Source organism: Marinomonas phycocola, from assembly GCF_047525455.1.
Classification (GTDB): Bacteria; Pseudomonadota; Gammaproteobacteria; order Pseudomonadales; family Marinomonadaceae; genus Marinomonas.
The window spans coordinates 55676-113042 of sequence record NZ_JBLIXL010000010.1 but is presented as its reverse complement, the minus strand read 5'-3'; the positions used below and the strand labels follow the sequence as shown (position 1 = coordinate 113042).

General features: G+C 40.8%; 47 protein-coding genes and 1 pseudogene (1 of these 48 only partly in view). 29 read left to right on the top strand and 19 right to left on the bottom strand.

The genetic code is table 11. The features are described from left to right. Positions 1-596: 596 nt before the first annotated feature. Positions 597-1556: a 2-hydroxyacid dehydrogenase gene (locus ACMUMJ_RS09685; RefSeq protein WP_414678634.1), complete on the bottom strand. Its 960-nt coding sequence runs from the start codon at positions 1554-1556 to the stop codon at positions 597-599. Further along, positions 1553-1966, bottom strand: a complete 414-nt coding sequence (locus ACMUMJ_RS09680) for a VOC family protein (RefSeq protein WP_414678633.1) — start codon at positions 1964-1966, stop codon at positions 1553-1555. Before ACMUMJ_RS09680 ends, ACMUMJ_RS09685 begins: the two co-directional genes overlap by 4 nt. 346 nt (positions 1967-2312) lie before the next feature. On the opposite strand from ACMUMJ_RS09680, the gene ACMUMJ_RS09675 reads away from it, so the two are divergent. The 3 genes from ACMUMJ_RS09675 to ACMUMJ_RS09665 all read left to right on the top strand — a co-directional run bounded on the left by ACMUMJ_RS09675 (position 2313) and on the right by ACMUMJ_RS09665 (position 3948). After that, a complete protein-coding gene (locus ACMUMJ_RS09675) occupies positions 2313-2483 on the top strand; it encodes a hypothetical protein (RefSeq protein ID WP_414678632.1) in 171 nt (56 codons plus the stop codon). Then, on the top strand, positions 2471-3283 hold the full coding sequence (locus tag ACMUMJ_RS09670) for a helix-turn-helix transcriptional regulator (RefSeq protein WP_414678631.1): 813 nt from the start codon (positions 2471-2473) through the stop codon (positions 3281-3283). The genes ACMUMJ_RS09675 and ACMUMJ_RS09670 overlap by 13 nt, the downstream gene beginning before the upstream one ends. A gap of 101 nt (positions 3284-3384) precedes the next feature. Further along, positions 3385-3948: a YbhB/YbcL family Raf kinase inhibitor-like protein gene (locus ACMUMJ_RS09665; protein WP_414678630.1), complete on the top strand. Its 564-nt coding sequence runs from the start codon at positions 3385-3387 to the stop codon at positions 3946-3948. A gap of 302 nt (positions 3949-4250) precedes the next feature. Here ACMUMJ_RS09665 and ACMUMJ_RS09660 read toward each other — a convergent pair whose 3' ends face one another. The 4 genes from ACMUMJ_RS09660 to ACMUMJ_RS09645 all read right to left on the bottom strand — a co-directional run bounded on the left by ACMUMJ_RS09660 (position 4251) and on the right by ACMUMJ_RS09645 (position 8752). Next, positions 4251-5252: an ABC transporter permease gene (locus tag ACMUMJ_RS09660; RefSeq protein ID WP_414678629.1), complete on the bottom strand. Its 1002-nt coding sequence runs from the start codon at positions 5250-5252 to the stop codon at positions 4251-4253. Further along, the gene (locus tag ACMUMJ_RS09655) at positions 5249-6757 is read right to left on the bottom strand and encodes a sugar ABC transporter ATP-binding protein (protein WP_414678628.1); all 1509 of its coding nucleotides are present in this window, start codon (positions 6755-6757) and stop codon (positions 5249-5251) included. Before ACMUMJ_RS09655 ends, ACMUMJ_RS09660 begins: the two co-directional genes overlap by 4 nt. A gap of 1 nt (position 6758) precedes the next feature. After that, entirely contained in the window at positions 6759-7700 is a 942-nt protein-coding gene (locus tag ACMUMJ_RS09650) for an ABC transporter permease (protein ID WP_414678627.1), read from the bottom strand. 101 nt (positions 7701-7801) lie between these two features. After that, positions 7802-8752, bottom strand: a complete 951-nt coding sequence (locus ACMUMJ_RS09645) for a sugar ABC transporter substrate-binding protein (RefSeq protein WP_414678626.1) — start codon at positions 8750-8752, stop codon at positions 7802-7804. Between the two features lie 461 nt (positions 8753-9213). On the opposite strand from ACMUMJ_RS09645, the gene minC reads away from it, so the two are divergent. The 5 genes from minC (at position 9214) to ACMUMJ_RS09620 (ending at position 13515) form a co-directional block, all read left to right on the top strand. Further along, a complete protein-coding gene (minC, locus tag ACMUMJ_RS09640) occupies positions 9214-9936 on the top strand; it encodes a septum site-determining protein MinC (RefSeq protein WP_414678625.1) in 723 nt (240 codons plus the stop codon). A gap of 74 nt (positions 9937-10010) precedes the next feature. Then, entirely contained in the window at positions 10011-10820 is an 810-nt protein-coding gene (gene minD / locus ACMUMJ_RS09635) for a septum site-determining protein MinD (RefSeq protein ID WP_414678624.1), read from the top strand. Position 10821: 1 nt separating this feature from the next. Next, positions 10822-11076, top strand: a complete 255-nt coding sequence (gene minE / locus ACMUMJ_RS09630) for a cell division topological specificity factor MinE (protein WP_414678623.1) — start codon at positions 10822-10824, stop codon at positions 11074-11076. Positions 11077-11184: 108 nt separating this feature from the next. After that, entirely contained in the window at positions 11185-12345 is a 1161-nt protein-coding gene (locus tag ACMUMJ_RS09625) for a cytochrome-c peroxidase (protein WP_414678622.1), read from the top strand. A gap of 117 nt (positions 12346-12462) precedes the next feature. Further along, positions 12463-13515 carry an aldo/keto reductase gene (locus ACMUMJ_RS09620; protein ID WP_414678621.1) on the top strand — a complete coding sequence of 351 codons (1053 nt, stop codon included), beginning with the start codon at positions 12463-12465 and terminating at the stop codon, positions 13513-13515. A gap of 127 nt (positions 13516-13642) precedes the next feature. Here the strand turns inward: ACMUMJ_RS09620 and ACMUMJ_RS09615 are convergent, their stop codons facing one another. Then, positions 13643-14716 (bottom strand): 3-deoxy-7-phosphoheptulonate synthase, encoded by a 1074-nt coding sequence (locus ACMUMJ_RS09615; RefSeq protein WP_414678620.1) that lies wholly within the window; start codon positions 14714-14716, stop codon positions 13643-13645. A 46-nt stretch (positions 14717-14762) separates the two neighbouring features. After that, the gene (locus ACMUMJ_RS09610) at positions 14763-15539 is read right to left on the bottom strand and encodes a sulfite exporter TauE/SafE family protein (RefSeq protein WP_414678619.1); all 777 of its coding nucleotides are present in this window, start codon (positions 15537-15539) and stop codon (positions 14763-14765) included. Positions 15540-15646: 107 nt separating this feature from the next. On the opposite strand from ACMUMJ_RS09610, the gene cysB reads away from it, so the two are divergent. After that, complete coding sequence (cysB, locus tag ACMUMJ_RS09605; protein WP_414678618.1) at positions 15647-16621, top strand: HTH-type transcriptional regulator CysB; 975 nt, start codon at positions 15647-15649, stop codon at positions 16619-16621. 100 nt (positions 16622-16721) lie between these two features. Here cysB and ACMUMJ_RS09600 read toward each other — a convergent pair whose 3' ends face one another. The 5 genes from ACMUMJ_RS09600 to ACMUMJ_RS09580 form a co-directional block, all read right to left on the bottom strand. Continuing rightward, the gene (locus tag ACMUMJ_RS09600) at positions 16722-17129 is read right to left on the bottom strand and encodes a DUF2069 domain-containing protein (RefSeq protein WP_414678617.1); all 408 of its coding nucleotides are present in this window, start codon (positions 17127-17129) and stop codon (positions 16722-16724) included. A 21-nt stretch (positions 17130-17150) separates the two neighbouring features. Continuing rightward, positions 17151-17750 carry an NAD(P)H:quinone oxidoreductase gene (gene wrbA / locus ACMUMJ_RS09595; RefSeq protein WP_414678616.1) on the bottom strand — a complete coding sequence of 200 codons (600 nt, stop codon included), beginning with the start codon at positions 17748-17750 and terminating at the stop codon, positions 17151-17153. Next, positions 17750-18094: an arsenate reductase (glutaredoxin) gene (gene arsC, locus ACMUMJ_RS09590; protein WP_414678615.1), complete on the bottom strand. Its 345-nt coding sequence runs from the start codon at positions 18092-18094 to the stop codon at positions 17750-17752. Before arsC ends, wrbA begins: the two co-directional genes overlap by 1 nt. Positions 18095-18203: 109 nt before the next feature. Beyond that, positions 18204-19940 (bottom strand): proline--tRNA ligase, encoded by a 1737-nt coding sequence (locus ACMUMJ_RS09585; protein ID WP_414678614.1) that lies wholly within the window; start codon positions 19938-19940, stop codon positions 18204-18206. Positions 19941-19983: 43 nt separating this feature from the next. Then, a complete protein-coding gene (locus ACMUMJ_RS09580; protein ID WP_414678613.1) occupies positions 19984-20853 on the bottom strand; it encodes an SMP-30/gluconolactonase/LRE family protein in 870 nt (289 codons plus the stop codon). Positions 20854-21198: 345 nt separating this feature from the next. Here ACMUMJ_RS09580 and ACMUMJ_RS09575 point away from each other — a divergent pair, with 345 nt between their 5' ends. Beyond that, positions 21199-22788 (top strand): hypothetical protein, encoded by a 1590-nt coding sequence (locus ACMUMJ_RS09575; protein WP_414678612.1) that lies wholly within the window; start codon positions 21199-21201, stop codon positions 22786-22788. A gap of 111 nt (positions 22789-22899) precedes the next feature. Here the strand turns inward: ACMUMJ_RS09575 and ACMUMJ_RS09570 are convergent, their stop codons facing one another. After that, positions 22900-25038 carry a dihydrolipoyl dehydrogenase family protein gene (locus tag ACMUMJ_RS09570; RefSeq protein ID WP_414678611.1) on the bottom strand — a complete coding sequence of 713 codons (2139 nt, stop codon included), beginning with the start codon at positions 25036-25038 and terminating at the stop codon, positions 22900-22902. A gap of 311 nt (positions 25039-25349) precedes the next feature. Here ACMUMJ_RS09570 and hpf point away from each other — a divergent pair, with 311 nt between their 5' ends. Next, the gene (hpf, locus tag ACMUMJ_RS09565; protein ID WP_414678610.1) at positions 25350-25748 is read left to right on the top strand and encodes a ribosome hibernation-promoting factor, HPF/YfiA family; all 399 of its coding nucleotides are present in this window, start codon (positions 25350-25352) and stop codon (positions 25746-25748) included. 148 nt (positions 25749-25896) lie between these two features. Here hpf and ACMUMJ_RS09560 read toward each other — a convergent pair whose 3' ends face one another. Continuing rightward, the gene (locus ACMUMJ_RS09560; protein WP_414678609.1) at positions 25897-27039 is read right to left on the bottom strand and encodes a patatin-like phospholipase family protein; all 1143 of its coding nucleotides are present in this window, start codon (positions 27037-27039) and stop codon (positions 25897-25899) included. A gap of 203 nt (positions 27040-27242) precedes the next feature. Between ACMUMJ_RS09560 and ACMUMJ_RS09555 the strand changes: the two genes are divergently transcribed. Continuing rightward, the gene (locus ACMUMJ_RS09555; RefSeq protein WP_414678608.1) at positions 27243-28382 is read left to right on the top strand and encodes a beta-ketoacyl-ACP synthase III; all 1140 of its coding nucleotides are present in this window, start codon (positions 27243-27245) and stop codon (positions 28380-28382) included. A gap of 121 nt (positions 28383-28503) precedes the next feature. After that, the gene (pgm, locus tag ACMUMJ_RS09550; protein WP_414678607.1) at positions 28504-30144 is read left to right on the top strand and encodes a phosphoglucomutase (alpha-D-glucose-1,6-bisphosphate-dependent); all 1641 of its coding nucleotides are present in this window, start codon (positions 28504-28506) and stop codon (positions 30142-30144) included. 100 nt (positions 30145-30244) lie between these two features. On the opposite strand, the gene ACMUMJ_RS09545 is transcribed toward pgm, so the two are convergent. Together ACMUMJ_RS09545 and ydiJ are read right to left on the bottom strand one after the other, a co-directional pair. Further along, positions 30245-30985, bottom strand: coding sequence for a spermidine synthase (locus ACMUMJ_RS09545; protein WP_414678606.1), 741 nt, complete (start codon positions 30983-30985; stop codon positions 30245-30247). A 94-nt stretch (positions 30986-31079) separates the two neighbouring features. After that, positions 31080-34157 (bottom strand): D-2-hydroxyglutarate dehydrogenase YdiJ, encoded by a 3078-nt coding sequence (ydiJ, locus tag ACMUMJ_RS09540; RefSeq protein WP_414678605.1) that lies wholly within the window; start codon positions 34155-34157, stop codon positions 31080-31082. 224 nt (positions 34158-34381) lie between these two features. Between ydiJ and ACMUMJ_RS09535 the strand changes: the two genes are divergently transcribed. From ACMUMJ_RS09535 to ACMUMJ_RS09485, 11 genes are all read left to right on the top strand, one after another. Then, complete coding sequence (locus ACMUMJ_RS09535; protein WP_414678604.1) at positions 34382-35272, top strand: 1-aminocyclopropane-1-carboxylate deaminase/D-cysteine desulfhydrase; 891 nt, start codon at positions 34382-34384, stop codon at positions 35270-35272. A 169-nt stretch (positions 35273-35441) separates the two neighbouring features. Beyond that, positions 35442-36323, top strand: coding sequence for an NAD(+) kinase (locus tag ACMUMJ_RS09530; protein WP_414678603.1), 882 nt, complete (start codon positions 35442-35444; stop codon positions 36321-36323). Between the two features lie 102 nt (positions 36324-36425). Then, on the top strand, positions 36426-37334 hold the full coding sequence (locus tag ACMUMJ_RS09525) for a rhomboid family intramembrane serine protease (protein ID WP_414678602.1): 909 nt from the start codon (positions 36426-36428) through the stop codon (positions 37332-37334). Between the two features lie 66 nt (positions 37335-37400). Next, on the top strand, positions 37401-37682 hold the full coding sequence (locus ACMUMJ_RS09520; protein WP_414678601.1) for a YeaC family protein: 282 nt from the start codon (positions 37401-37403) through the stop codon (positions 37680-37682). Beyond that, the gene (locus ACMUMJ_RS09515) at positions 37682-38506 is read left to right on the top strand and encodes a DUF2797 domain-containing protein (protein WP_414678635.1); all 825 of its coding nucleotides are present in this window, start codon (positions 37682-37684) and stop codon (positions 38504-38506) included. The genes ACMUMJ_RS09520 and ACMUMJ_RS09515 overlap by 1 nt, the downstream gene beginning before the upstream one ends. A 12-nt stretch (positions 38507-38518) precedes the next feature. Then, positions 38519-41152 (top strand): aminopeptidase N, encoded by a 2634-nt coding sequence (pepN, locus tag ACMUMJ_RS09510; RefSeq protein ID WP_414678600.1) that lies wholly within the window; start codon positions 38519-38521, stop codon positions 41150-41152. Between the two features lie 168 nt (positions 41153-41320). Next, positions 41321-43330: a coiled-coil domain-containing protein gene (locus ACMUMJ_RS09505; protein WP_414678599.1), complete on the top strand. Its 2010-nt coding sequence runs from the start codon at positions 41321-41323 to the stop codon at positions 43328-43330. Between the two features lie 219 nt (positions 43331-43549). Next, positions 43550-47284: a methionine synthase gene (metH, locus tag ACMUMJ_RS09500; RefSeq protein ID WP_414678598.1), complete on the top strand. Its 3735-nt coding sequence runs from the start codon at positions 43550-43552 to the stop codon at positions 47282-47284. Further along, the gene (locus ACMUMJ_RS09495) at positions 47271-47723 is read left to right on the top strand and encodes a hypothetical protein (RefSeq protein ID WP_414678597.1); all 453 of its coding nucleotides are present in this window, start codon (positions 47271-47273) and stop codon (positions 47721-47723) included. Before metH ends, ACMUMJ_RS09495 begins: the two co-directional genes overlap by 14 nt. After that, entirely contained in the window at positions 47724-48332 is a 609-nt protein-coding gene (cobO, locus tag ACMUMJ_RS09490) for a cob(I)yrinic acid a,c-diamide adenosyltransferase (protein ID WP_414678596.1), read from the top strand. It abuts the gene before it with no gap. Positions 48333-48509: 177 nt separating this feature from the next. Next, positions 48510-50096, top strand: a complete 1587-nt coding sequence (locus ACMUMJ_RS09485; RefSeq protein WP_414678595.1) for an ABC-F family ATPase — start codon at positions 48510-48512, stop codon at positions 50094-50096. 132 nt (positions 50097-50228) lie between these two features. Here ACMUMJ_RS09485 and ACMUMJ_RS09480 read toward each other — a convergent pair whose 3' ends face one another. Then, a complete protein-coding gene (locus ACMUMJ_RS09480) occupies positions 50229-51095 on the bottom strand; it encodes an MOSC domain-containing protein (protein ID WP_414678594.1) in 867 nt (288 codons plus the stop codon). 838 nt (positions 51096-51933) lie between these two features. Here ACMUMJ_RS09480 and ACMUMJ_RS09475 point away from each other — a divergent pair. After that, positions 51934-52383: a tellurite resistance TerB family protein gene (locus tag ACMUMJ_RS09475; RefSeq protein ID WP_414678593.1), complete on the top strand. Its 450-nt coding sequence runs from the start codon at positions 51934-51936 to the stop codon at positions 52381-52383. A 221-nt stretch (positions 52384-52604) separates the two neighbouring features. Here the strand turns inward: ACMUMJ_RS09475 and ACMUMJ_RS09470 are convergent, their stop codons facing one another. Beyond that, positions 52605-53189, bottom strand: a complete 585-nt coding sequence (locus ACMUMJ_RS09470; RefSeq protein WP_414678592.1) for a superoxide dismutase — start codon at positions 53187-53189, stop codon at positions 52605-52607. A gap of 154 nt (positions 53190-53343) precedes the next feature. On the opposite strand from ACMUMJ_RS09470, the gene ACMUMJ_RS09465 reads away from it, so the two are divergent. The 4 genes and pseudogenes from ACMUMJ_RS09465 to cysN form a co-directional block, all read left to right on the top strand. After that, positions 53344-54354, top strand: coding sequence for a hypothetical protein (locus ACMUMJ_RS09465; RefSeq protein WP_414678591.1), 1011 nt, complete (start codon positions 53344-53346; stop codon positions 54352-54354). A 117-nt stretch (positions 54355-54471) separates the two neighbouring features. Beyond that, a pseudogene (locus ACMUMJ_RS09460) lies at positions 54472-55488 on the top strand (IS110 family RNA-guided transposase). A 467-nt stretch (positions 55489-55955) separates the two neighbouring features. Next, the gene (gene cysD, locus ACMUMJ_RS09455; protein ID WP_414678590.1) at positions 55956-56867 is read left to right on the top strand and encodes a sulfate adenylyltransferase subunit CysD; all 912 of its coding nucleotides are present in this window, start codon (positions 55956-55958) and stop codon (positions 56865-56867) included. 107 nt (positions 56868-56974) lie between these two features. After that, positions 56975-57367, top strand: the beginning of a protein-coding gene (gene cysN, locus ACMUMJ_RS09450; protein WP_414678589.1) for a sulfate adenylyltransferase subunit CysN. The gene runs 1221 nt beyond the window's last position; the window shows 393 of its 1614 coding nt (coding positions 1-393); its start codon is at positions 56975-56977; its stop codon lies off the right edge, out of view.

Below are 57367 nucleotides of genomic sequence, written 5' to 3'. Positions count from 1 at the left end.
TCGGTTGGACCACAAATCAAGGTAATAGAAACTTGGGGGGAGGATGTAAACATGAGAGATGACTCCTTGAGGAAAAGAAATCATCACTTTATGTGAATCGAAATTTGATTGTTATGTGTGGTTCGCTGGACGCTTACGCTTCTTCTACACCTGATTATCAGTGTCGCACTTATTATCTGAATTTAGGAGTATATAAATAGAGAAAAAATTGTTTCATCTGCCATTATTTTAGTAGTCGTTGGTGCTGGTATCTATTACGAAAAATTCTGCTTAAGCGTGGTGGGTTTTCAATGGAGGGCGATCAATATATTTTTTTGGGAGTCTTATTGCTTGGTGTACAGATGACAAATCATGGGTTCTTAACATTAGATACAGATAAAAAAAACAATGGAATGAAACAGTTGAAGATAAGTTCTAACGTGTTATTTCTACAATAGAATAAGCCATCTTTGAGTGGTTTATTGTGTCTGTTTTCTGGATTCCCTCCAAATATTTAGAACCTAACTGTTTGATTCTAAATATTATAATCAGTTGTTGTCCAATCCATCATGGGTGCAATAGGAAAGAAATATCCAGTGTGTACATTCTGTTGAAGGTTAATAGCCCCTTAGTAAATCCACTGTGTCTGGAATCGTGCCGTGTTCTCGATAGCGAGTGATATTGTCCGCGACGATTTTGGACGCGGTGTCTAGGTTGGTGGTGGCGGAAATGTGGGGTAATATTGATAATTTAGGATGCTGCCAAAGAGGGCTGTTTTCTGTGAGTGGCTCTTGCTCAAACACATCTAAAACGGCGTGCGATAGATGGTCGGTATCGAGTGCGTTTATTAGGTCGTCGTGATTGACTATGCCACCCCTAGCGAAGTTGATGATTTTAGCGCCTTTCGGTAACAAGCTCAGTGTTTCTTTGCTCAGTAGTTTATGTGTTTGATCAGTTAAGGGAAGTAGACAGATCAATATGTCTGTTTTTTTAAGCAGGGCGAATAAACCGTCTTGCTCTGAGTAATGAGTAACATTGGCAATGTCTTTGTGATTTCTGCTCCAGCTATTGACGTTGAAACCTTGGTTAACGAGCGCCTGCATGGCTGCTGTGCCTAATTCTCCTGTACCAAGCACAGAAACATGAACGGTGTTAATGGCTGGGCAGGGGATGGGACGCCAGAGGTTTTGTTTTTGTTGCGCCATGTATTCGGGAATATTTCGATATAAGTACAAGCTCCATGTCAGTGCTGCTTCAGCCATGGTGTTGGCAAGGTAAGGGTCGATCAATCTGACTAATTGGGTGGGGTGTGTTTTGCCTTGATTGATGGATCGAAACGTATTAACCATAGTCTCGACACCTGCCCATAAACTCTGTACCCAGATTAAGTTAGGAAAGCGCTTTAATGCATCGACGCTTGGATTGGCGACTATGGCCAATTCTACTTGACTTGCTTGCTCATCGGTTAATTGATCTGCAACGACAATGATTTCATTGGGCAATAAGATAGTGAATTGAGCAAGCCATTTCTCTTGGTTTTCCATGTCCATATTGTGAATAAAGGCGATGTTTTTCATGCTTGGAATACCTGTTCTGTATTGGCAAAACTTTTAAGTTCGATTGGGTTACCAAAAGGGTCGCTAAAGAACATGGTGTGTTGTTCTCCCGCCTGTCCCTCAAATCGCACACTGGGTTGAATGATAAAGTTGGTGTCGAGTGCGTGCAATTTCGTAGCCAACTCTTTCCATTGGGCGATCGGTAAAATAGCGCCAAAGTGTGGCATGGGAACGGCAATCTTATCGACTTTTCCTGTAGGCTTGACATGAAAAGGTTCTCCTATGTGCAGCGAAAGTTGATGCCCGAAGAAGTTGTAATCGACCCATGTTTCGGTTCTTCGCCCTTGTTTGCAGCCTAATGTGTTGGTATAGAATTCACATGCAGTTTCTAAATCTGTGACATTGAATGCTAAGTGAAAGATAGATTGCATAGCGTATTCCCCTTTGGTCAGATGCCTATTAAATGAATAAATAAATTGTAGTCGATAAATTAGCAATCTTTCTTCGCAAGAGATACTGTCTTTTCGTTGTTATCATAGTAAGGAAATCTTTCAGTTATCCTAATTTGGTCGTTCTATCATATTGATTTGTATTACTGGTGCTTTATGTTGAAATGACGTTAATCATTAGTTTAGAGGTTTAGATATAAAGCAATCCGTTTGATTATGACTCTATTTTCTAGAGTAGATGTTGACCAGACCCTATTTAATTTACTATTGTGGCGCATATGAAATTACAGTCGCTTACATTCTTCTCTTTGTAAAAGATGTATCGTGCTTGACTTATTTGTCTGAGCGACGACGTTTATTGGAACAAGAGTGGGATTACTTTGGCGAATTTGATGAGCAACGTTATCGAAACATGGGCTGGTATGTCCATTCTTATGATACGGGCGGTACGGTTTTAAAATATAAAAAGCATGAGCACTCTTTATTATGCCATTGTTAATTGAGTCTGTTAAAGCGTTCATTGATACCGAGCAAATACAACCTTTTTCTATTTATTCGTCGGTGAAAGAGCAACACATTCTGAATGTGCCCATTATTAAACCCCTTTTAATTTTTGTATTAGACGGTGAAAAAAATCTTAAAGGGGAAACAACAACGGTGTGCCCTACGGGCAGTTTTGTTTTTTTATCCAATAGTCCTAATACGGATATGCGTAATATTCCAAGTGAAAGAGAATACTTTGCGCTCTTGATAGAGTTTGAATTAGAGGATTTTAGCGTATTTGATCGACGCTCTAAAAGACCGTCAGAGCATTTAATCGGTGCTATTTCTGATGGCTTAGCAAAAACCATTATACAGTTTATCGAATGGTCACAATTCACCCCTGCGACGATGTGGTCTATTAGAAGAAAGGAAATTCTTCAATATTTGTATTATTTAGGCCATGAAGGTGTGGCGAACTTATCGGACATCCCTAGTATCAGTCACCAAGTGTACAGCATGATCAGTGCGGATGTTGCTGAAGACGTATCGACGGGCATGGATGAACTGTGTGGAAGGCTGGCAATGAGTGAATCGACGTTACGCAGAAGGTTGAAGTCGGAAGGCACATCTTTGCAAGGACTTAAAGACCAAGCGAAATTGAGTTACGGCTTGCATTTATTGCAGACCACGAAATACACGATACAAACCATTGCTAGTAACTGTGGGTATCAATCTCAATCTCGATTTACTCAACGGTTTAAGCAGCGATTTGGTCTTACACCCACCGATCTACGAAAAACAAAGTTGACGGATTAGGGCGAAAGACTGACTCTTTTTTAGAGAACGTCCATTGCATAAGGCGCTTACTATAACGACTTGTTCATATTCATTTCAGATAATACGTTTGTGAGGTATTTATGTTGCCGTTATTGGTTAAATCTGCTGTATTTGTTTTATCATTTTCTTCTGCAATGTCTTTTGCTGATTCGAGTTCTTTTACGTTAAAAAGTGATGATATTCGATCGAATGAAATGATGCCAGTTGCCCAAGAATTTAAGGGCTTTGGTTGCAGTGGAGGAAATGTCTCCCCTCAATTATCTTGGTCTAATCCGCCAATGGGAACCGCTGCATTTGCCGTAACCGCCTACGATCCAGATGCTCCGACAGGCAGTGGCTGGTGGCATTGGCAAGTAGTGAATATACCAGCGGATGTAAGGGGGTTGGCTGCAGATGCAGGTGATAGTGCGACCCAGAGTTTACCGAAAGGCAGTATTCAAATTAAAAATGATTACGGTTTTTCTGGGTTTGGAGGCGCTTGCCCTCCAAAAGGGCACGGTACACACCGTTATCAATTTACGGTTCATGCACTGTCAAAACCATTAGAGCTGCCAGAAGACGCTTCAGGTGCCTTGACTGGGTATATGATCAATGCCCATTCAATTGCTAAAAGTACCATTGAGGCTCTATATAGAAGAGACTAAGAAAGTGTAATAATTGAAACGCACGGTGGCATCCATTGAGTGTGCTTACCGTGCTTGCTACAGGACAAGGGGTTCCAGCTCAAAAAAACGGTAATTCCATGTATTAAACCAAATTTTATGTGTATTTTTTTCGTTTTCTATGGTTGTTTTAGATGCAGTCTCCATATCATGAGGCTACGTCCCTCTTGATCTTGTAAGTGAGAAAATTTTGTTCCGTGTAGAAACGTTCTAATTCTAAAATGAACAGGTTGATAGCGGCTTTCATGCGCTATTCAAACTTTCTTCAAGGGCAATAATGTAGGTCAATTGTTCGCGTGATTGCCTTCTAATCGTTGTGTCTTAATGTGTATCAATCGATTTTCCTGCCTATGTGCGGACAAACGGTCTACGGCAATGGCGGCTAATAATACGCTGCCTCGTACAATGTCGTAGATATAAGGCGATGCATTCACAAGGTTGAGTCCATTATCAATGAGTACCAAAAAGAAAGCGCCAAACACGCTGCCAACAATGGTTCCTGAGCCTCCGGTTAATTTAGTACCACCTAAAATAACAGCGGCAATGACGGTAAATTCAATGCCTATCCCTATCCCCGACTGCAAACCACCAACACGAGCTAAAAGAATCAGTGCAGATATGCCTGTGACCAATCCACCAATGGCGTAAACCGCAACGGTCACTTTGCCAACGGGTAAATTAGACTCGGTTGCAGAGCGTGCCGAGCTGCCAATTGCTTTTGCATAAAGACCTAAACGGGTGTGGTTTAGCAGATAAACCCCAAGAATAAAAATGATAATAAGTAGGATAATTGGGACAGGCAGTCCGAAAATTTTACCGTTTCCTAGAAAGCCCATTTCTCTCGGAACAGGAATGTTTTGCGCGCCTGTTAAATGAATCGCCATACCTCGATAAATAGAGTAAGTCGCTAGCGTGGTGATCAGCGGTGATATTTTGAATCGTATCACCAAGGCACCGTTAATCGTGCCTAATAGAGTTGCACAAGCAATGGCCGCTGAAAACGCAAAAAAGTAGCTTTGAGTTTCCTGTAATAACTGTGCAAAAAGGGCTGAGCAGAAGAAGAGAATGGCTCCCATTGAAATATCAATACCAGCAGTGATAATGATAAACGTCATTCCTATCGCCATAATGGCCGTCACACCAGATTGAATGAGCATGGATTGGAAGTTAGAGAGCGTCAGGAAAACAGGGGAAACCACCGCTAACATAGCGGCAAACACCACATTGGCAACGGCTATTGGCAGCCACTTTTGTTTTGAAATTAATGTGTTGATTGAATGAATCATGCTTCATTTCCTTGCTCGTTTGTACTGGCCGCTAACGATATGATTTTCACTGAGTCAAATTCATTACGCTGAAATTCGCCTACCATTTTGCCTCGACGCATGACCAAAATGCGTTGCGATACATGCAATAGCTCTGGTAAATCTGAGGAAACAATCACAACGGTGGCACCACCATTGGCCAAATCCATAATTTTTCTATGAATATCAAATTTTGCACCAATGTCTACGCCTTTGGTGGGTTCGTCTAAAATGAAAATTTCGGGTTCGGTTGCCATCCAACGGCTAAGGAGTACTTTTTGCTGGTTGCCGCCACTAAGTGCATTAACGGGCACTTCAATGTGAGGGATGGAAATACCCATGTCGTTAGAAATGGTTTGAGCCGTTTGTCTTTCGCCAGCAAAACCTAGCTTGATCATGCCGTGTTTAATAAACCGATAAATGGCCGCCGCGGATAAATTTTCACGTACAGGTCGGTTAAGAAAAAGACCGTTTGTCCTTCTGTCTTCTGGTAAGTAACAGGCGCGTAATTGCTTCATTGAATCAACGCTTCTGTTTTTAATGTTTTGGCCATTGATGTAAACCGAGCCTGTTGAAGGCCGTAGACCAAAGATGGCTTCGGCCACTTCGGTTCTCCCTGCACCCATCAGACCAGCGATTCCGACTATTTCACCTTTGTTCACAGTAAATGACACGTCCTTGAAATCCGCTGATGATAAATCTTCAACGCGTAATGTTTCTTCATTACTATCAGATTTATGAACAGTGGAAGACTCGTCGATGGTTCTGCCCACCATCATCTCTTCTAATTCACGTCGACTGATGTCTGCTAATGGACCGCTGCCAACCTGCATACCATCTCTTAGCACAATAACACTGTCACACACGCGATAGATTTCTTCTAAGAAGTGAGAGATAAAAATAATGGCAATGCCTTTGTCTCTTAATTTGTCGAGTAAGGCAAAGAGCTTTTCTCTTTCTATTGCGGTAAGGGACGTGGTGGGTTCATCTAAGATGAGTACTTTATCGGCATGCAACAGCGCTTTGCCGATTTCAACGATTTGTTGTTTTCCAGCACCTAATGATTCAACGGTTGCCGATGGGTCTATTTCAATGCCTAAAAAATCCAATTGCTCTTTGGCTATTTGCTCTACGGCTTTCCAGTCTATGCGTGCGGCGGAACCGGGTAATTGTCCGATACACATGTTCTCTGCAACGGATAATGAGCCAAAAAGGCTTAACTCTTGATGTACGGCTGAAATGCCGTGAGCGTGACCTTCGTTCTTTTCTACTCGTTGACCATTTACAGAAATTTCGCCTTCAGTGGGTTCTAATAAACCGCACAGCATGTTTTTTGTGGTGGATTTTCCTGCGCCATTCTCACCAACTAACCCCACAACCTGACCGGGATATAGATCAAACGATACCCCGTTTACAACGGTTTTCCCTGAGAACGATTTTTTCAATGCTCTGAATGAAAGTAGTGGAGTTGTTTCTTGATTTAACAAATTAATGTCTCCTTGAACTTAATTTCATAGCGAGCCAGGTGCCCATAAAAATTAATAGGCCTTGAATGATTAGCTGATCGTAAAATGGAATGCCGATGAGGTTAAGGCCACTGATAAGTACGGAAAGTAAGCCGATGCCCAATACGGTTCTTGTGATAGAGCCTTCTCCACCATCCATTGTTGTGCCTCCAAGTACCACGGCACCGATAATAAGTAACAATAACGTATCACCTACCCCTGGAATGGCATTACCAAGATTAGAGATACTGATAAAGCCTGCAATACCTGCGAGTAAACCAGAGAGGCTGTAAACACTGATTTCGGTGAGCTTTACGTTAATGCCAGAGAAATGAGCGGCATTCCGGTTGCTACCAATCAGCATTACATGGCGTCCCCATTGTGTTTGACTCAGTAACAGTACACAGAGTACAACAACAAGAAGACCAACCCAGGTAACGGCAGGAACACCAAATACGGTGACGAAGCCAAAATCCATCAGTGAGTAGGGGGTGCCTTGTACAGCAATCCCTTGAGACAGTACAAACGCAATACCACGCGCGATAAGTTGAGTTGCCATGGTCGTAATAAAAGGGGTAAGGCCGAGGCCGCCTATTAATAGGCCATTAATGAGGCCAAATCCAAGTCCAACGCCTATTGCTGTCAGACCGCCGAGGAAAACACTTTCAGTAGCCGCCATAACCAGACCTGAAATAACAGCACTGGCACTGATAACGGTTGAAATAGAAAGATCAATACCGCCCATCAAGAATACGAATGTCATACCAACAGAGGCAATTAAGACAACCGAGTTAGCCGCTAACATGGCTTCAATGTTGCCTGATGTTAAGAAAAAGGGGGAAAACAGTGAAAATACAGTAAATAGTGCAACGAGTATGGGGGCTATAGGATAGGATTTTACTGTGGTCGATATCGCTTTTAGCATTGTTTCTTTCACTTTTTTTGTTCAAAAGGCCGCATCAGTAATGATGCGGCAGAGTTAAGCGCTTCTGCTTGGATAGAAGTTATATAGGCCGTTAATATGAGTTATTTGGCTCCCCAGATAGACGCTTTATGCTGAACAATGTTACCTGTTGTATAGAAGTTACCTGATACAACGTTGCGACGTTCAACGGTCTCACCGTTCATGAGTTTCGTTGCTAAATCCACCGCAGTACGACCAATTTTATCTAGGTTCATAACAACGATACCATCCGCAGTACCTTTTGCTGTTGATTGATAGCCATCAAGTGAGCCATTGATTCCTGTTACAACAACATGGCCGTCTTCTCCTACTTGTTTTAGCTTACCAAGATCGGTCAGTACGGTTTCAACCGATGGGATTTGAGTGTCTGTTGCTGCAAAAACAGAGTGCACTACAGCATTTGCTTGAAATGCATTTTGAGTACCAGCAAGGGCGCGGGCAGAATCCCAACCGGTAGGAACTTCGATTAGTTTTACATTCTCTAAGCTTGCAATGCCTTCACGAAAGCCTTTACTGCGATCGATACCGTTTTGATCATTCAGCGCACCGATAAGCTCAACAATGATTTTTTCACCTTGAACGTTTTTCAATTGCTGTGCTGTGTAATTACCTGCTAAACGACCGTCAGCAAGTGAATCTGGCCCAACAAATGTATCAACAACGCGGCTTTTAGGTAGGCTGCGATCATAAGCAATAATAGCGATGCCTGCACGCTTTGCGGCAATCAGTGCACGCTCTATTGTATTTTGATCTACCGCACAGACCAAAATGGCTTTTACACCTTGAGTAATGAGCGATTGAATTTGTTGGTTTTGAGTTTGTGCATCACCATCTGCAACGACTTCAATAACAGTGTAGCCACGTTTCATGGCTTCATCTTTTATGGCATCGTTTTCGGCAACGCGACTTTCAAATAATTGGTCAACCGCAAGACCAATTTTGATTTTTTCAGAAGCTATTGCAGTCGTTGCTGCAAATAAAAACGAAAAAACTAAGACTAAGAACTGTTTCATATGGATAGATCCTTTTTGATTTATTTTTTTTATCAAAGGCGTTAAGTATAAATAACATATACTTTTAAAACGATTCAAATGTGAAGCGCCTAGTAAAGATAGTGTCACAGGTTAACCAATTTATCAAACAGGTCTAGTAAGTTCAATAAAAATCAATTAACTGGTTGATCGATATTTGTTAAATCCTATTGTACACTGCCACCTAGGATAGGCGTGGTTAAATAAAAAGTCTTAGTATAGGCTCATGTATCATCAAAATTTAAGCAAGCGAATTTACTCGACGAAGAGGGAAAGCCTACAGATCAGATTGCCCTAAGTTTTTTGTTGTAAAGCTCGTGTTTTTCTTTTTTAAAAGGAGTAATACTTTCATTAATTTTTGAGCTTGCTAGAATAGGGGGTTGTTATTTTAGTCAGTGTATTTATAGAAAATGCATTCTTATAAGATAAAAAGGAACGTGTGCATGAAAGAAACAGACTTCCATTTAAAAGGAAGTGTCGTTACAACCGTTTTGCTTGAGCTTCATCGGTTCTCTTTTCCTGATGTAATTAATCAAATAAAGGAAAAAATTGATCAAGCACCGCATTTCTTTAGTCAAGCACCGCTTATTATCGATGTCTCAAAACTTGAAAGTGATATGAGTTTAATTGAATTGAATTCATTGGTTTCACAAGTGACAGCACTGGGCTTTAGACCTATTGGTTGGCGCAGTGTTGGCGCGGGTTTACCTACATGGCATAATGACTTTCACTTACCTTTGTTACCTCCAAGTAAAACCCGATCTATTACCCCTCCAATTGTTGAAACTGAAAAAAACCCTGATGTGGTTGTGAAAACAATTGTACAGGAGAAAGTGGTCTCTCAGCCGACAAAAGTAATTACAAAACCGATTCGATCAGGTCAACAAGTGTATGCAGAAGGGGATCTAGTGATCTTGGCTCCTGTGGGTGCCGGTGCAGAAGTGTTAGCGGAAGGTAATATTCATGTTTATGGTGCGTTACGTGGGCGAGCATTGGCTGGTGTAAATGGCGATGTAAATGCAAGAATTTTCTGCAAAAGTATGGAAGCTGAACTCGTTGCAATTGCAGGGAATTTTATGTTGAGTGATGCATTGCATGAAATCATTTGGAAAGAATCGGCTCAGGTATTGTTAAACGGTGAGAATTTAGAAATTCTTGCATTATAAAATACATGCATAATTATATTGTGTTTTAAACGCTTTAAATTAGACTTATGAAAAAGTCACTAGGAGATAAGGCATTGGCAAAGATTATTGTGGTCACATCAGGTAAAGGTGGTGTAGGTAAAACCACCTCTAGTGCGGCAATTGGCACGGGGTTGGCTTTAAAAGGGTATAAAACCGTTATTATAGATTTTGATGTAGGCTTACGTAACCTTGATCTCATTATGGGCTGTGAGCGTAGAGTCGTATATGACTTTGTTAATGTTATTAATAAAGAAGCAACACTAAGCCAAACATTGATTAAGGACAAACGTACTAAAAATTTATCTATTTTACCTGCTTCACAGACAAGAGATAAGGATGCTCTTACAGAGGATGGTGTGAAGTCTGTATTAGATGAATTATCAGAAACGTTTGATTACATTGTTTGTGACTCTCCTGCTGGTATTGAAAAAGGGGCTCAAATGGCCTTGTACTTTGCGGACGTTGCAATTGTTGTTACGAATCCAGAAGTGTCGTCAGTACGAGACTCAGACCGTATTTTAGGTATTTTACAGAGTAAATCGCGTCGCGCTGAACAGGGTGAAGAGCCAATAGAAGAACACTTACTGCTAACTCGTTATAACCCTGAAAGGGCTGAGCTAGGCGAAATGTTGAGTGTTGGTGATGTAGAGGAAATTTTGGCCATTCCTTTACTAGGTGTGATTCCTGAGTCAGAAGCGGTGTTGAAAGCATCAAATCAGGGTACTCCTGTTATTTTGGATGCTCAATCAGAAGCCGGTCTTGCTTATGATGATGCGGTGGATAGGCTGTTAGGTGAGAAGCGACCATTACGTTTTCTTGATGTGCAGAAAAAGGGATTCTTTAAACGTTTGCTAGGGGGTTAGAGTGGGGATTTTTGATTATTTTAAAAGTAAATCAGAGGCTAACTCTGCATCTGTTGCTAAGGAAAGACTACAGATCATAGTTGCTCATGAAAGAGGCCGTCGTAAACAGCCTGACTATTTACCGCAAATGCAGCGAGAAATTATAGCGGTGATTCGTAAGTACGTTCATGTTAATGATAATGATGTATTGATTCAACTTGATGATACTGATGATTGCTCTGTTCTTGAATTGAACGTTACATTGCCAGAAAAATGAAGCTAGTGGCTTAAATAGCATCGTAGTTAGAAAACGCGGATCTTCGCGTTTTTTTTCAAGTGAAAAATAATTGGTAATGATTTTCATTGTACTTTTAAGGTGTTTTTAGTGAATGTTTCTACCTGTTTTGTCTTGTTGTGTGCTGTCTTTATAGTGAGTTGTAAAGGTGGGAAGCCGATTAAGCCGAACTTTGATAGTCGAGTAGCTCAAGATGCACTGTCGCAGTTAGGTGCAGTGCTGTATTTTGATGTTAATTTGTCTAAAAATAGAAATCAATCCTGTGCGACATGCCATAATCCTCAAAAAGGGTTTATTGATGACAGAGATAATGGTGTGTTTGGTGCTGTTTCTTTAGGGTCGGATACTCAATCATTGGGGGATCGAAATGCCCCAACAGCCTCTTATGCTGCATTGAACCCTCGCTTTCACAAGAATTCAAAAGGGCATTATGTTGGTGGACAATTTCATGACGGTAGGGAGTCAACTTTAGCTGGGCAGGCTGGTGGGCCACCGTTAAACCCGATAGAAATGGGGATGGAAAGTAAGCAAGCCGTTGCGGCTCGAATTAATGAAAATGCGTTTTATGTAGATAAATTTAAGCAGTTGTTCGGAGCCGATGTACTGACAAATGAAGAGCTGCTCTATGATGCGATGACTCAAAGCATTATGGCGTTTGAAAAGACGGAAGTGTTTATGCCGTTTGATTCAAAATACGATAGAGTGCTTCGGGGTGAAGAAACGTTTACTTCGCAAGAAGAGCTGGGGAAAACATTGTTTTTCTCTCAGCAATTTACTAACTGTAATGCTTGCCATCAGTTAAACAAATCGCCTTTTTATAGTCGTGAAACCTTTACTAACTACCGTTATGAGAATATTGGTGTACCTGTAAATCGATTTGTTAGAGAAAAAAATGGCATGTTTGATAAAAAAGATGCTGGTTTACTACTGAATCCTCAAGTTGATGATCATCAAGAGCGCGGAAAGTTTAGAGTGCCAACATTGCGAAATGTCGCGGTCACTGGACCTTATATGCATAATGGTGTCTTTCAAGACCTAAGAACCGTGATTGAATTTTATGATCGTTTTAATAATAAAAGCCGTCGAATTAATCCCGAAACCAATGAGTTATGGGAGAGTCCCGAATGGCCGAAAACTGTGAATCTAACCGAACTTGAAAAGGGCCCTGCACTCACTGATCAAAAAATAGATGCATTGGTTGCTTTCCTAAATACGCTAACGGATAAGAAGTTTGAGCCATTGATTCATTAAGTAGTATAAAATGTGGCTCTATTGGTTGTTCTACGCTTGAATTTAAAGCGTTTTAACGTTTTATTACCTGACGTTTTGTGTGTTAATTTATCGATATGTATATTAAAGGAATCTCAAATGAAGTTTTCTCCATTAGGTAGTAGTGGTTTATCGGTTTCACGTATTTGCTTAGGCACAATGACATGGGGGACTCAAAATAATCAATCGGATGCGGATGAGCAAATCCAGTATGCCTTAAGTGAAGGAATAAATTTTCTCGATACGGCTGAGATGTACTCTGTTCCACCAACCGAAGAAAGTTATGGTAAAACAGAAACCATTATTGGCAATTGGATAGAAAGAAACCCAGGCCGTCGCCAAGAGTTTATCTTAGCAACAAAAATTGCAGGCCCTGGATTACCTTATGTTCGTAATGCCTCTCCAATTACAGGTAAAACAATAGTAGAAGCGATTGATGCATCTCTAGCGCGTCTTAAAACAGACTATATTGACTTATACCAACTTCATTGGCCAAACCGTACTAGCCCTCATTTTGCAAAGCATCATCCAAACCAAATTAATTTCAGTCAGGTGGATGGCACGAAAGAAAGTGAAGGTATGCTTGATATCTTAATTGCGTTGGATAAATGCATCAAAGAAGGCAAAATTCGCCATTTTGGGTTATCGGATGATACCCCTTGGGGAGTTAATGAATTTGTCCGTCTTAGTGAAATTCATAATTTAGCGAAACCGGTCTCTATTCAAAATGAATTCAGTTTGTTACACGCAAAAGATTGGCCTTATCTAATTGAAAACTGTATACATCAAGATGTGGCTTACCTTCCTTGGTCTCCATTAGCGACAGGCTCTTTAACTGGGAAATACGTTGGTGGAGCAAGGCCAGAAGGGAGTCGTTGGAGCTTTGCTCAACGTCACGGTTTGTTTAGAGACACTGAACTTGCAGAACAGGCGGTTATCGCATATTTGGAAGTGGCTAAAAAACATGGTATTTCGCCGGCAACATTGGCGTTGGCATGGTGTGATCAGGTTGACGGAGTGACTTCTACGATTATAGGAGCAACAAGTTTGGCTCAGCTAAAAGAAAATATTGCCGCATTTAAAGAGCCACTTCCAGATGCCGTTATGTTAGATGTAATGGCTGTATACAAACAGTATCCAATGCCTTTTTAATGTATCAAAAGGTGTTGAATACGATCAAATATTTTGTTCTATGTTCGGCCTGAAGAGTATTCGCTAATACAGTAATAAGATAAAAAAGGGCGATTAATATACAATTAATCGCCCTTTTTTATTAAGCTTAGCGTTTTCTTTTTGGCAAGATGTCGCGCAGTTTATCTGCCATGTCTAATATTGTCTCTTCAGTCGCTTTCCAATCAATGCAGGCATCGGTAATGGATACACCGTATTCTAACTTACTTCGATCAGAATTGATTTTTTGATTACCCCAGCCAATATTACTCTCAATCATTAAACCGATGATTGAATTATTGCCTTCAAGAATTTGCTTGGTGGCATCTTTTGCTACCAGTGGCTGAATTTCAGGTTTCTTATTCGAGTTCTCGTGTGAGCAATCAATCATAATGTTATGTGCAAGGCCTGCTTTTGTAAGAGCTTGCTCACTTAACGTAATGTTAACAGAATCGTAGTTTGGCTTACCGTTGCCACCACGAAGCACAAGGTGGCCGTAGGCGTTACCTTTTGTTCTTACAATACTGACTTGCCCTTCTTCATTAATACCAAGGAACGAATGAGGGTGGGAGACAGACTGCATTGCATTGACAGCAACGGTCATAGAACCATCTGTGCCGTTTTTAAAGCCAACAGGTCCAGATAAACCGGATGCCATTTCGCGGTGTGTTTGTGACTCAGTTGTTCTTGCCCCAATAGCTGACCAGCTAATCAAATCTTGAATGTATTGAGGCGAAATAGGGTCAAGTGCTTCCGTCGCTAAAGGCAGGCCAAGTTCAGAAAGGTCAATAAGAAGTTTACGAGCAATGCCCATGCCTTTTTCAACTTCAAATGAATCGTCTAAATTTGGATCATTGATTAAACCTTTCCAGCCAATGGTTGTACGAGGTTTTTCAAAATACGTTCTCATGACGATATAAAGAGTGTCATCTACTTTTTTTGCTAACTCTTTCAAGCGGTGAGCGTAATCAAGAGCGGCTTCTGTATCATGAATAGAGCAAGGGCCGATAACGATAACCAGTCTATGGTCTTTGCCGTCTAGAATATTTTTAATGTCGTCACGTGATTTCGAGATGCTTGCTCTGACACTATCAGTAACAGGGAAAGCTTGCTTCATTTTCTCTGGTGTTATTAATTGAGAGAACGAAGCGATATTCAAATCTTCTAATGTTGAGTCACTCATGTATTGTCCTAATTACTCTTGCAGATCGACTAAGTCGTTATTATATTTAAAAGAACAGGTATTTTACTCCAAATCCCATTAATGCTGTAGCTAAAACTGGTTGTAATACCGCATTTGGAACATAACTTGATAAGTGTGTTCCTACATAGATTGCCGGAATAGAACCAATTAGAAGAGCTGTCAATAATGAGTAGTCAACATTGCCAAGAAATATATGGCCAATACCGGCAACTAGCGTGAGCGGTACGGCATGAGCGAGATCGGTACCAACAATGTTTTTTGCTGCCATCGCGGGGAACAAAAGCATCAATAACGCGGTTCCTAGTGCACCAGCGCCGACTGAGGTTAAGGTGACTAAGACACCCAGTGCAATTCCAGATAAGAATATGTATTTAAGGTTGTGTTCTTTTGTAGAGGGTGATGTGCTTTGTTTTTTTGAACTGATACTAAGGATGTTTCTACGAAAAATAATGACGAAAGCGGTAGCAACTAGCATAACACCCAGTGTCGCGGTTAAAATTTCTTGGTAATGATCTGGTTTATCGTATTGTGAAAGCCAAATAATCGTTAGTAACGAGGAAGGTAGACTGCCTGCAGCCATCGCAGCCATAACTTTCCAATTAACGTGTTTCTTTTTCGCATGGAGATACACGCCCGTGCTTTTAGCTATGCCTGCGTACAGTAGGTCGGTGCCGATGGCGATATGGGGAGGGAAGCCAAACATAAGTAAGAGAGGGGTCATGATTGATCCACCGCCGACTCCTGTCATGCCAACTGCAAGCCCAACGAGTGAGCCTGTTAAAATATACCAAATGAAATCCATCTTTTTTATCTTAGTAAGAATTGTTCTGGCAACGGTAGAGGTTTTTTACTATTCTATAAAGTAATATTTTATTCTTTTTTTAATCCTTTTTCGAATAAGGGAGATGTATGAAACTTCAACAATTAAGATATATTTGGGAAGTGGCTCGTAATGATCTAAATGTATCAGCAACAGCACAAACATTATATACATCTCAACCCGGTGTGAGTAAGCAGATCCGCCTACTTGAAGACGAGCTTGGGGTCGAAGTGTTTGCGCGTAGTGGAAAGCACTTAACTCATATAACACCAGCGGGTGAGAAAATCATTGAGCTGGCTGGCGAAATACTGAATCAAACGCAAAATATTAAACGCATTGCTAAGGAATTTAGTGATGAGAGAAAAGGCGCATTAGACATTGCCACAACGCATACTCAGGCTCGTTATGCACTACCCTCTGTTATTCGTAATTTTATTGAAGAATATCCTGATGTCAGTTTGCATATGCATCAAGGAACCCCAATGCAAATTGCTGAAATGGCAAATGATGGCGCAGTGGATTTTGCAATTGCCACTGAAGCGTTAGAGTTATTTGGTAACCTAATCATGTTGCCTTGTTACACTTGGAATCGATCCGTAGTGATGCCTAAAGAGCACCCGCTTGCGTCAGTTGATTGCCTTACTTTGGAGGAATTGTCTAAGCATCCAATTGTGACCTACGTATTTGGTTTTACTGGTCGTTCTCAATTGGATGAGTCTTTCCATAATGCTGGTTTAGAAGCCAATGTTGTGTTTACAGCGGCGGATTCTGACGTTATTAAAACGTATGTTAGGTTGGGGCTTGGTGTCGGTATTGTCGCTAGCATGGCGTACGATGAGAGACTGGATAATGATTTGGTTGCCATTGATGCTTCACACTTATTCGAGCGCAGTATTACGAAAATTGGTATCCGTTCAAATACGTTTATACGAGGCTACATGTACGATTTTATTCAGTCGTTTGCGCCACATTTAACAAAAGATTTGGTGTCACAGGCGATGTCGATATCGAATAAGCAGATATTGGATGAATTATTTGAAGGGATTGAGTTGCCCCACTATTAAATGAAGCAATTTATATTCATGTTATTTTCTGAAGGGTGACAATTAAGTCCTAAAACATAAAGGGCGAGTGTGTTGGCCGTTTATGTTTTAGGAACGCAATTTATTTTTTTACTGGTAGCTCGGAGAGACCTTTCCATCTAGCATACATAAGAGCAATATTAAATAAGAGGAATGAAAGCAATGTTTGGCTGACACCATATGCCCAGTTCACGCCTTGAGTCCAGTTTAGAACGCCCGCTACAAAATAGATAAGTGTTACGAAACAAATCCAAATAGCACCTCTGTAACTGCCTTTTACACCTCCTGGTATAAGAAGTAATAACGGCGAAATCATGACAAAAAGAAAGATGTAAGGGTGATCAAACTTCATGCTCTGTAAAAATAAATGATGTACACAGATCACTACAATTAGAGCAAAAAGGTTAAGTACCATTAATGGGTAGGTTTGTTTATAGCGTGTGCTTGCTTTTTGCAGCTCATCAGGAGTAACGCTTTCTTTTTTTGCCATGTTAGACAGAACCTTAGATATTTATTTATTAAGTTGTGATACTAAAGTAGCCAACCTTTGGCCTTGTATTTCGCACAAAGCTATTTCATCTTGGCTTAACTCAGTGTTACTCGTACTGCTGGCGAAATGACTGACTCCATAGGGTGTGCCGCCTGTCCTAGTTTGCATCAGTTCTTTAGCTTTATAAGATTGGCTCTGAACGATCATTCCATGATGAAACAGCGGAATAGCAAGTGCATGTAAACACATTTCATGGCCGCCATGCATACTGCTGCCACTGGTAAAAACAGACGCTGGTTTATCAACCAATTTCCCTGTCATCCAGAGGAGAGACGTCTGATCTAGAAAGTGTTTCAATGGAGAGGCAATGCTTCCAAAGTACGATGGGCTGCCTAAAATGAGCCCGCTGCATTCTGCAAGTTCTTCTAAAGTGCAGTAAGGTACACCTTTTTCTGGTATTTCAGGTGTTGTCTCTGTCGTGGTGGGTGCGACATCAGGGACTTGTCTTATTTTGACATCAATAGACGCGTGTTGCTTAATACCGCGCGCTATGTGCTTGGCCATTTCCGCTACGGAACCATGGCGACTGTAGTACAGAATAAGTATGTAAGGAGAAGCCATTAGAACAGTTCCAATACTTGTTCTGGAGGACGACCAATTTTAGCCTTGCCTTTATGAACAACAATAGGGCGTTCGATGAGTTTAGGGTATTGGCACATTGCAGACAGCCTTTGAGCATCGGTTGTTTCTGGTAAATGTAGATTTTGTTCTTTGTAAAGGGCTTCTTTCGTTCTCATCAATTCAATTGGTGTCATAGACAAGAAGTTGAGAAGGTTTTTCAGTTCTTCAACATTGGGGCGTTTTTCCATATACAAACGGACGGTTAATTTAATGCCTTTTTCTTCAAGTAGGGCGAGGGTCTCTCTTGATTTGGAGCATCTTGGGTTATGGAAAATAGTTGTCATTTAAGTGTCCTAAATAAGTGTCTAACAAGATGAAACATCTGGATAGACATAAAAAGTTGAAATAGCATAGAAATACGCTAGGGTGAAATGGATCACCCTAGCGGTACGCTTAAGTGTGATTATTGATTTTGCTTAATAGTGTTTGAAGAACCTCATCTTGAGAAATGTCTTCATTTTCGCCAGAACGACGGTGTTTGTATTCTAACGTGCCATTGGCTAGGCCTTTATCTCCTACAACTAAACGATGAGGAATGCCTAGGAGTTCGCAATCTGCGAATTTTACGCCTGGACGCTCTTTTCGGTCGTCCAGCAACACATCAATACCCGCATCTGTGAAGGCATTGTATAACTCATTGCAAACAGTACGTACATTTTCTGATTTATCGTAATTCATGGCAACGATAGCAAGATTGTATGGCGCAATAGAGTCAGGCCAAATGATGCCTTTGTCGTCGTGGTTTTGTTCTATAGAAGCGGCTACCACTCGGCTCACACCGATGCCATAACACCCCATCCACATGGTTTTGCTTTTACCATTTTCATCTAGAACTGTTGCTTTCATTGCATCGGCATACTGTTGACCTAGCTGAAAGATATGGCCTACTTCGATGCCGCGTTTTATCACTATCTTGCCTTCACCATCTGGCGATGGATCACCTTCAACAACGTTACGAACATCCGCAACGTCAAACCCTGAGCAATCTCGTGACCAGTTTATGCCTGTATAATGGTAGTCATCTTTGTTTGCACCGGCACAAAAATCAGACAGAACAGAGGCAGAGCGATCAACGACAACTTGAATGCCTTTTTCTTTTAAGCCAACAGGGCCAATGGAGCCAAGGCCACAGCCTAGAACTTTCACTATGTCGTCTTCGTTAGCGAATTCGAATGGAACCAGTGCACCAGACAACTTTTCGGCTTTAACTTCGTTGATAGTATGATCGCCACGCAGTACAAGTGCTATAATAGTTGGGCTTTGCTCTTCATCAAGACCTTTGATAAGCATGGTCTTAACCGTTTTTTCGACTGGTAATTTTAGAAACTCAGCGACTTTTTGAATGGTTTTGCAATCAGGAGTGAAGATTTCTTCCATATCTTGTGTTGCCGCATCGGCGGATTGTTTTGTTTCAACTGCTTCTGCCAATTCAATATTGGCTGCGTAATCGGATGAGTCACTGAATGCAATATCATCTTCACCAGAGTCGGCTAACACATGAAATTCATGTGAATAAGCACCGCCGATGCTGCCTGAGTCTGCTCTTACAGGGCGATAGTTTAGACCTATTCGATCGAACACATTGCAATAAGCCTTATGCATTATGTCATAGGTTTTTTGTAACGATGCTGGGTCCACATGGAAAGAGTATGCATCTTTCATCAGGAATTCACGTGAACGCATGACGCCAAAACGAGGGCGAACTTCGTCACGGAATTTTGTTTGGATTTGAAAGAGGTTTAATGGCAGTTGTTTGTAGCTGGTCAACTCATTACGGGCCAGTTCTGTAACGACTTCTTCATGGGTTGGACCAAGGCAATAATCACGGTCATGTCTGTCTTTTAAGCGTAACAGTTCTGGACCGTATTTTTGCCATCTGCCAGTTTCTTTCCAAAGCTCCGCAGGTTGAACTCCTGGCATTAATACTTCAAGAAAGCCCGCTTTTTGCATCTCTTCACGGACAATTTTTTCTGCTTTGCGTAATACTTTTATGCCAGTTGGTAGCCAAGTGTATAGCCCTTTTGAAACTTGGCGTATCATGCCTGCTTTAATCATTAGCTGGTGGCTAATGACGACCGCATCAGTTGGAGAGTTTCTTAGTGTTGAAAATAAATAATTACTTGCGCGCATTGTTCAGTCATCTAGTTAGTAAGTTAAATAAAATGAAGATAGGTTATTTTTTGAATCTTGATTCAATTAATCCAGTGGAGCTCGTCTCAATTGCAAAGATACCACCCGCATTTGGATAGGTAATGAGTTCTTCTTCTGTATGAGCGCTTCGACAGGTTGTTACAAAAAGTGTTTTCATCTCAGGGCCACCAAATGCGACCATTGTTGGGTAAATAGCGGGCACTGGGTATTCTTCTAATATTTTTCCTTCAGGGCTGATTTTGACAACCCTTTGGCCAGCATACAAAGCAGACCAATAATTTCCGTCTGTATCAACTGCAGCGCCATCTGGGCGTCCCAATCCTCTTGGAAATTCTATGAACACCTTTTTATTACTGACTTGACCGCTTTCCATATCGTAATCGAATGTATAAACAATGTGATTGGGTGTGTCTGAGTAATACATTGTCTTGCCGTCTGGAGAAAATGCAAGACCATTTGATGTCCATGCAGATTGATCCAACAGGGTGTTTCTACCATTTGAGAACTGATGCAGAGCGCCTTTAAAAGCGTCTTTAGGGGAATACATTGTCCCTGCTAAAAAGCGACCATTGAAATCACATCGACCATCATTGAATCGTGTGGTTTTCTGATCGTAATCAGCGGCCCAGTATAATGAAAGACGGCCCGTAAAATTAACCGAGGTATAAACGCCTGAACGGAATGCGGCAATAAACCCACCGGATTCTGTCAATGAAAAACAGCCAATTTCTTCATCGAACTGACGTGTTTCTAACGTTTCTGTTGTTAGGTTGAAGCGGCAAAGTTGATAGGAGTCAATATCAACGAAATACAGCGAATTGGTTTTTTCATCCCATCGTGGGCATTCAGCCAATTTTGCTTGTATATCAACCAAACAGTGTATATTCGACATGAAATCTCCGTAAAAGCATTAAATTAGTTCGTATAAGGTAATAGTGCTTCTGATTGATCCTATTGTAAATACTTGGGCTTGGCTTTGTATTGAATATGGTAGTGCAAATGGCTTTTTCCTATTCTTTATCTGATTGAGCCTGCTGTAAAGAAATGCTATTTTGTCATTGTTCTGACTGAATTTTGATCTATTGCTAGTGTATCCGGTTTTTATTATCAATATGAGTTGGCAAGTCTTTTGCTTTAGGTCCTTAGTACAGTTGGCTACTTGTTTGTAATTTGAGTGAATAGGCTTAAGTCGCCAAGCTATTAACTATAAGAAAACAGGCTAATACGGAAGGCAATTATGGTGAGCATACGTAGAAAAAAGAAAGCCATTAGCAAAGTTGTAAAACTACTGAATTTAGCAACTTCTTCTAATTCAAGTGAGTCGAAGATGGCCCTGCGTCATGCAGAGTCTGTCGCCCATCAAAATGACTTGAAAATGCATGAAATACCACAGTCGATGTTATGTGATATCAAAACGCTCTATAAGGTTAACTGGAGCAGTCATCGTCGAATGTTTTCTACTGAAGAACAAGTGAAACCGCAATCTCAGGAGCCTTTATCTTCTCGACGATTTAGTGAAAAGCCAGTTGACCCAAATAAGGCATATGCGAACAGTAAAACGATATTGGATGATATTGACTCTTCTGATACATGCGCTTCTGTTGAGGATGTTTCTGAGGCAGTAGTGGAAGCCAATGAGTCATTTGAAAAATCAGAATGTACGGAAAAAGAAAATTGCCGTCCAAGTTCAATGTTTAAGACACCTGAGGATAGTAGGTCATCTATGAATTTCGCGGCAGACAATGTTATTAATGCGGCAAACGCTTTCCGCCCAGATACCGTCGCTTTTACAGATCGTCTTCGTGGGCAATATGCGTCGAGTAATCCAGATATGCCATTTGAAGACGATAAATATTGGAACAAAATACACGAACAATTGGTTAATTTTGATGAGGCGGGTGTTCAATCTAAATTGGATGCAATTGCGTTACAGCAATCGTTAGCGGAAGAGTCTTTAAAGCAAAAGCGCAATGAACGTTTGCTTTCAGAGCAAGAAGAGCAAGCAGAGCGTAGTGAACGAGCTAAAATTGAACGTGGTTTTGAAGAAGCCATTGAAAAAGCGTTTCAATTAAGAGCTCAAGCTTATGAAGCCTGGGAAAAGCGCCGAGCTGAAATTCGAATGCATTGCTTGAGAGCGGAGCGAGATGCACTATCAGGCTTTGAAGAGTTAGTTGAAGACTATGATAAAATTACATCAGATTATCAAAGGCATGTGCAATTAAAAGAAGAGTATCGTGCAGCTAAAATAATGCACGAATTACGAAAACATCTTGCCAGCTCGGTGAAAAAAGGCAATGAAGGACGAGCTTCATTCGATGCCGTTGTGCAAATTATGGAAGAAAATGATCTGTCCCTTCGCGATTTGGAATTCTCTGATATTAAAAACAAAAGCTTGTTTATCAAGTTGCTTGAGAGAGAGACTGCGAAAATTGAGGATATCGATTCTAGAGAGTGCTATACGGATGATATGCTGACGAAGTTCTTAACTTCAACAGTCGGTACTAAGCGAACTAATAAAGTGGTTAACCCATTACTGCAAATTGAAGAGCTGCTTGCTGATGCAAGTAAAAGTGGTCAATTTGAAGCTCAGAAAAGCTTAGATCAAGTATTCCATTTAATGTCATCTAATGGCATCAGTATTAAGGATGTGAATTTAGCGGTTATTACGAAGTACTCTATCTTTGTACGACTGTTGAACTGGGAGTCAGAGCAGATTTCGTCAATAGAAGATCGTGAGCGATTTACTGCGGGTGTACTTGAAGATTACGTGTCTTTAACTATTGATGCTGCTGATCCAAAACAGACTGCGAGCAAGAAGACAGTGTAATCGAGACTCGTATTTGCATTTGATTACTAGATAAAGAGGTAGAAATAAAGGAAGCAAAAAAAACCAGCAATGTGCTGGTTTTTTTGCTTTGAAGAACGGTTTAAGCGGTGCTTATTTTCCACGGCTCCAACGATGAAACTTCTCTACATAAGACAGTACTTTGTGTGGGATGTGCGCTCTTTTCCACTCACCTGCAGCGTATTTGTTTGCTTCTGCCATGGTTGGGTAAATATGGATAGTACCCAGTACTTTATTTAACCCAAGGTTGTATTTCATTGCTTGTACGTATTCAGCAATCAAATCGCCTGCATGACTACCGACAATCGTAACACCCAGTATTCTATCTTTACCTGGTACGGTTAATACTTTAACAAACCCTGCTGTATTTCGATCAGCAATGGCTCTGTCTAGCTCTTCAATTTCAAACTTGACCACTTCATAAGGAATGTCCTGAGCCTTAGCTTCATCTTCGCTTAAGCCAACACGTGCAACCTCAGGGTCGGTAAAGGTCGCCCAAGGAATAACTCGATAATCTACGGTAAACTGCTTAAATTTTCCGAACAAAGCGTTGACGGCTGCAAACCAAGCTTGATGGGCTGCTGTATGAGTAAATTGATAAGAGCCAATGACATCACCAACACCATAGATATTAGGTATGTTGGTTCTTAAGTAGTCGTCCACAACCAATGCCCCGCGTTCATTGATTTCTACGCCAATTTCTTCTAAACCAATGCCACGAACATTAGGTGTACGACCTACGGCAATTAATAAAGTATCGAATGGCACTAATACTTCACCGCTTTCATGGGCGCAGCGTAAGAACTGTTTATCGTCTTTTAAAATGACTTCCTCGGCAGCGTGGCCTGTTAACAGTTGAACGCCTTCATTGATGAAATTATCAGACACCCATTTTGCAGCATCTTCATCTTCACGAGGCATGATGCGAGCCCCTCTTTCGATTTGAGTAACTTGTGCGCCCAGTCTTGCGAACGATTGAGTTAATTCACTGCCTATTGGGCCACCACCTAGCACGATGAGTCGACCTGGGTTTTCAGTCAGGTTCCAAATTGTGTCGCTCGTGTGATAAGTAACTTGGTCTAATCCTTTGATATTAGGGATAAAAGGCCTTGCTCCAGTTGCGATGACAATGTTTTTCGTGGTTAATATTTTTCCATCAACTTCGATTTCATACGGTGAGATGACACGAGCGTCACCTGTTATACAGTCAACGCCTAGGTCTGTGTATCGCTCAATGGAGTCATGTGGTTCAACGTCTTTGATGACGTTGTGAACGCCTTGGAAAACGGCTTTAAAGTCAACTTCTGGTTCAACATCTGTAATGCCGAGTTTGGATGCGTTACGCATGTCGTGAGCAGTATGTGCTGCACGAATTAATGCTTTACTTGGAACACATCCTGTATTTAAACAATCGCCACCCATTTTGTGACGTTCAATAAGACCTACTTTCGCTTTTACTGCCGCAGCAATGTAAGAGCTGACTAGGCCACCAGCTCCTGCGCCAATAACCAGCATGTTGTAATCGAAAGATTGAGGTTTTTTAAATTGTTTTAAGCTCTTCTGTGATTTGATCATATCTATTATCTTCTTCGCAATGATTGGGAAAACGCCGAGTAAGACGAAAGAAAGAATCAAGCCCGGAGATAAGATACCTTTCAAACTGTCAATTTGAGCAAGTTGAGTACCTGCATTTACGAAAACACCAGTTCCTGCCACCATACCAAGTTGGCTTACCCAATAAAAGCGCCATGTTTTGATAGGTGTTAAACCCATTAGTAAGTTAATAAGAAAAAATGGAAATGCAGGAACAAGGCGCAGAGTGAATAAGTACAGCGCGCCGTCTTTTTCCATACCTTTATTAAATGCTTTTAAATTCTGCCCAAATTTGGCTTGTACCGATTCTTTAAATAAGTAACGAGAAACTAAGAAGGCGATGGTTGCACCTAGTGAACTTGCAAAAGAAGCAATGAGTAAACCTTGAATAAGCCCAAATAAAGCACCAGATGCAAGGGTTAATATCACCGCTCCTGGTAAAGAAAGTGCCGTAATAAATACATAACTTATAAAAAACACACCTGTCACAAGGACGGGTTGCTCTGCTCTTAACTCCGCAAAAGAGGATTGTTGTTCTTTTAGATAAGAGAGGCTTAAAAAGGTATGTAAGTCGTATGCAAAAAATAGTGCAACGGTGATAGCTACAATGCCAATAATAATTACTTTAGATGCTTTCATGGATATTCTCCATTGAGCGACCGCTGTTTAGTGGGTGTTTTTTGATCATGATAGTTATTTCTTCTATTAATTTTGTTTGTGATGACTATGACAGAATTTGCAAAAATTAGTTCAGTACGTTGTTAAAAAAAGTTATAGGAACGATATTTTGTTTAATTTTGTTTGATTATTGTTCTTTATTGAAAAAAAACGACAAATTAAGTTGAATTTTTATCAACTAGGCCATAAGTTTCAAGTACGTCAAGCAAAAAAAGAGAGGTAAGGGGCAGATTTGAATATCGTTTTGTAAATTGAATAAGGAATAATTATTTATGTACACTCTTAATATTAGTGGTCATCATGTAAAATCTGGAGATGATATACAAGAATTGGTAAAGGAGAAAATGGATCATCTTCAGCGAATAAATAATCAGATCACTACGATCAATGTTATTTTGAATTCTGAAAAACACGCAACAAATGACGTGATAGCAGAAGCCAGTGTTCACATTCCTGGCCACGATTTATTTGCTACTGCAAGAACAGATAAGCAACTATCAACTGCACTTGACATGCTAGTAAGTAAACTGGAAAAGCAGTTGATAAAACATAAAGCTCGTCATCCATCTGGACGAGTTCATCATATTAACGCTCAAGACGTTGAGAGCTCAGTTGAGAAGGAGTATCAGGCAGAGTTCAATGAATTAGTCGAGCGTGAGGTAATTAGCTAAGCCTTCTATATAAAGTAAGGCTCTTTTTTATGAGCCTTGCCATTTAAACACGCCTTCACACATCAAAACATTTGGCTTTTTTAGAAAGCAGCTTAGCAATACAATCTATATTCTGTTTACTCTCTTTCTCATTGTGCTTTTTGTTGCTTTATTTACCATGAGATAAAAAATCGAGAATTCTATCTTTTTCCCACATAGCATCTTTTTGACCCAGTTCAATTAATTCTTGGCAATACTCTGGCGTGAATAGTAAATAGCTTGCCGCAGAGTTGCCGGATTGGTCTTGGTTATTACCTGTTATGCTTAACAAAAAACGAATGCTTTTTGGCAGTGTATTAAGGTATTTTGCTGCTATTTGATCAATCGCTTTAGAAGGGGAAATGATCAGGGATTCAATGTGCTTGGCTTTTGGAATGATAATGTCTTCAGGGACATAAGATAAAATTGAGTTAATGTACTCTAGTTGTTGTATGTCTCCTTCAAGGTTATCGATAAATGCACTGTTTAATAATTGACCTGTGATATGTCCCATTGAAGGGGAATTAGGCATTTTAGGTGTGTCAGTCCAGGACTTGGGGTTCTGATTACCACTGACGCCAATAATCATAATTTTATTTGCCCCTAGTTGAATCGCTGGGCTGATTGGCGATCGTTGTCTCATAGCTCCGTCGCCATAGAAGTGTTCTTCGATTTTTTGTGCTGGAAATAGTGTAGGGATTGCGCTTGAGGCAAGTAAGTGTGAAAAGTTAATTTTTGATGACTGACCACTACGACGAAACCCCGACCAATTTCCTAGGTCTTGATTCCCTTCAAAAAACGTGGTGGTTTCACCTGTCGTGTAATTCATGCATGTGACAGCAAGAGCAATGAGCTCTTTTTGATCTATTGCGTTGGGAATTTGATGTAATGGCAAAAATCTCTTTAATAGTTTTTCTAGGGGGGCATTATTGAGTAACGACACAATCCGATCGTGATCATTTTTGTTTTGTATGATAGAGGAAACGACTTTGGATGCAGATGAAAATAAAGCTGAGCTTTTGGTTTCATAAACCTGATCTGGTGTTAGGTGTCGCCACACATAGTTAAGGCGAGTCACGGCTTTGTTGAAGTTGTGTGAATGAGTTGCCAGCATGGATGCGTTTAGTGCTCCTGCTGACGTGCCGCACAGAATCGGAAAAGGCAGTTTAGAGTCTTTAGGCAACATTTTTCCGATTGCAGATAATACGCCAACTTGATAGGCCGCTCGAGCCCCACCACCGGATAAAATTAACGCATGTGTATCTGTTGGCATAGGAGGTTTAACTTTCTTCTTGGTAAACATGCAGATCCTTATTTTTCTACTAGTTACTAAATATAGTTGTTTATTTACTGGCTATAAACGTGATTTTATTGATATAACTATAAGTAATGGTATCTTGATTAATTATATTTTATTAAACAATGTTTTTTGGCTAGATGTGTATGAATTACATCAAAATAAGAAGAGAACTATAAATGCAGAAAAAATCTGTTGTTATCAGTGGCGTCGGCTTGTGGACACCACCTTACACTGTGAGTAATGAAGAGTTAGTAGACAGCTATAACGCGTGGGCAGAGCAATATAATACTAAAAATGCAGAACAAATTCACAATGGAGAGATGGAGGCAAAGCCTTTCTCAAGTGCTGAATTTATTGCCAAAGCGTCTGGTATCAAAAATCGTTATGCCTACGTGAAAGAAGGTATTTTAGACATTAATCGCATGCGCCCTAAACTGTCTGTTCGTAAAGATGAGGAATTGTCTCACCAAGCTGAAATGGCGATGCATGCCGCTAAGAAAGCATTATCAGAAGCTAATAAGGTTTCTACCGATATTGATATGGTCATTGTTGCTTGTGCGTATACGCAAAGATCGTATCCAGCTATCGCCATTGAAGTGCAAGCTGCTCTTGATATACAAGGGCAAGCTTTTGACATGTTAGTGGCATGTTCGGCGGCCACGTTCGCCTTGCAAAGAGCCTATGATTCCGTCGCTTCTGGGAGTTGCCGCGCCGTTTTGGTGATTAATCCTGAACTGACGTCTCCTCAGGTAAATTATACGGATAGAGATTCCCACTTTATTTTTGGTGATGTTGCAACTGCCGTGGTGATTGAATCGTCAGAAACCTGTGTCTCGGCGCACAGTTACGATATTTTAGGAACTCAGTGCGTTACGTCCTACTCAAATAATATCCGTTCAAACTTTGGTTATACCAGTCGTGTTACAGATGAGAACCCTTATGAAGCAGATAAGTTGTTCCATCAAAATGGGCGTAAGGTATTTAAAGAGGTTTGCCCTATGGCTGCTAGCCACATAGAGGCGCATCTATCTACGCTGGGAATCAGTATTAATCAATTGCGCCGCTGGTGGTTGCATCAAGCCAATATTAATATGAACCTTTTGATCAGTAAAAGGCTATTGGGACGAGATGCGACTTTAGATGAAGCGCCAATTGTATTAGACCGTTTTGCAAATACAGCATCAGCTGGCTCTATCATTGCTTTTTCTGAGCATCATAAAGATTTGGAGGAAGGTGATTTAGGCGTTATTTGCTCTTTTGGTGCAGGTTATTCCATTGGTAGTATCGTGCTTCAAAAACGTGATGTAAACGCGTAATGAGTAGCGTACAGGCCCTATTAATTAGGAAAATAAGTGAAGCAGGTGTGTTAACGCATTGAATGTCATATCAATATGATGGAGTATTGATAACGCAACTTAACAGATAAGGGATAATTCTATGGCGCTTCATCCACAAGCTGGTAAACCGTGTTCTCATGATAAATTAGTGAACCTCCCAGCGCTTATTGCCGCATATTACGTAAAAACGCCTGATATTAAGCAATACCCTAACCAAAAGGTAAGTTTTGGAACGTCAGGTCATCGAGGCAGTGCTCTGCACACCAGTTTCAATGAACACCATATTTTGGCTATTTGCCAAGCAATTGCAGAATACAGAAAAACCATTGGCGTCGATGGACCGCTTTATTTAGGTAAAGATACTCATGGTTTGTCTGAGCCCGCATACCAAACAGCGATTCAAGTGTTGACTGCAAATGGTGTTCGTATCAGAGTGCCTCTTGATAATGGATATACACCAACACCAGTCATTTCTCATGCCATCCTTACTCATAATACCAGCCAGCAAGATGTGTCTGATGGCATTGTCATCACGCCTTCACACAATCCTCCAGAAGACGGTGGAATAAAATATAACCCTCCAAAAGGGGGGCCTGCAGAAACCGATGCGACGAATTGGATAGCGAATCGAGCCAATGAATTATTGCTTGGTGAATTGCAAGATGTAAAAAGTCAATCTGTTTCCGTTGCTGAGGCGTCCAATTTATTAGAACCATTTGATTATATCGAACATTATGTTTCTCAATTGGACAGTGTTATCGATATGCCTGCGATAGCTAAAGCAGGTATTAAAATTGGAGTTGATCCAATGGGAGGATCTGGAATTCATTTCTGGAAGCCCATTGCAGATCGCTATGGGTTAGACATTACGGTTGTAAATACTAAGGTTGATGCGACATTTAGCTTTATGCCGTTGGATAAAGACGGGCGTATTCGGATGGATTGTTCTTCTGAATATGCTATGCAAAACCTCTTAATTTTGAAAGATCAGTTTGATATATCCGTTAGTAATGATCCTGATTTTGATCGTCATGGTATTGTCTGTGCTTCATCTGGATTGATGAATCCTAATGCGTACCTCGCAGTTGCCATTGAATACTTAGCAACACATAGACCGCAATGGAGTGAGGATACTCAATTTGGTAAAACGTTAGTATCCAGTGCCATTATTGACCGTGTGGTAGCGGGCTTAGATCGGAACTTGTGCGAAGTCCCCGTTGGTTTTAAATGGTATGTTGACGGTTTGTATTCTGGCACGATGGGATTCGGTGGCGAAGAAAGTGCAGGTGCTTCTTTCTTGAGGAAGGATGGCTCAGTGTGGACAACGGATAAAGACGGTTTTATCCTTGCGTTATTAGCGGCGGAAATTCTAGCAGTGACAGGAAAAGACCCGCAGCAGCTTTATAATGAGCAAGTGGAAAAATATGGACATCCTTACTATAAGCGTATTGATGTACCCACAACACCAGAGCATAAAGCTCTGTTGTCCAGTTTGAGTGCAAGCTCTGTTTCTGGGGATGTGTTAGCGGGTGATGTCATTACTCGTATTTTAACCGAAGCGCCAGGAAATGGTGCTGTAATCGGTGGACTTAAAGTAGAGACGAAAAATGGCTGGTTTGCTGCTAGACCATCTGGCACTGAGAACGTTTATAAGATTTATTTGGAAAGCTTTGTGTCTCTTGAGCATCTTGATGCGTTGGAAAACGATGCTAAAACCTTGGTAAATAATGCATTGTGTTAAATAGTTAGCGGTCATTTAAGTGCTTAAGAAGGTGTTCACGTCACACATCAAGGAATATGTGACGCAACATGCGATGCTAAAGAAGTCGATGCAAAATTCTCTATACTTCATTTAAGCGGCTCAGCCACTTGGTTGCATTAAAGCCAAGTTCAGATGATAGTTTCTGAGCTTGGCTTTTTAATTGCTTTTCTGTTTGATTCTGGAACGATTTACTAGCAAGGATGACCCAGTTACCGCACCCCGTATCAAGGGCTCTTACGTCTAAAAAATACGTTCGTAGAGATTCAATGAGTTCTGGGTGATTGGTATGTTCTGACCAGCAATTAAGAGCTAACCAACCGTCATCTTTGATGTGTTTATCGCATTGCTCTATGAATTTTTGTTGCAGTACTGATTCATCCATTCCCTTCGTGTTATATATATCAGTGAAGAGGATATCGACTTTTTTCTGATCTTTCCGTTCTAAATATTGATTGGCATTTTGCCGGATAATCTGAATTTTTTTTCCTTTAGGCAGTCGAAAAAAACGTTCAGCGATATCAATAACACTTTGGCGTAGCTCAACAGCGGTTATATTTATACCTGGTATATGATGGTGCAGGGTGGTTAATAAACAACCACCGCCTAGTCCTAAAATAGCAACGCGCTTAGGCTGTTTGAAGAGTAATGCAAGCATCATTGCTTGGGTGTATTCGTGTTGTAATACATAGGGTGTTGCGGTGCACTGTTTGCTTTGTTCATCTCCTTTGACAAAGGACAAAATGCGGTGTTTACCATCGTCAAGAACATTTATGTTGCCGTATTCATCGTCGCAGCTGTAGAGAATGTTGGAATGGGTCATGTGAACTCATGTGTCGGTTTAAAATAAAAAACGCAGGTGACTTGTGTCAGTTAATTCAGTGTGTAGCCTGCGTTTTTGAAAAGGAAATGAATGGTTATTCCTGTTGGGATTGGGCAGTACGTATGTGTTTCAATAGGGCTTGAGCAGGGTGAGGTAAGTGAATGTTGTCCATTCGCTTAACTTGGCTGCGGCAAGAGTACCCCGTGGCTAATAACTTTGGTTGTAATTGATGGTCTTGGACTTTGCTCTTCCAAGAGAGTTGGTATATGTCTCCTGATGTTTGTTGGTTTTGGGTCTCGTGACCATAAGTTCCAGACATGCCACAACAACCGACTTGTTCAATATTTAAATTCAAATCGAGGTGGTTAAACACAGTGACCCAATTATTTATAGAGGGTGCCGCATTGGTTTTTTCCGTGCAGTGAGCCATTAAATGATAGGTTTCGTTGTTGAATGACAAATCTTGCTTTTCTAAATGAGCGGTTTGCTTTGATAGCCATTCTTGCAGAAGCTGTATTTCAGGGATCGAGCGAGAATCTCCAAAGGCCTTTTTGTATTCAGAGCGATAGGCTAATGTCATAGACGGTTCAATTCCGATGAAAGGCAGCCCATAAAAAGATAGGTTTTGCAGCATATCTAAATTTTTTCCTGCCGCACGATTAAACGCTTTCAAAAAGCCATGAACATGTAATGGTTTACCATTTGGCATATAGGGTGCTAAATAAGCTTGAAAGCCGAGCCGATTTAGCATCTCCATTGTGTCTAATAACAGCTCGGTTTCAAAAAAACTGGTAAAAGCATCTTGTACGACGATAACGGCACGTCGTCTGTCTCTTGGGTTAAGCGATTCAAGTGCCATGGGAGTCGCTAAGCGAATTCCACGACGTGACATTTCTTTTTTGAGATTGATTTTGCTTAAGCTTGGCGTGTCCGTTAACCCCATGTATTTGCTGGTTAAGTGATTAAACCATTGCCTTTCAACAATCCAATTATAGGGCGATGGCATAATGGAAAGTGTTGGCATCATAAATTCAAGTGAGCCAACGAAATGGTCTTTTACAGGGCGAAGGTAGCGGCCGTAGTAAATTTCTAAAAATTTAGAGCGAAATTCTGGTACGTCTACTTTGATTGGGCATTGTCCAACACAGGATTTACAGGCTAAGCACCCCATCATGGATTCATGAACTTCATTAGAGAAGTCGTATTCGCCTCTTTTCTTGGCAATTGTATTGCGGAGCTTCGGGAAGAAAGCCGTTAAAAAGTGGCTGTGTCTTACGTCTTTTGTTGCTTGTTCCGTGTTTACACCTTTTTCACTCATACCACGAACCCATTCACGTATTAACGAGGCCCTGCCTTTTGGTGAATGGCGTCTGTCTCGGGTGCCTTTCCAAGAAGGGCACATCGCATCGTTTGGATCAAAGTTGTAACATGCGCCATTGCCATTGCAATACATGCCTTCTTTAAATTGTTCTCGATTTTGTAGAGGGATTTGGCGGTCAAATTGACCTCTCATAGGGACTTCATCGATTCTGAGAAGTTCAACGCCTAATTCAAATGGTGTGGCGATTTTTCCCGGATTAAGTTGGTTATATGGATCAAATGCGGCTTTTATTTGTTGTATTACAGGGTATAAATCACCAAAAAATGCAGGCGAATACTCAGAGCGAACGCCTTTCCCATGCTCACCCCAAAGTAAGCCATTGTACTTTTGCGTTAGTGCAACCACTTTGTCAGTGATTTCACGGATAAGTGGCTCTTGAGTTTCGTCTTTTAAGTCAATAGCTGGGCGAACATGCAATACACCAGCATCTACGTGACCGAACATGCCGTATTGTACATTGTAGCTGTCTAACACCTCGCGAAATTCCATAATGAAATCAGCAAGGTTTTCTGGAGGGACGGCAGTGTCTTCAACAAATGGAATAGGGCGCTTCTCTCCAGAGACATTGCCTAATAGACCAACGGATTTCTTACGCATCCCCCAAATTTTATTAACGTTGGCATGACCGTTTGCAATGGTATATCCCAGCGTGCTGGCATCTTCTGCGGTGAGTGTATCTAATTTGTCTGTCAGATTTTTGATACGTGCATTCAGTGTGGCTTCATCGTTGTCGGTATATTCAACTAGGTTGATGCCTTGAATGTCTTCTCCTTCGATATGTGGGAAAAAGTCCGCGACGCTTCCCCAAATAATATCGCTTTTCGCTAACCCTAATACTCTCGAATCGACCGTTTCAATAGACGTTGGTTTAACTTCCAATAATTCTTTGGCTTGACGTAAAGAGGCTTCAAAGCTGTTATAACGAATGTTAACCAACGCGGCGAATGTAGGTATTTTTAAAAGGTTAACTTTGGCTTCGACAATAAACCCAAGTGTTCCTTCAGAACCACAAAGAACCGAGTTTAGGTCAAATAAACCTTCGTCAGTTCGTATATGGGCCAGATCGTAGCCTGTCAGGCAGCGGTTTAATTCAGGGAAAGTGTCTTTGATTTGTTTCTGGTTGTTTGCAAAAGCGTTATTTACTGTTTGATGAACGATGCCTGCATAATTACTTTCTTGAATAAGGATCTCTAACTTGTCATCGGATATTGGTGCGGTGTCCAGCGTTGTACCATCGAGTAATACGGTTTTCAGTTCGAGGACGTGGTCGCGTGTTTTGCCGTACATCACCGAGCCTTGACCGCTTGCGTCAGTATTAATCATGCCGCCTATCGTGGCGCGGTTACTGGTCGATAGTTCTGGTGCAAAAAAGAGTCCTTTTTCTTTAGCGGCTTTGTTTAGTTGGTCTTTTACGACGCCTGTTTGGACTCGGGCCCAGCCTTCTTCAACATTGATTTCTAGAATTTGATTCATGTGTTTAGACAGGTCAACAATAAGCCCATCTGATAATGATTGTCCGTTGGTACCTGTACCACCGCCTCTTGGGCTTAAAACAATGTCGTGAAATTCTTTTTGATTCGCAAGTTTTACTAGTGCTTGGATGTCTTCTATGGATTTTGGGTAGATAACACCTTGAGGCAATACTTGATAAATAGAGTTGTCAGTCGATAAAACAACACGATTGGCGTAATCAGGGTTTGTATCGCCAGAAAATTCTGAAGCCTTCAGGTTCTCAATAAAGTTGAGGTATTTTGCCTGAACGGGCGAGACTTCAGTTAACTTTGGAATCATTCTATTTCTCCAGATGAATTATCGCGAACGATTTTATCAAAAAGTGTCTATAAAAAGGGATATTTTTCACAGGAAAATTAAGAATGAAGTGACAATCTATCTGCGTAGGAAAAGAAGCATTACTGCGTGCCTCTTATATTGAGAGGTTTGGTCTGCGTACGTTCTACGTTGCTTTTATGCTATTGTGCCACGTTAGTGGCGAGTAAAAAGTAAGAGGTTATTTGGTGTCTTTGTTTCAAACAATTATTCTACCTAAAGCATTGTCTGATGCCGGTTATCAATTAACCATCTACCGTGGTGATTTAGAACATCAAGGAGCCCCTGGAAATAAGTGGCATAAACTAAAATACAATATCGAAAAGGCGCAATCCTTAAATGCAAAGTGTATTGCCAGTTTTGGAGGACCGTTTTCGAATCACTTGCACGCCTTAGGAAATATTTGCTCGGCTTATGATATGCAGGCCGTTGCGGTAGTTCGTGGCGAGTTACAGCCTAGTTTAACGCCAACGCTAAAGGATTTTGTTTCGCAAGGTGGTTTGCTGTGGCCTAGTTCAAGAAGTGATTATCGTAAGGAAATGGAGTCTAACGTGCGTCAAGATATAGACTGTTTTATTGATGGGTGTTATTGGATCCCAGAAGGCGGGTCGAACAGTTTGGGTGTGCAGGGTTGTTTAAACTGGTCGAAAACCATTTATGAAGAAGGAGGGTATGCCTTCCCTCGTTGGGTGATAAGTGCTGGAACCGGAACAACATCTGCGGGCTTTTTGGCAAATCAATCTATTTCACATTTATGTGTTATCCCCGCTATCAAAGGTGGTGAAGGGTTAGAGGAAGGCATTGTTAGGGATGCAAAAAAAGTCGAACAAGCAACCGAAAGTGATCGACTTACTATGAAAACTCATTACCATTGCGGTGGTTATGCAAAGCTGCCGAATACGTTGCGTGTTTTCTTGGATGAATTCTCTCTTTTGAATCCTTCCATACAATTAGATCCTGTTTATACGGTGAAAGTGCTATTTGGTATTGTAATGGAAATGTCTAACTCTGATTGGCCTTTGGAAAAGACGTTGCTCATTCATACTGGAGGTATTCAAGGTTGGAGAGGTTATATTTAAGCATTCAGGTATTTTTCTAACAATGCTTTCATACATAAAATGTTGTGAATTCAAGCGATTGCATAGCGATATCCATTAGGAACATGTTAAAGTTCTTTAATATGGTGCGCTCTTTTAGTAGGGTGCCGCTGGCTTTATACGTTAATTGATTATAAGAAGAGTAATGCAGATGGGACATTTTAAACGTGTCGGGATTATCGCAAGATTGGATAAGCCTAAAATCTTAGATACTGTTAAAAAATTATTAGAATATCTGCAAGGAAAAGGCAAAGAGCCCGTTTTAGAAGAAGATTTAGCATCTATGTTACCAGGCGTAAAGGTAGATACAGCGCCACTAAAGCAGCTTGGTAATCAATGTGACATGGCGATGGTAGTAGGTGGTGATGGCAGCTTTTTAGGCGCTGCTCGCGCCATTTGTGATTTTGATATTCCTGTTTTAGGTATTAACCGCGGCACGTTAGGTTTTCTCACTGATATATCCCCTCATGCTCTTGCAGAAGAGCTGGACTCAATTTTTGCAGGTGCGTTCTTCGAAGAAAAGCGTTTTATGATTGAAGCAAAGATAAAACGCAAGAATCGCCCAAGTGGAGATGGTGTCGCATTAAACGATTTGGTTTTGCATCCAGGTAAATCGGCGAGGATGATTCGTTTTGACCTTTTTATTGATGATCAATTTGTTATGAATCAAAAATCTGATGGTTTGATTGTCGCAACGCCGACAGGCTCAACCGCTTATGCGCTTTCCGCTGGTGGTCCCATTATGTTGCCAAAATTAGAGGCGTTGGTTCTTGTGCCGATGCACCCGCATACACTGAGTAATCGTCCAATTGTTATTGATGCGGATGCGCGTATTCGTATTGTCGTATGTGAATCTAACTTAACGTACCCAAGTGTGAGTTGTGACGGTCAGCTGCATATTACAGCAGCGCCTGGAGATGAAATACACATTCATCGTAAAGCGGGTGGTATTCGATTGATTCACCCAAAAAACCATGATTTTTATGATGTTTGTAGAAGTAAGTTAGGGTGGCAAACAGGCTACTCGTCGTAAGTTTTCTACTCAAGCGCTTTAGATGACGCTATGACTATAATCACTGCGCTAAGCGATCTTTTTAATCCTAATTTGTCAAATAAAATAGGTATTTAGATAAACATGCACTTAATGTATCGGTTTCTTGAAAATCAAAAGCCAGAAGACTTAAGTCGTGCTTTATGGCGGCATAAGGTTGGTCATCGTATTGTATCTAATAATGGTAACCTTGAATTATGGTTAGTTGATGATAACGATGCGCTGGTTGCAGAACAACTGATACGTTCTTTTGAATTAGGCATGGAAGAGCTAGCAACGTCGCAAAATAAAGAAGCGCCAGAGGCGAATTTTCCAAACACGACGTCCCCGACTCGGTCGTTTACTATAGCGTCTTTATGGCTTTTATTTAAACTCTATCCTATTGTATTCAGCACTGTCGTAATAACTCTATGTGTTTGTTTGATAACTCAACTGGGCGACAACTATGTTTTCTTAGGCTGGTTTACCATTACGCCTCTGATTATTGAAAATAACTACTTATACAGTAAGCCTCTTTCTGAAATGAATGAATCTCATGCTTATTGGCGTTTATTAACCCCCGTTTTTTTGCACTTCAGTATTATGCATTTGGTTTTCAATCTACTTTGGATTTGGGAAATCGGTCGTAAGTTAGAAAAACTAATAGGTTCTATTTTGTGGTCTGTCGGTTTTATTATCATTGGGGTTGCAAGCAATATTTTTCAGTACTGGGATACTCAATCACCGTTATTTGGTGGGCTTTCCGGAGTAGTTTATGGATGCATTGGCTTTGCTTGGGTAATAGTATATGTGAACCCAAATTGGCCTTCTTTAATAAATAAAGGCTTAATGGTGTTTTTTCTTGTGTGGTTAGGTATTGGATATACGGATATTCCTGAGTCACTAGGGCTTGGGAATATGGCAAATACAGCCCATTTAGTGGGGTTGGTGAGTGGTTCATTGTTGGCTGTTGTATACGGTTTGTTAAGTAAAAACAGAACGAGAAGAGCTTAGCGAAAGTTAAAAAGAGTGAGTGAAATAGACAAGTCGCTCAATGAGTAGAGCATAAGAGATAAAGTTATGAATTTTAACGATATGATTAATAATCTAACCCCTGAAGTTTATGGGCGCTTGAAACAAGCTGTTGAATTAGGCAAATGGCCTAATGGTATTCGCCTTACGTCAGAACAGACTGAGCTGTGTTTGCAAGCCATCATCGCGTATGACTTTTCAAACAAAGAAGAGGATCAGCGAGTGGGTTTCATCGATCGAAATGCTCATAAAGGTTGCAGCTCTAAAGAAGACACGCTGGAGCATGAGACCGTTAAATGGGTAGACAACTCTGCGCAGGTGAAGCATTGATGTTACAAGGTTCGTTGCGCAAAATGCCGGCACAGGTTGTTGATGGTAATGTCGAATACACGTTGAAAATAGGCGATAATTTATTGCCGCTGAATTCATTATTGGGCAAAAAAGTCTCGCTTGAATTCAGTGGCGCGATTGAATGCACTCATTGTGGAAAAGTGACAAAAAAATCGTTTGGCCAAGGCTTTTGTTATGCTTGTTTCTCAAGGTTGGCCATGTGCGATGTATGTATTATGAGCCCAGAGAAATGTCACTATCATTTAGGTACATGTCGTGAGCCTGAATGGGCTGAAAAATACTGTATGCAAAGCCATTATGTGTATCTATCCAATTCTTCCGCTTTAAAAGTGGGTATAACCCGAGGTGATCAGTTACCGACACGTTGGCTGGATCAAGGTGCGACACAAGGTCGAGCCATTTTTAGTGTGTCTAACCGCCGTTTATCTGGTCTGGTAGAAACACTTTTTAAAGAGGTGGTTGCAGATAAAACAAATTGGCGGACAATGCTTAAAGGGCCTTCCCCTGAAATGGATTTAGAGGTTCAGCAAGAGCGTCTCATCGGACAAATTTACGAAAGTTTGGATGCTTTGCAAAATGAATTTGGACTGCAAGCCATCGTAGATCTTTCGGATCATAACGAAACACATCATTTCACTTACCCTGTTATTGAGTACCCTACGAAAGTTGTTAGCATCAATGCAGAGAAAACGCCTCTGGTTGAAGGGGCATTGTTAGGCATTAAAGGGCAATATTGGATATTAGATACGGGGGTTATTAATATTCGTAAATACACTGGGTATCAAGCAAAGTTTATTGTATAGGGCACACATACTATGAAAGACGGTCAACCTTCAGCTATTTATTTGAAAGACTATCAAGTTCCTGCATTTTTGATTGATAAGACAGAACTTGTCTTTGATTTGGATGAATCTGTTACTGTTGTTACCTCGCATTTACACATGCGTCGTAACCCTGAATCAAAGCATAAAACAGCGCCTTTAATATTGGATGGAGGAGAAGACGTTAAACTGATTGCGATTGCAATGGATCATTATCAGTTACCATCTGAAGAATACTGTTTAACTGATAATCAAATTATCATTACTGCAACAGCAGACGAATTTATTTTAACTTGTGAAACATTGATCGAGCCGCAAAATAATACGCGTCTTGAAGGGTTATATCGTTCATCGTCTATGTTTTGTACTCAGTGTGAAGCTGAAGGATTTCGCCATATAACTTATTATCTAGACCGTCCTGATGTAATGTCTGTTTTTACGACAACTATTATTGCTAATGCGGATGACTACCCAGTGTTATTGTCTAATGGTAACGAAGTTAGCCGTAGTGTAAATGAAGAAGGTAAAACCGTTGCCGTATGGCATGACCCCTTTCCAAAGCCGGCCTATTTGTTTGCTTTAGTTGCGGGTGATTTGAACGTTATTGAAGACCAGTTTGTGACTCAAAGTGGTCGTACTGTTGAGTTAAAAATCTTCACTGAAGCACACAACATCGACAAAGTTGATTATTCAATGGATGCGTTGAAACGTTCTATGAAATGGGATGAAGATAAATATGGCCGTGAGTATGATCTTGATATTTTTATGATTGTGGCTGTTGATGATTTCAATATGGGGGCGATGGAAAACAAAGGGTTGAATGTTTTTAATTCTTCTTGCTTGCTCGCTAGCCCTAAAACAACAACGGATGACGGTTATCAGCGCGTTGAAGCGGTTGTTGCTCATGAATACTTCCATAATTGGTCTGGTAATCGTGTTACTTGCCGTGATTGGTTCCAATTAAGTCTAAAAGAAGGTTTTACTGTATTCAGAGACCAGCAATTTTCATCGGATATGAATTCTCCGGTGGTGAAGCGAGTTGAAGATGTGTCTTTTCTAAAAACGGCACAGTTTGCTGAAGACGCGGGGCCAATGGCGCATCCAGTTAGACCTGCTTCGTTTATCGAAATTTCTAACTTTTACACACTTACGATTTATGAAAAAGGGTCTGAAATCGTGCGTATGATTCATACGATTTTAGGTGAAGAAATGTTCCGTAAAGGATCGGATTTGTATTTTGATCGTCATGATGGCCAAGCTGTCACGTGCGATAATTTTGTCCAAGCGATGCAGGACGCAAGTGGCATTAACTTGTCTCAATTTAAGCGTTGGTATTCCCAAGCCGGTACGCCAAGAGTGGAGGTGTCTGGTGAATACGATGACGTGGAAAAGACGTACCAATTAACCGTTAGCCAAATGACACCACCTACATCGAATCAACCAACAAAATTACCCTTGTTGATTCCTGTTCGTATGGGGTTGTTGGATAATGAGGGTAACGTACTCAATGCCGACCTAGATGGTGTGAATGCACAAGAGCATGTATTGCATTTAGATAAAGCCGAACAAGTGTTTAAATTTAAAAATGTAGCTTCTGCACCGATTCCGTCTTTGTTGAGAGGCTTTTCTGCACCTGTAAAGCTGTCTCATAACTATACGGTAGAGCAGTTGTTGTTATTGATGTCATCAGACAATGACGGTTTTAATCGATGGAGTGCGGCACAAGAGTTAGCAGTACGTGAACTGACGGCGTTAATTGAGCAAGTTAAGCTCGGTGAAACTCTTACTGTAGAGTCGCAACTTCTCGTCGGCTTTAAACGTGTGTTGTCAGACGAAACGTTAGATAAATCCATGGTTTCTCTTATTTTGACCTTGCCAAGCCAGGCTTACCTTTCTGAGCTTGCTACTGAAATTGATCCGCATGCGATTAAGGCGGCTAGGACACATCTGAAACGCTTGATTGGCTGTGCTCTTGAACAAAAATTTGCTGATTGCTACAGCCAGAATAATGCAAAAGTGGATTATTTGCCGACGGCGGATCAAATTGCACAACGTAAATTGAAGGCTGTGGCGCTTTCTTATTGGAATGAATCCGATTCAGTTACGGCAAGACGAGCGGTTATTGACCAGTTCAACGCGGCTGATAATATGACCGATCAGTTTTCTGCTTTATCCATCGCGGTTAATGTCGGGCATTCTGATTTTCAAGTAATGCTTGATGACTTTTATTCTCAATGGTCCCATGAAGCATTGGTTGTAAATAAATGGTTAATGTTAATTGCAGGGCAAGAAGCGGACAATGGGTTGGATCAAGTTCGTGGTCTGATGGAGCATGAAGCCTTTGATTTGAAAAATCCTAATAAGGTGCGAGCTGTGTTAGGTGGGTTGGGATCAAGTGTGAGTACGTTTCATGATACGTCTGGCTCGGGCTATGAGTTCTTGGCAGATCAAATTATTCTTTTGAATAAGCGTAATCCTCAGTTAGCATCAAGGTTGTGTACACCGTTAACCCGTTGGAAAAAAATGACGCCGAGTTTATCTGTATTAATGCAAAAACAACTTGAAAGAATTTTGTCAGAAGAATTATCTAAAGATGTCTTTGAGGTTGTATCGAAAAGTCTTGCTTAGTCTATAATAAAAGACAAGTGATGCTTGAAAAGCGTTAACTTATTTACAGTTAACGCTTTTTTCATGATTAAAGTATGTTTTTATGGATGGACTTTTGCAATGTATTTCATAATCTGTCATAAGAACATGAGTGTTATTTGATCTTGGCTTGGTATAAAGGGGCAAAAGATGGTTAGGTGGAAAACGCTGATAGGTACGATCGTCTTGGGTGTTGTAGTTTCTTCGTGTTCAACAACGCGTGAAGAACTGAAGGGCAGTACGCTTGAAGTAACGACGCCATCGTCTAATGAAGGATCCGTGATTGATGATCGCCCCTCAACTGAAAACGCAGTATTACAAAATAATCTTCAAAAAAACACATCTGAAATAGCGGCCTTACGTAAAAAAATCGCACTAAATGACGCAGAATTATCTAAATTAAACAAAAAACTGAATGATCAAGAAGATAAGCTAACTCGGCTTACGCTGCAAAATGCAGAGTCCAATGCAACTTTGTTGCAGTCTTTAGAGAATGAGAAAGCGATTCGAAGTAAGCTGGAAGAGCGCTATCTGTCATTAAAGCTAAAAAATAATGGGCTGCGTGAAGAGCTTGATACGTTAATGAGTGAAAATACGAAGTTAGCAAATAAGATCATAGCGTTAAAAGCGCAACCGGATAATATTAAATTAATTGAAAGTGACTGCTCAGCGATATCCACCCATGCAGAAGAGGGTGTTGCAAAAACATCGACGGTTGACGTTGTTAATGCAGTAGACGATGGTGGAGTAGAAAGTCATTCAGTTGATGTCGCCGCAGTAGATACGTCAACTGAAGGTTGTAATCTTGTTGAAGAGCTTTCTAGTGAGTACGAAAACGTTTTAAACCTTCAAGCATTAAACGATGAATACGCCCAAACTGTATTAGAGTTAGAGGAAAAGCAAGCCGCATTAACTGAGCAATATGATGCATTGAATATTCGCCATCAAGCACTGGATCAACAGCACTCAATCTTGAAAAAAGGCAATACAGATTTAAGGGATGCCTATGCAAAACTTAAACAGAAGAATTTTGATCTTGGTGGTGCGATTGCGGACTCAAGATCGCAACATCAAATTTTATGGGATCGTATTTCAGTTCAAGATAAAATTATTGCGAACCTACAAGCTGACGCGCAATTGCAATCAAAATCGCCTACTCTTCAATTAAGTCATGCTTCCGAAAATTATTCTTCTGCAAATAATGCGTCTCTAGACAAGTCTAATAATGGTCGAAACATTCCTGCTGTCATCGAATCGTCTAATTTTGTAAACACTCTACAAGTTGAGAGTAATCCTCTAGTAGAAGAAAATGCTTTATTGACGTCTGAAATTATGCAGTTGGAACAGGCATTCATCGAGCAACAGGCACTATTGAATAAATTTAAAGCGCAATTACACGCTTTGCTTCAAAAGAGCGAGATAAGTGATGATGACAAAGAACAACTCGCTATATTGCTGAGAGATTTAGAGAAGTTATCTGAAATAGATCGCAAGATTGAGCTGTCATTAGCTTCTGTTCGCTCGGAGTTGGACTTGAGTAAAGTAAAAGAATCTAAGCTTAATCAAGAGCTAGAAGCATTACAGGCTCAGCTTCCTCTTATAAGGGCAGAGCTTGAATCTTTAGAGCAACGTGAGCGAACATTGGCAGCAGAGAAGCTGGTTTTAGAGCAACAAATTAATTCATTAATTCCATTTGAAGCGGAAGTAAATGCCTTAGAAAATCAACTTAAAAGCAATATAAAAAATGTTCAATGGCAACGACCTACCGCTATGCCACTGAACAGTGCGTTCGAAGTCATTGTTACTGCTGAAGTGGACAATGTAGTCTCTGGTCAAGTGTATGTGGCTGAATTGGTTGTAGATACATCGTTTGATCTTATTAGTGCTACCGAGGCCGAATCGACGGTTGAAGATGGCAAGTTAATTTGGCGTTGGAGGATCAGTGGATTAAATGAACAGCGAGCGGCCAGAGTGGATCTTTTTGTTCATCAACAGATTCAATACCATGATCAGCGCTTCAGTCGTCAAGTATATCGAGATCAAACCTTAGTGACTCTCGAAGATGATGATTTTTGGGAAGAATATGGATTTTGGGGGCTTGCTATTCTTGCTGGATTGTTCGGTGGGTTCTTCATGGGACGAATGGGTAAAGGGAAATAATAATATCTCTTAAAAATCTACAAATGGTTTGTTTTTTTATTTTAGGCAAATCGTAAAAACGTTCAATAATGTCTTTTTATTGAGCGTTTTTTTTGTGGCATGATGGTCGCATCTATCGTTAACCTTAAAAAATTCACCTTCACATTATTATTTTTCAACTTTTTGTTCGCTGCAATTCGTTATAGTAGTGTTGCATAAACATATTTAGAGGTATATCCAGTGGTAAAGTCGGATTCGTATTCCATTATTGAACAAAGATTCGCACAAAACGTTTTAATTCTCGATGGTGCGATGGGAACCATGATACAAGACTATAAATTAGAAGAAAGTCATTATCGTGGGGAAAGGTTTGCGGATTGGAAAAGCGATGTAAAGGGAAATAATGATTTACTTTCACTCTCTCAGCCTAAAATAATCGAAGACATTTGTCGTGGTTATTTAGCTGCGGGTGCCGACATAATTGAAACGAATACGTTTAACGCTAACTCTATTTCAATGTTGGATTACAACATGGAAGCGCTGAGCTACGAGCTGAACTTTGAGTCCGCGAAGTTGGCTAGAAAAGTGGCAGATGAATTTACCGCCAGTAACTCAAATAAGCCAAGATTTGTTGCGGGTTCAGTAGGACCAACGAGTCGGACTTGTTCTATTTCTCCCGATGTTAATGATCCGGGGTTTCGCAATGTTTCTTTTGATGAGTTGGTCGAAGCGTATCTTGTCTCTGTAGACGGGTTGATCAAAGGGGGGGTCGATATAATACTAATCGAAACTATTTTTGATACCTTGAATGCAAAAGCGGCTATATATGCAGTACTGGAATACTTTGAACGTACAGGGGTTCGTTACCCTATTATGATTTCAGGAACCATTACTGATGCTTCTGGCCGTACATTATCCGGTCAAACCACAGAAGCGTTCTGGAACTCAATTTCCCATGCAAAACCAATTTGTGTTGGGCTTAACTGTGCTTTGGGGCCAAAGGATTTGCGTCAATATGTTAGCGAATTATCCCGTATCGCCGATACGTATGTTTCTGCTCACCCTAATGCTGGATTGCCTAATGCTTTCGGCGAATATGATGAAACACCAGAGGAAATGTTAGAGGAAATTCAGGGTTGGGTTGATGATGGTTTCATTAATATTATTGGTGGGTGTTGTGGCACGACACCTGAGCATATTCGAACGTTCGCAGAGGCGTTTTTAGAGAGTAAGCCGCGCGCTATTCCCGAAATTGCAAAAGAGTGTCGTTTATCAGGCTTAGAGCCGTTTAATATTAATGATACGTCTTTATTTGTAAACGTCGGTGAAAGAACCAACGTGACAGGGTCAGCAATGTTTAAACGACTGATCAAAGAAGGCGATTTTGACACGGCATTGGATGTAGCAAGACAACAGGTAGAGAACGGCGCTCAAATCATTGACATCAACATGGACGAAGGGATGTTGGATTCGGAAGCTGCTATGGAGCGCTTTCTAAAGTTGATTGCCTCAGAGCCAGATATTTCAAGAGTGCCAATCATGTTGGATTCTTCCAAATGGGAAATCTTGGAGACGGGTTTAAAGTGCATTCAAGGCAAGGGGGTAGTTAACTCCATTAGTCTAAAAGAAGGTGAAGAAAAATTCATCGAACAGGCTAGAAAATTAATGAAATACGGGGCTGCTGTCATTGTGATGGCATTTGATGAAGTGGGTCAAGCGGATACCAGAGAACGTAAAATAGAGATCTGCCGCCGTTCGTATAAGGTACTTATTGAAACAGTTGGCTTTCCTGCTGAAGACATTATTTTTGATCCGAATATTTTTGCTATTGCAACCGGAATAGAAGAACACAATCGCTATGCTTTAGATTTTATTGAAGCCTGTGGCGATATCAAAAGAGAACTACCGTACGCAAAAATATCTGGTGGTGTATCAAACGTTTCTTTTTCATTCCGAGGCAATAACCCAGTACGTGAAGCCATTCACACGGTGTTTTTATATCATGCTATCAAGCAAGGCATGACAATGGGAATTGTGAATGCTGGTCAACTTGCCTTGTATGAAGATATTCCACAAAAACTCCGTGATGCAGTCGAAGATGCGGTATTAAATCGCACCCCAGATGCAACCGATAATTTATTGGCCATTGCGGGTGAATATGTCGGTGATGGCTCGCAAGACGTTGAGAAAAGTGCTCAGGAGTGGCGTTCATTGGATGTGAGTCAACGGCTAAGTCATGCCTTGGTAAAAGGCATTACTGAATTTATTGATGAAGACACAGAAGAAGCCCGCTTGTCTTACAGTCGGCCATTAGAGGTGATTGAAGGCCCTTTAATGGATGGAATGGGAGTTGTAGGGGATCTGTTTGGTGCGGGTAAAATGTTTTTACCTCAAGTGGTGAAATCGGCGCGAGTTATGAAAAAAGCCGTCGCGTATTTGATGCCTTTTATTGAAGAAGAGAAACTGCGCAATAAAGATGCGGCATCGTCAAGCAATGGCAAAATTGTCATGGCGACGGTTAAAGGTGACGTACACGATATCGGCAAAAACATCGTGGGTGTCGTACTTCAATGTAATAACTTTGAAGTGATTGACCTGGGCGTTATGGTGTCATCGGAAGTTATTCTTAGGACGGCACGAGAGCAAAATGCAGACATGATTGGTTTATCTGGCTTAATCACCCCATCGCTTGACGAGATGGTACATGTTGCCAAAGAAATGGAAAGGCAAGAGTTTGATATTCCGGTGATGATTGGTGGGGCGACGACATCTAAAGCTCATACTGCAGTGAAAATTGAACAAAACTACACACGCAATCAAGTGGTGCATGTGACGAATGCGTCTCGTAGTGTGGGTGTTGCTAGTGCGCTTATGTCTAAAGGGGAGCGTCGTCAGAAATTTGTTGATGACGTTAAGCTGGATTATGAAAAAACACGCAAGCGTTACAAAGACAGAGCAAAGGCTGGGCGCCGAGTTTCCATTATAAAAGCGCGCCAGAACAAGCAGCCAATTGATTGGACTGTGCCGCCGATGAAACCAAATAAATTGGGTGTAACCGTATTTACGGAAGCCGACATTGATCTAGCTGAGTTGAAAAACTACATCGATTGGACGCCTTTCTTCCAAACGTGGGAGTTGGCGGGCGCGTATCCACGAATTTTAACGGATGAAGTGGTGGGAGCGGAAGCAACGCGAGTATTTGACGACGCGTTGGTGATGTTAGACGATGTGATTCAATCTAAGTCATTGAAAGCGAAGGCGGTTGTCGGTGTCTTTCCTGCAAATCAAGTGAATCACGATGATGTTGAGCTTTATTCTGACGAAGAGCGAACAGAAGTTTTAGAAACCTTATCATTTTTACGAACTCAAAATGAGTTGACTGCGCCAGGTAAGTATAATCACAGTCTAGCAGATTTCATCGCACCGAAAGACAGTGGCAATATTGATTATTTTGGTGCCTTTGCGTGTTCAACTGGGTTTGGTATTGATCCTTTAGTTGACGCCTTTGAAAAAGATCATGATGATTACAATAGTATTATGATCAAAGCCATTGCAGATCGTCTAGCAGAAGCCTGTGCCGAGTATTTGCATGAAAAAACACGGAAAGAAATTTGGGGTTATGCGCCAGATGAAGTGTTAACGAATCAAGAGCTTATTAAAGAAAAATATCAAGGTATTCGACCTGCACCTGGATATCCAGCGTGCCCTGATCATACTGAGAAGGCAAAGCTTTGGTCCTTACTGAATGTAGATGATAATACAGGCATCAGCATTACCGAGAGTTTTGCTATGTGGCCGACGGCGGCCGTGAGTGGTTGGTACTTTGCCCGCCCTGAAAGTACGTATTTTGGGGTTGGTAAAATAGGGCCTGATCAGGTGGAGGAGTATGCCGCACGTAAGGGCATGTCAAAAGACGATGCAGAGCGTTGGTTGGCACCTAATTTAGGTTATGACCCTGAAGATGACAGACTTTAATACCCTACATAAACAGGCTGAAATGGTGTTCTATCAGCCTATTGAGGACATTTGGTCTGTCTTGGTAGATATGCATTCTTATTGGAAATGGAACCCTATTTTAAAGGATGTCTATTTGTCTAATGGTTTGCTTTATCACGCTCCAATTGAGGCGAAATATTCCGTTTTTAATGGTGTTTTAAGTAAAAAAGGCATCATTCTCAATGTCGATGAAAATAAAGAGTTACGGTTTTGTTTTCATCGATACCACCTTAAAATTGTGTGTGAAACGTGGCGAATTTCTTTGATCCCACTCTCCGATTTTGAAACTCAGGTCTCTTTAACAATCGGCTATTCTGGTTGGTTTAGCGCTTCTGCTTGGCAAAATGATGAGGTGGCTATAGATGTCGCATGTGATGTGTTTATACATGCTCTCAAACAAATGTTAGAAGGAAGTTAAATGAGTAAAGCGCCGAAAGACCCTGAAATGCATGCCGTACGCATGAAGAGAATCAAAGAGCATGTTGATAAACGAATTGCCAAAGCGCAGACGGACAAAGGCACTTTTGTATTGCTAACGGGAAATGGTAAAGGGAAATCAAGTTCGTCCTTAGGCATGGTCGCCAGAGCGTTAGGTCATGGAATGAAAGTTGGTGTTGTGCAATTTCTTAAAGGCGATTGGGATACCGGAGAAATAGCTTTTTTTAAATCCCAACCAAATGTTCGATGGGAGATTATGTCATCGGGTTTTACATGGGAAACACAGAATAGAGAGCAAGACATACTGTCATCGCAAGAGGCATGGAAACATGCAGAAGAGATGTTGCAAGATGAGACGATCGATCTGGTTGTATTGGATGAATTGACGTATTTATTGCATTACGATTATCTTGATGAAGACCGTGTTTTGCAAGCGTTTCTCTCTCGTCCTGATGCTCAGCATTTAGTGGTGACTGGTCGAGGTGCTGCGGACTCATTAGTAGAGCTTGCTGATACTGTGAGTGAGATCAAAGAAGTAAAACATGCGTTCAAAAGAGGGATTAAAGCGCAAAAAGGATTGGAGTTTTAATTTGCTAAATTAAGGCAAAATACAATTGTTAATTAGATGAGGATTTTCCTAGTGAATATCTGATTCGAAAAAAAAATTATGTCATAATAGCGCCACTTTGCCTGTCTATGATGTCTTGGTGTCAATTGACGCACTTCATAGCGGAATTTATTCACTATATTAATTCGGATTATCACCTTGCTTACTACCGCAAATATCACCATGCAATTCGGCCCAAAGCCGTTATTTGAAAATATCTCAGTCAAATTCGGCGAAGGAAACCGTTACGGTTTAATTGGTGCGAATGGCAGTGGTAAATCAACGTTTATGAAAATTCTAGGTGGGGATTTAGAGCCATCTTCAGGTAACGTTTCAAAAGACCCTAATGAGCGCTTAGGGAAATTGAAGCAAGACCAATTTGCATACGAATCTTTTTCAGTGATTGATACGGTTATTATGGGCCACGAAGAATTGTGGGCGGTGAAATCGGAAAAAGACGCGATCTATGCAAACCCGAACATGACGGAAGCGGATGGCTTGCGTGCGGGTGACTTAGAAGCGGAGTTCATGGAAATGGATGGCTATACGGCAGAATCTCGTGCGGGTGAATTGCTATTAGGTGTTGGTATTCCTTTAGAGCAACATTACGGTCCAATGACTGAGATCTCTCCAGGTTGGAAACTGAGGGTATTACTTGCTCAAGCCTTGTTCTCTGATCCTGAAATCTTGTTATTGGACGAACCGACTAACAACTTGGATATTAATACGATTCGTTGGTTGGAAGGGGTATTAAACGAACGTAACTGCACAATGATCATCATTTCCCATGACCGTCACTTCTTAAACAGTGTGTGTACGCACATGGCCGATTTGGATTACGGACAATTGCGTCTGTTCCCAGGCAATTACGATGAATACATGACAGCGGCAACTCAGTCTCGTGAGCGTTTATTAGCGGACAATGCAAAGAAAAAAGCGCAAATTAATGAATTAAAAGCGTTCGTTAGCCGCTTTTCTGCAAACGCTTCTAAATCAAAGCAAGCAACCTCACGTGCGAAACAAATCGACAAGATTCAACTGGAAGAGGTTAAGCCTTCGAGTCGTCAGAATCCATTTATTCGTTTTGATCAAGAGAAGAAGCTGCATCGCATGGCGTTGCAGGTTGAAGGCTTGGGTAAAACGTTTGATGAGAAATTGTTTAGCAATTTTGATCTGATGGTGGAAGTCGGTGAGCGTATTGCGATTATTGGGCCAAATGGTATCGGTAAATCAACCTTGTTGAAATGTCTTGCTGGTGATTTAGAGCCAACAGCGGGTACAGTGAAGTGGTCTGAAAATGCAGAGCTGTCGTATTACGCTCAGGATCATGCTCACATGTTTGAAAAAGACACTGACCTAGTGGACTGGATGTGGCAATGGGCTAAAGAAGGCGAAGAAGAGCAAAATATTCGTGCCGTTTTGGGTCGTCTATTGTTCTCTCAAACCGACATTAAAAAATCCGTTAAAGTCTTATCCGGTGGTGAACAAGGCCGCATGTTGTTTGGTCAGATGATGTTGCAAAAAGCCAACGTGATGCTATTAGACGAGCCAACAAACCATTTGGATATGGAGTCGATCGAATCATTAAACTTAGCGCTTGATAACTATCCAGGCACCATGATGTTTGTTTCTCATGACCGTGAATTTGTATCGTCATTGGCTACGCGTATTATTGAATTAACGCCAACGGGTATTGTTGATTATCATGGTTCTTATGATGATTATTTGAAAAGTCAAGACGTATAGTTAACGTGAATTTGGATCGACGTTTCTAAAATATGTATTCTTAAACGATTTTTCGATTTATCTTTGTAAATTGATAACCTAGTTGAATAAAAAAGCAGCCAAGAGGCTGCTTTTTTACGTTTTTTGTTCTTCTTAACTTTCATTAGAAGAGGGCTTTTTAGTGGTTTTTGCATCTGTATATTGTTCAGGTTCTCGATAAGACAGTATTTCTATTGGATCACCTTGTTTAATTAAACCTTGTTGTGTACACACAAAATTCATCCCAAAAGTAACGCCTTTTTTCTCAAGCATTCTGAACTTTGCGAGTGTTTTAATAGGCTCTCCCTTTTTGCCTCTTTGTGCCGTATTTGGTTCAAGTGTGGTGAAAATACAACGAACGCAGGGTGTGACCGCTTCAAAAATAGCGTCACCAATTTTGATTTTTTGCCATGTGTCTTCGGCAAATGCATCGCAATGGTCGACAATGATGTTGCTTCTAAAGCGTTCCATTACCATGGTTTCAGGGCATCGATCATTAAGTGCTTGTAGTGACGCCAGTGAGGTAATGAGAAAAGGGTAGCTGTCTGCAAAGCTAACGGGCATGTCCGGCCTTCTGTTTGTGACTCGAATAGACTGCTCGTCAAAATAAACAAGCGTGACTGGCTCGGATAAAATATTGCTCATCCATGTGTCGTATTTACTGCCACAAATTAAGGCATCAATTTTAGTTTCCCATACGTCCACTGTCATGCGCTTATTCGTAAATTCGGTGTGATTGATAATAAGACTGTCTGGTTGATCCGGGTGAGCCAGTTCTAATGTGTTGTCAGAACGAATGGTTGCATTGATCAAGGTAATAAGAGGGTGTTTTCTACCAGTAACGCACTCTCCATTTTTATCGACTACTAAGTACTTTCGATCATTTGTGAGGCCTGAAAATTCAGCGATGCTTTCTGTTAGCTTGATTCCTTGAATGGATTTGATTGGGTAGATTGAGAGTTCATTAACAATCGGGCGCATTACTCTTCCTTATCGTTTGTCATGGGCTATGCCAATATATCAAATGACGGCAAAAAAGTGTGGCTTTAAAAATATTTATTGATAAGAAAAGTGACTTTTTACACCCGTTATAAAAAATGCGTTTAGATGTCGACTGAGTGCTTTAGGGTTGTAAAGGATAATGGTTATTGGGCTTTTTGGTGTGTTGAAAGAGCAAAAATTGATGGTTGTTCGGTGGAGGGCTCTCATCGAAAAATCATAAAGTAAAAATAGACACGTAGTTAGTCAGGCTGCTGACCAAGCCCTAGTCGATTGACGAAGCGTTTGCCTGCAGATTGAGCAATATAACATTGCCTGTTTGCAGGTTAGTGATAATTACTTGGATGCAGTGTTGTTTTTTGTTTGGTATTGAAAGGGAGAACTTCCAGTTAAAAATGAGGTTATACTATAGAACCCCGTCATAAGGGGGGGTTATTAGCGCTGCCCATTACGAAGATAAGTGTTGGGTTCCAGTGTTCTATAATATCCAAAAAAAACCGAGTACTATGTCAGGGTTGGTCATCTCGGAACAGGCTAACCCCATTCCAAAAAACACGCGTTTTCTTTTTATTAAAAACAGCCTGAGCAAGAATGCCGCTAATACCCAATAGTTTTCCTGTTGAAAACAGATAAAATGTTGCGGTTGCTCCTATTAGAAGTCCGCCAATCAGGGGGGTAATGTATTATTCCATAAATAGTCCTTATTCGGTTGGTCGTTTAAGGGGGGGATGTTCGAAGTTGATTTTCTATCTTTTTTATGACGATGACAAAAAATGTTTGTCTACTGTTTATAATAATATAAAAAATATGGGAGAAGAGTATGTTGCTTGGGTTGAAAAACGTATTTTCTGGCTTAAGTCAGTCTCAGTCAGATGATCCAAAGATATCATACCATTTAGCGCTTGCGACTATCTTAGTGGAAGTTATGGTGGCGGATGATGGCATTGATCAACGAGAAGTTGAGAAGATTCTCGACGTGTTAAAAAAGCAAACGGGGTTGAGTTCTGAAGTTGAAACCATTTTTGAAGAAGCTAAAGAGCAATCAGAACGAGCAAATGACATGTTTAAATACACAAATGTCATTAATGAGCAGGCCAGTGATATTGAAAAAAATGAAATCATGCGTTGTCTTTGGCGGATTGCCTATGCAGATTTTCAGCTTGATGAGTACGAAGACCATCGTATTAGGAGAATAAGTGAGTTGCTTTATGTCCCACACTCCGATTTTATACGGACTAAATTAGAAGTTAAGAGCGAACTAAATTGTTGATAATACGATGGTGTTAGGGTTGAGATTAGTAATGAGCAAGTGCTTTCTTTTCAGAATAATGGGTATTTACATTTGCTTAATGTATTGACACCTGGTATGGGTGATGAGCATCTCGTGCCTTCCCTTAGAAACAATAAACCCCAGTAAATTACTGGGGTTTGGATGACTTACGAAAATACTATATAAGTAGTATTTTTGTTTTGGTCTTTAGTTCTCAAAGATTATGCTGCGAAGTTTGCTGCTGCAAAATCCCAGTTAGCCAAAGCCCAGAAGCCTTTTAGATAATCAGGACGAACATTACGATAATCGATGTAATAAGCGTGTTCCCAAAGATCGACAGTCAGCAAGGCTGTTTGGCCATTTGTAGAAGGTGTGCCAGCGTTGCTGGTGTTTACGATCTCTAATTCGCCAGCGGCATTTTTAACTAACCAAGTCCAGCTCGCACCAAAATTGTTTACAGCTTTATCGTTAAACTCAGCTTGGAACGCTTCAAAAGAGCCCCATTTAGAGTTAATAGCGCCAGCTAATTCGCCAGTTGGCTCACCGCCACCATTTGGGCTTAAGCTATTCCAGAAGAACGTATGGTTCCAGATTTGAGCGGCATTATTAAATACAGGGCCAGCAGGCGCAGCAGCAATAATTTCTTCTAAAGATTTGCCTTCGTACTCTGTACCAGGAACAAGGCCGTTTAATTTAACAACGTACGTGTTATGGTGCTTACCATGGTGAAACTCAAGAGTTTCGGTAGACATATGAGGCTCAAGTGCTTCTTTAGCGTAAGGAAGAGCTGGTAATTCGAAAGACATATCTTTTCTCCTAGCGTTAATATACTAAAAATGCTTGTTATCAAGCAGTTAATGGTGCTTATATAGTAGCACTGAAAAAATGAATTTTATATTCATTAAGTTAGTATGGTTATTAAATTTTCCCTTTAAGCCACAGATAAAGAAATAGAGCTCGATGTCCAGAAACGATAATGTAGATATTCCAAGCCTTACTTTAGACCAAGATGAAGTAAGCGAAAGACGAACCGCGAATTCACAGATTAAGCGGAAATTAAATCCTCCACCGGCTCGCCCTGTCAATGCGGAGGGAGTAACCTATAAAAAAACAAGCCTTGGTGGTGTGTATTTTTTATTGTTGTTAATTCTTGGTGGTGCTGGTGGGGCGGGTTATTGGCTTTGGCAGCAAAATCAAATGTTGTTAGGAGAGTTGCAACTTACAAAAAGTGAAGTGAAAAATCTAGATCACCAGTTGCTTGCTGCTGATGTCTCCGCTAATGAACAGGGGTCCACATTAGAAGAAACGCTGAAAATTCATAGTAGTGAAATTCGCAAGCTTTGGGGGGTGGCATACGATACCAATCGAAAAGCGATAACGTCTAATAAAACGAGTGTAGAGACTATTAATGAGGCTCTTTCCAGTTTAAAAGAAACTGCGTCAACTCAAGCTAAGCTTATTGCTGTGCAAGGTAATGCCTTTAATGATATTGAAGCGGGTTACAATCAACTAATTGAAGCTATGGCAGCGTTAGAAAATGTCAAGATTGAGCAAGAAGGTGTGTTGACCGAACTGAGATTGAATCAGGATCAATTGCAGAAAGCATCAGCGTCTTTAGAAGAGAAAGATCTTTCTCTTCAGGGAAGGTTAGAAGCCAATTCTATTCAACTGACTTCTTATGATGCTGAAATAGCGTCTTTAAAGGCACAGTTAACGACTTTATCTAAGACAATAAAAACGTTAACGGGCGATATGGATTCTTTAGGTGTTACGGTGAGTGCTATTTCAAATAGACAGTCAGCTGGTGTCTCCTCTGTACCTGTTGATATAGAGCGAACGCTTAAAGATCATCAAGAGGCGATTGACTCTGTTGATGCCTTTAGAGCTCAAATGAACGATGCTATTAATCGCTTGGAATCACAGGTGTTGCAAATGCAATTGCAGCAACAGCTCAGTACAGAAGCGCCATAGTGGTAAAAAGTATCTGATATACTGTTTAAAAAAGGTCGATGGATTCGGCCTTAATTAGATGGTCCGCCTCACCCCTGAGCTATGCTTAGGGGTGGCTAAACAAAGAGGCGAACCATCATGTTTAATATTAAAGTCATTGGAATCGATTTAGGCAAATCTTCTTTTCATATTGTTGCTCACGATCATGCTGGACGAGAGCAATATCGAAAGCGTCTTACACGAACTAAGTTACTCGAACATCTCGCGAATACCCCTTCGACAACCATAGCTATGGAATCCTGTGGCGGTTCTCATTGGCTTGCTCGTCAATGCCAAAAGTTTGGTCATGATGTCAAGCTCATTCCTCCTCAATACGTGAAACCGTACGTAAAAACCAATAAAAATGACTATATTGATGCAGATGCTATTGCGGAAGCGTCAATGCGTCCAAACATGCGATTCGTCAGTATTAAATCGGAAGAAGCTCAAGTGATCGCCGTTATTCATAAAATACGTTCGAGCTATATCAAAGAACGAACAGCCTGTATGTCGAGAATAGGCGCTATTTTATTGGAATTTGGATTAAGCCTTCCGACAGGTCATAGTAAGATGAAGTTATTGTTCCAATGGCTGGCAGAGAAAAATGTGCCATTACCTCCTATGCTCATGCAGGAGTTGATAGGGCATCATGAGTATTACCAGTATCTCAACGAACGAATCGTTAAGCAGGGCGAGAAGCTCAAAAAATTGGTTGATAGCAATAGCAACGCCCAACTTATTATGTCGATACCAGGAGTGGGTACATTAACCGCCGCCCAGTGTTTATCTGATATTCCAAACATTAATGAGTTTAAAAATGGACGACACTGAGCGGCTTGGCTAGGGCTGGCTCCACGCCAATATTCTACGGGAGGGAAGCCAACCTTGTTGGGAATCAGTAAGCGAGGAAATAAATCTCTCCGGACACTCTTTATTCATGGGGCCAGAACGATTCTATCGAGGTTAGAAAAAGCTCAATCGATGTTTGGGCCGTGGGTCATGGAATTACGAGCGAAAAAGCCATTTAATGTTGCTGTCGTGGCGCTTGCGAATAAGTTAGTACGGATTGCTTGGCCAGTGTTAAAAACAAAACAATCGTTTGAAATAAGAGTATAACCCGAGTTTGCAGATGATAAAGAAGATGACAGAACGGTCAGAGCACTAGATTGAAGACCTGACATAAAAAACAGCAGACAATGCTATGGGCTTTTTGAGGACAATCTAGCGCGGATCTCATCGTGGAGCGAGGCGAAGCCTAATAACGACTCCGAATACATTAGCGCAAACCAACCTCGTTATCGAAAATATCATTTGCAATAACGAGGCGGACCATACATTTTTATGTTCAATGGTAGTGTTAGTTCTTCTTTGGTTTTGTTCTTCGAAGATGAGTTATTGGGGGCATACTGTTGGTATTGTTGTGATTAAATTAAGGCGTATAGGGTCGTTGTTTACAGTAAAACTCTAATATATATATTCCTTTAAGATCTTAATTTTATTTTTTTAATAACTTAATGGTATGTTATGGTTGGTATAAATAGAGATAAACCAAACGGATACGACTTTTATTGAGACACAATATTATGACCACAGAGGCTAGACTCACTCACTTGAAACAACTTGAAGCTGAGAGTATTCACATTATTCGTGAAGTTGCAGCGGAATTTGATAATCCAGTCATGCTTTATTCAATAGGTAAAGATTCAGCGGTTATGCTACATCTTGCTATGAAAGCATTTTATCCTGGAAAACCACCATTTCCTTTATTGCACGTCGATACCGGCTGGAAATTCAAGGAAATGATCAAGTTTCGTGATGAGTTGATGTCCAAGCTAGGCTTGGAGCTTTTGGTCCATCAGAACCCAGAAGGAATCGCCCAGGGCATCGGCCCATTTACTCATGGTAGCTCCAAGCATACTGATGTGATGAAGACCCAGGGGTTAAAGCAGGCTTTGGATCAATATGGTTTTGATGCTGCTTTTGGTGGTGCTCGTCGTGATGAAGAAAAATCACGGGCGAAAGAAAGAGTCTATTCGTTTCGTGATAAACAGCACCGTTGGGACCCAAAGAATCAGCGTCCTGAGTTATGGAATATCTATAACGGAAAAATAAATAAGGGAGAAAGTATTCGAGTCTTTCCTTTATCTAACTGGACTGAGCTGGATATTTGGCAGTACATATACTTAGAGAACATTGATATTGTTCCTTTGTATTTCTCTGAAAAGCGCCCGGTAGTAGAACGTGATGGTACGTTAATCATGGTTGATGATGAACGTATGCCGCTAAAAGAAAACGAAGTGCCGATGATGAAATCTGTGCGCTTTAGGACATTAGGATGTTACCCGCTTACCGGAGCGGTAGAGTCTGAAGCAAGTACGTTACCAGAAGTTATCCAAGAAATGTTGCTGACTAAAAGCTCTGAGCGTCAGGGTCGTATGATAGATCACGATTCTTCTGGCTCGATGGAAGAGAAGAAAAAGCAGGGTTATTTCTAGTTAACAAAACATGTCTCCTGCTCTACTTTGTTTTTATGAATAGGTGTTATAGCAAAGTAGGGGTATTTCCATGGGAGAGTATTGAATGTAAGGTTTCGGAGTAAAAAATGTCTCATCAATCAGAATTGATAAACCAAGATATATTAAGCTATTTAAAGCAGCATGAAGAAAAAGACATGTTACGTTTGTTAACGTGTGGAAATGTTGATGATGGAAAAAGTACGCTTATTGGGCGTTTGCTGCATGACTCGAAATTGATTTTTGAAGATCATATGGAAGCGGTTAAACGTGACAGTAAAAAATCAGGGACACAAGGTGAAGAAATCGATTTAGCTTTATTGGTTGATGGTTTGCAGGCTGAGCGCGAACAAGGAATCACTATTGATGTGGCTTATCGTTATTTTTCTACTGAAAAGCGTAAATTTATTATTGCCGATACTCCTGGGCATGAGCAATATACAAGAAATATGGCAACAGGTGCTTCGACTTCGGATCTTGCT

What these genes read in the sequence shown, in the direction of transcription:
- ACMUMJ_RS09685 (WP_414678634.1), bottom strand. Translation starts at nt 1,556, where the DNA reads ATGAAAAACATCGCCTTTATTCACAATATGGACATGGAAAACCAAGAG.
- ACMUMJ_RS09680 (WP_414678633.1), bottom strand. Translation starts at nt 1,966, where the DNA reads ATGCAATCTATCTTTCACTTAGCATTCAATGTCACAGATTTAGAAACT.
- ACMUMJ_RS09670 (WP_414678631.1), top strand. Translation starts at nt 2,471, where the DNA reads ATGCCATTGTTAATTGAGTCTGTTAAAGCGTTCATTGATACCGAGCAA.
- ACMUMJ_RS09665 (WP_414678630.1), top strand. Translation starts at nt 3,385, where the DNA reads ATGTTGCCGTTATTGGTTAAATCTGCTGTATTTGTTTTATCATTTTCT.
- ACMUMJ_RS09660 (WP_414678629.1), bottom strand. Translation starts at nt 5,252, where the DNA reads ATGATTCATTCAATCAACACATTAATTTCAAAACAAAAGTGGCTGCCA.
- ACMUMJ_RS09650 (WP_414678627.1), bottom strand. Translation starts at nt 7,700, where the DNA reads ATGCTAAAAGCGATATCGACCACAGTAAAATCCTATCCTATAGCCCCC.
- ACMUMJ_RS09645 (WP_414678626.1), bottom strand. Translation starts at nt 8,752, where the DNA reads ATGAAACAGTTCTTAGTCTTAGTTTTTTCGTTTTTATTTGCAGCAACG.
- minC (WP_414678625.1), top strand. Translation starts at nt 9,214, where the DNA reads ATGAAAGAAACAGACTTCCATTTAAAAGGAAGTGTCGTTACAACCGTT.
- ACMUMJ_RS09620 (WP_414678621.1), top strand. Translation starts at nt 12,463, where the DNA reads ATGAAGTTTTCTCCATTAGGTAGTAGTGGTTTATCGGTTTCACGTATT.
- ACMUMJ_RS09615 (WP_414678620.1), bottom strand. Translation starts at nt 14,716, where the DNA reads ATGAGTGACTCAACATTAGAAGATTTGAATATCGCTTCGTTCTCTCAA.
- ACMUMJ_RS09610 (WP_414678619.1), bottom strand. Translation starts at nt 15,539, where the DNA reads ATGGATTTCATTTGGTATATTTTAACAGGCTCACTCGTTGGGCTTGCA.
- cysB (WP_414678618.1), top strand. Translation starts at nt 15,647, where the DNA reads ATGAAACTTCAACAATTAAGATATATTTGGGAAGTGGCTCGTAATGAT.
- ACMUMJ_RS09600 (WP_414678617.1), bottom strand. Translation starts at nt 17,129, where the DNA reads ATGGCAAAAAAAGAAAGCGTTACTCCTGATGAGCTGCAAAAAGCAAGC.
- wrbA (WP_414678616.1), bottom strand. Translation starts at nt 17,750, where the DNA reads ATGGCTTCTCCTTACATACTTATTCTGTACTACAGTCGCCATGGTTCC.
- arsC (WP_414678615.1), bottom strand. Translation starts at nt 18,094, where the DNA reads ATGACAACTATTTTCCATAACCCAAGATGCTCCAAATCAAGAGAGACC.
- ACMUMJ_RS09585 (WP_414678614.1), bottom strand. Translation starts at nt 19,940, where the DNA reads ATGCGCGCAAGTAATTATTTATTTTCAACACTAAGAAACTCTCCAACT.
- ACMUMJ_RS09580 (WP_414678613.1), bottom strand. Translation starts at nt 20,853, where the DNA reads ATGTCGAATATACACTGTTTGGTTGATATACAAGCAAAATTGGCTGAA.
- ACMUMJ_RS09575 (WP_414678612.1), top strand. Translation starts at nt 21,199, where the DNA reads ATGGTGAGCATACGTAGAAAAAAGAAAGCCATTAGCAAAGTTGTAAAA.
- ACMUMJ_RS09570 (WP_414678611.1), bottom strand. Translation starts at nt 25,038, where the DNA reads ATGAAAGCATCTAAAGTAATTATTATTGGCATTGTAGCTATCACCGTT.
- hpf (WP_414678610.1), top strand. Translation starts at nt 25,350, where the DNA reads ATGTACACTCTTAATATTAGTGGTCATCATGTAAAATCTGGAGATGAT.
- ACMUMJ_RS09560 (WP_414678609.1), bottom strand. Translation starts at nt 27,039, where the DNA reads ATGCCAACAGATACACATGCGTTAATTTTATCCGGTGGTGGGGCTCGA.
- ACMUMJ_RS09555 (WP_414678608.1), top strand. Translation starts at nt 27,243, where the DNA reads ATGCAGAAAAAATCTGTTGTTATCAGTGGCGTCGGCTTGTGGACACCA.
- pgm (WP_414678607.1), top strand. Translation starts at nt 28,504, where the DNA reads ATGGCGCTTCATCCACAAGCTGGTAAACCGTGTTCTCATGATAAATTA.
- ACMUMJ_RS09545 (WP_414678606.1), bottom strand. Translation starts at nt 30,985, where the DNA reads ATGACCCATTCCAACATTCTCTACAGCTGCGACGATGAATACGGCAAC.
- ydiJ (WP_414678605.1), bottom strand. Translation starts at nt 34,157, where the DNA reads ATGATTCCAAAGTTAACTGAAGTCTCGCCCGTTCAGGCAAAATACCTC.
- ACMUMJ_RS09530 (WP_414678603.1), top strand. Translation starts at nt 35,442, where the DNA reads ATGGGACATTTTAAACGTGTCGGGATTATCGCAAGATTGGATAAGCCT.
- ACMUMJ_RS09525 (WP_414678602.1), top strand. Translation starts at nt 36,426, where the DNA reads ATGCACTTAATGTATCGGTTTCTTGAAAATCAAAAGCCAGAAGACTTA.
- ACMUMJ_RS09520 (WP_414678601.1), top strand. Translation starts at nt 37,401, where the DNA reads ATGAATTTTAACGATATGATTAATAATCTAACCCCTGAAGTTTATGGG.
- ACMUMJ_RS09515 (WP_414678635.1), top strand. Translation starts at nt 37,682, where the DNA reads ATGTTACAAGGTTCGTTGCGCAAAATGCCGGCACAGGTTGTTGATGGT.
- pepN (WP_414678600.1), top strand. Translation starts at nt 38,519, where the DNA reads ATGAAAGACGGTCAACCTTCAGCTATTTATTTGAAAGACTATCAAGTT.
- ACMUMJ_RS09505 (WP_414678599.1), top strand. Translation starts at nt 41,321, where the DNA reads ATGGTTAGGTGGAAAACGCTGATAGGTACGATCGTCTTGGGTGTTGTA.
- ACMUMJ_RS09495 (WP_414678597.1), top strand. Translation starts at nt 47,271, where the DNA reads ATGACAGACTTTAATACCCTACATAAACAGGCTGAAATGGTGTTCTAT.
- cobO (WP_414678596.1), top strand. Translation starts at nt 47,724, where the DNA reads ATGAGTAAAGCGCCGAAAGACCCTGAAATGCATGCCGTACGCATGAAG.
- ACMUMJ_RS09480 (WP_414678594.1), bottom strand. Translation starts at nt 51,095, where the DNA reads ATGCGCCCGATTGTTAATGAACTCTCAATCTACCCAATCAAATCCATT.
- ACMUMJ_RS09475 (WP_414678593.1), top strand. Translation starts at nt 51,934, where the DNA reads ATGTTGCTTGGGTTGAAAAACGTATTTTCTGGCTTAAGTCAGTCTCAG.
- ACMUMJ_RS09470 (WP_414678592.1), bottom strand. Translation starts at nt 53,189, where the DNA reads ATGTCTTTCGAATTACCAGCTCTTCCTTACGCTAAAGAAGCACTTGAG.
- ACMUMJ_RS09465 (WP_414678591.1), top strand. Translation starts at nt 53,344, where the DNA reads ATGTCCAGAAACGATAATGTAGATATTCCAAGCCTTACTTTAGACCAA.
- cysD (WP_414678590.1), top strand. Translation starts at nt 55,956, where the DNA reads ATGACCACAGAGGCTAGACTCACTCACTTGAAACAACTTGAAGCTGAG.